Genomic DNA, 57,671 nt, shown 5'->3' with positions numbered 1-57,671 from the left:
GGTCAGCAGGAAACACTCAATTGGAGTGAAGCGAATTGCGAAATCACAGCCGATGCCAAGAGATTCGAAGCATTGCGGATTAAGATCGTGAAGCTGGTCCAGAGCAGACCCGAGTACCAGGCGCTTCCTGAAGCGGTTGGGGGATATGATTAATCGGCTACACACATAAAAGCGGAACCCTTAGCAGCGGGGTTCCGCTTTTTTCGGCTGACAAAGTATTGCGGCTACCGCTATGGAAGCTTAATGTGAAGCTGATGGTTGTCTTTGGGAACCCGTCTAGCCATTCCAAGCACATAGCTTTTGAGTCCGCTTGAGGTTGCGTTCTGCCACAGCCGGAAGCCGTCTAACGCGATCAACCCCGGAAGGTCAGTCTTGGCTGTGCCGGCAAAATAAATTTCGTTGAGCCGTCCCACCAGATCCGCCATGACCTGAAGCTCAGCGTCTGAATACTTGTCATAAGCCTCATCCTCCGACAGCCGGGCATAACTTCGGGTTGAGGAACGCTTTCTGAAGTTCTGCTCGCTATAGGTGCCAAAGTTCAGCAGATTACTGTCCTTGCTGCCGGAAGAAGCTGCCCACAGCTCCATATTCAGCTTGGAGGTGCTGTAGTCAAGTGTGTGATCCGCAGAAGAGTACTTCAGCATTCCGTATTGATGAGGATACACGGATAAGGCGCTGTCCGCGATATCATAAATGCTGGTGCCATCCCCGCTATTTTCGCTGATGTCCTGAATATGGATATGGCCGCTGAGTGCAGTGGCAATTCCGTTCCGCTTCAAGGCGTCGACCACCTGTGCATTGTCATTAACTGTGAAGCCCTCTTGAATGAAGTCACTATGATCCAGCAGACTGTGATGCATGACCGCTATGATATGCGCTCCACTGCTTGAGGCCAGCTTTCCGCATTCATCGATCCACTGCAATGTGGAAGGAGGGACTCTTCCATCCAGCTGGGGGTGACCAAGTGCTGAATTGTTAGCGTATTGACTGGTGTCCAGCATGAGAAGCCAGAGATCCTCAGAGGGGGCTGCCAGATAACTCAGGGTATCTTTATCGTTAAGCAAGGCTTCGTCATACCCGAAGGCGTGGTAGAGGCTGCGGAATTCTTTTGGAGTGATATTGTCCGCCATATATTGCCGCTCGTCCTTGAATTCGCGCGCCCAGGGATTCAGAATATCGTGATTACCGGGAATAACATATACCCTTGTTCCGGTATTCTGTTCAATGATTTTTAGTCGCTTGGCCAGATCCTTATGGCTGCGCTTTTCCCCATTGTTGGTGAGATCCCCGCTGATGATGAGCGCATCCGGCGTTCGGATTTCGATATCATGGCCCAGTGCGCTAATGATTTCTTCACTGTACCCCAGTTGCTTACCGTCTCCGGCGGCGAGAAATTGATTGAAGGCCGGGCCGAAGTCAGTCAGGCTTTTGGACAGGTAGTGTGTGTCTGTCGTGGTCATGATCGTCAGATTATGACCGGATTGAATCCGGTACTGCTGCGGCGTAGTCTCTTGCCCGCTGCATGAAGCCACGGTGAGCAGGACCGGGATAAGCACGAGCCTGCGGAATGAAATATGCATGATAGCCTCTTTCTCCATAACCTGCAAAGAGGTGCTTCCCCGGGCAAATATGCCTTTAGAGAAACACCTTGTGCGGAAACCTATACATTATTTTTTAACTTCTGTTACACCCGTTACTTTTCCCTGGTCCGATGCACTGTAGGTGGCCTGGTACTTTTCATCGGAGAAATAGACATTGCCCTTGATGGTTGCATTCACAACATTGAAACCTTTCGCCTCCACATATACGTCACCTACAAAGGTGCCGCCCTGAATTCGGGCATTTTCACTTTTGATGGTGATTTTGGGTGCGGTCAGGGTAAAAGAGTTGGTGATGTTGTGATCTGCATCCTGCGTGTACAGCGCGATCTTGCGTGCCGGTTCATTCTTGTGGATGAATTGGCCGTCGACGACGAGATCCTCCGTGAAGGTCAGATCCTTAAGGGTAGCAGCAATCCAGGTACCGTCCTTGCTGATCGCTTTTTTGAAATCCTCTCCGTTGTCAACCACGGAAGCCGAGGTTACAGCGTCAGGTGCAGCAGTGGCATTGCTGGCGGTTCCGTTGCCCGCTGGCGTGTTGGTGCCTGCCGTATTATTGTTCGCAGAGTTTCCGCATCCGACAAGCAATGTCAGAACGAATACTGCTGCTAAGGCTGCTAGCTTCTTCATGTGAATATCCTCCTTGGGGTATGGGACTATGCGACATGCTTTAAATTTAAAATAGAATGATTAGTGCGGAATTAATGTGAGATTACTCATAGGTTAGGGTATAATATTTACCGAACGTTCTATAAATGGTAAAATAGACGCAGAAAGGGGCTTGATTATGGCAAGAAGCAAAGAGTTTGATGTAGACAACGTGCTGGGCAAGGCGATGAACGTCTTTTGGCAGCAGGGCTATGAAAAAACTTCTATGCAGGATCTGGTTACCGGTATGGGTATTCATAAGCGGAGCATGTATGATACTTTTGGAGACAAGCACACCTTATATATAAAGGCTATGGAACGATTTGCAGAGATGACCGCCAGCAAGATGGAGGGTCGTGTGGAAGGTACGGACTCCGCCAAGGAAGCCATCCGGCTATTGTTTGATACAATCATCTACAAGCAGGAGTCAGAGCCAACAGGCTGTCTGCTGGTGAATACGGCGGTTGAACTGGCTAATCATGATCCGGCGGCAACCTCCAAGGTAAATGAAGCTTTTCTGCAAACGGAGCAGCTCTTTGAACGATTGGTCGTACAAGGGCAGGCGAGCGGTGAAATCTCCAGCCGTCACCAGGCGGCTAATCTGGCTGTATTCCTGCATAATGCCCTGGTGGGTCTTCGGGTCATGGTCAAAACCACACCGGATAAGGACAAGCTGCAGACTATAGCCGATACCACACTTGGGATGCTGGATTAATGACCATGGGGATATTATGAACCCCCGGCTGGTATATTATCCAATAATATTGCCGAAAGTCCAACATTTGCTGGAGTCATTGCCAATTCCAAAATAAAATTATCACATGTTAGGGTAATAAAGTTACGGCAGAAAGGGGCTAGGTTCAATGGCCAAGCAGAAATATTATGTAGTATGGGAAGGCAAGAACCCTGGAGTATACGGGACATGGGCGGAATGCCAGGCGCAGACGGATCATTTTACAGGGGCAAAGTATAAATCCTACGAATCCAGAGCGGAGGCAGACGCCGCCTACAAGGCAGGGTGGAAGGGGAACTGGGGAACCGGAGCCGCAGCCTCGGGTGCAGGGAAGAGCAAATCTGCAAGCACGTATAAGCGCAGTACAACGGCTGCTGAGTCTTCGGCGGAGATTGATTACGACAGCATTTCCGTAGACGTGGGGACCCGCGGCAACCCTGGACCTGTAGAATATAAGGGGGTCGATACGCAGACCGGGGATCTCATTTTTTCATGCGGACCGATCAAGAAAGGCACCAATAATCTAGGGGAGTTCCTGGCGATTGTCCACGCGCTGGCTCTGCTGAATAAAGAAGGAAGCAGCCGCACGATTTACAGTGATTCCGTGAATGCCATGAAATGGGTTAAGCAAAAGAAGGTTGCCACCACGCTGCCGCGTGATGCTTCAACCGAGGAAATCTGGACACTGATTGACCGCGCGGAACATTGGCTGCAGACGAATACATACAAGAACAAAGTACTCAAGTGGCAGACCAAAGAGTGGGGAGAGATCAAGGCTGATTACGGGCGGAAATAAACTGCCGGGAGCCAGCTATATTTTGGGTAATATCAGGTAAAGAATGAATAACACGCATGGGAGCGGGAGGAAACATAAATGTTCGGTAACGATTGGGATGAAATCCTGCAGGAAGAGACTTTGAAGTCTTATTTTCAGGAGCTGCGTTATGGGCTGGCGCGGGAATACAAAGAGTACACGGTATATCCGCCCAAGGACGAATTATTCTCAGCGCTTAAGCTGACGCCTTACAGCAAGACAAGAGTAGTCATTCTGGGGCAAGACCCCTATCATGGAGCGGGACAGGCACATGGACTCAGCTTCTCGGTCAAACCCGGGGTGCGGATCCCACCTTCCCTGCGCAATATCTACACAGAGCTGCACTCAGACATGGATGTGCCAGTTCCGAACCACGGCTCGCTGCTGCACTGGGCGGAGGAAGGGGTTCTGATGCTGAATGCTGTGCTGACGGTCCGGGAAGGACAACCTAATTCCCATAAAGGACTCGGCTGGGAGACTTTCACCGATGCGGTGATGGAGAAGCTGAACGAACGGCAGGAACCCATGGTCTTTATCCTCTGGGGCAGTTATGCCCAGCAAAAAGGAGCCTATATCGACCCCAGCCGCCACCTTGTGATGAAGTCCCCGCATCCGAGCCCATTCTCAGCGCACCGGGGTTTTCTGGGCAGCCGTCCCTTTTCCCAGGCGAACAAGTATCTGGAATCAAAAGGCTTACAGGGAATCAATTGGTCCATACCGAATATATAGATAACTTGGATTTGGATACAGCTAAGGGGGTGGAGCCATGAAGCATTGGGTAGGCAGACCAGTTATTATGTATTGTGGCGAAGAACCCTACACGGTCATGAAAGGTGTTTTGCGTAAATGGGACCCGGCAGCTTCCGTAGCTGTCATTGGTCATCAGGAAATTGCCGTGCCTTTTCACGACATAGTGTACATCAAAGCTCTGGCCCCCAAAGAGAGATCCTTGGCCCCAACGCTGCATGTTGTCGGATATGTTATGAGAGAACGCCAGCAGTTCGACAATGCAATCTATTTCAAATCAGCGGTCACCGTCTGGAAAGGCGATCAGCTGATTGCTTACAATACAACAATTGTTTCCCATACCAAGGGCTCCGTCACGCTCAAGGATGGACAGAATCTGCCTAAAGTTGGCCATGTTTTTGTAGTGCGTTCTCTCCGGGGCTGAACGGTTCGGACTAAAAAGGCGTAGGCTCCGTAACGAGAGCCTGCGCCTTTTGGTTGTTGCTGTAACCGAAGCTGACGCTCAGGGTCACAGCTGCTCTTCTTTGGTAACGACAACATCTTCGACCCGTTCGGCAATGATAATCTCGTAGATCCGCAGGAAAATGATTTTGAGGATCATATAGACCGGGAGTGCGATCAGCACACCGATGATGCCATAGAATTCGCCCCCTACCAGCACGAGAATTACGGTTGTCAACGGATGCACGTCCAGGGATTTGCCGTAAATAATCGGAGACAGCACATTATCCTGGATCTGCTGGGCAACTACAATGATCACCAGTGACCAGAGGGCCATCGTCGGAGATTCAATGAAGCCAACGATGACGACGGGTATTGCGGCCAGCAGTGAACCGACATACGGAATGAAGTTAAGTGGGATGGAAATGATGGCGAGCAGCAGGGAGTAAGGCAGGCCAATGATCAGGAACCCTACATAGAGCATGGCTCCCAGGACCACGTTCAGCAGCACTCGTGTAACGATGAACCCGCTCAGTGCGCTGTCAATATCGACCAGCATGTCCTGCCCTTCCTTACGGAACTTCCTGGGTACCAGACTAATCAGGATCGGTGAGAGCTTGTGCCCGTCCTTTAGCATGTAATAGAGAATAATGGGCAGGGTAGCGATCACCACAACGATGCTGGACACGACACTGATCAGATTGGTCATCGAATTGCTAACCCAGGTGATGGCATCATTCAAGTATCCCGAGAGCTTTGCTGACAGATCAGCATCGCTTTTAAAGAAGCGGGAGAAGGTGGGGTCGTTCTGCAGCTTGGTGAACTGGTCCTGAAGTCCCTGCACCAGATAAGGTGTATTGTCGATGAAATTCTGGATCTGCTCACGAAGTGTCGGCCAGACCAGCACCCAGAAGAGCACAAACAGACCTAGGAATACGACATAGATGAGGAGAATAGACAGCATACGGTTCAGCTTTTTACTCTCCAGAAGATTGACTAGCGGCCTTAGCAGATAATACATGAAGCCGGACAGCATCATCGGTACAAGCAGCAGATTGAAGATCGCTACCAGCGGTGAGATGAGAAAAGCGACTTTGGAGCCCAGATACAGAATCGTCAAGAATGCGATAATGGCCAGGCATGTTCTGAAATATTTGCTTTGCAGCACTGCAGCACCCCCTAATTCTATTGATTATAGCATTTATGTATCAATTCTATCTTTATAACCGAATTAAGAGGGATTGATTCAGTACGTTCAGATGCAAATCAGCACCTCTGGTTTAGGTACCGGAAGCAGCGGTTAATATCGCATTAAAACAGGAGGAGGGATGACAGTGACGAAACTGGTTCTGGGGATATTTGAACATCGGAGTGATGCCATCCTTGCGATAGAGGACGTGTGTGCGCACGGAATCAAGCCGAAACAGGTCTCGGCTGTAACGAAACAGAAGAATACGCTGGAGATCATAAGCCATGATACGGGGATTGGCCGGACAGAAGCCGGCGAAGGTAACGGAGGCTTGTTCGGAACCGCCAAAGGACTCGGTATAGGGCTGGATATGCTGCCTGATACTGCTGTAGCGGCCGGGCCGGCAGCCCACAAACTGGCGGGGGCGGATCTGGACAGGGACGGTCTTGACGTCAGTCTGATTGGCATCGGAATTCCCATGGAAGATGCAAAGCTCTATGCAAGACATGCCGACAAGGAACATGTTATTGTCATCGTAGCTCTGAAGGAAGAGCAGAGCCAGCAGGAGGTGAGCTCCTTGTTTGAGCTGCATCATGCCATTCCGCTAGACGCTCCGTAAGGCCCTCAAAGTATAGATAATCAACGCGGTGAACGGTTTTTCCGTTTCGCCGCTTTTTTTTTCCTGGATTGCACGAACAGAATCGGATCTACGCTGACATTACCACCAGTTTCTTTGGATACCTGTTTGGCTTTTACAAGAGATAAAAAGGCGAAAATTTCCCCTAGTGCCGTCAGGCCCGCCGCAATAATGGCATAGTCTTCCGCATCCAGCTCTTCACCTTCGACGGGGGTTGTATTATTGCCCTTAGCCGTATTGCCCTTAGCCGTATTGCCGCCATTCCCGTTATTCCCGTTATTCCCGTTATTGCCGTTTCCCAAGTAGTTATTATGAGCCATCGCCTGTTCACCTGCTTTTTCCCATATGTAATATAAAATATGTCAAAGTGTGCCGGGGTGAAATAGGCAATTGAGAGGATATTTCGAAGGCCTATTTCTCATGCGGATTACGTGCTCCAATTGTGCTTGATTGAGCAACGCGAAATGTTCAAATGGTATGCTCGATCCCCTCTGTCAAACGGGTATATCTTTGCTGTCTGAAGAGGAAAATAAACCAAAGAAAAATTGCTTTACTACGAATGAAAACGCTGTTATAATCACAAGTGAGCAGAAACAATCACAAATAATCATCAGCGATCATGATTTATGCTCATTTCGACCGTAGTTCTCTAAAGTCCACGAAATGTAAGGCTTCATATTTTGCCGCTGTTCACAAGGAGTGAGCGCTATGTTTGAAGAGGAACGGAAAAGGAGCATTGTCCACTTTGTGGAGAAGCATACCCGGGCGTCAGTCCAGGAGCTCAGCCAGGAACTGGGAGTGTCAGAGTCCACGGTACGCCGTGATTTGAAGGAACTTGAAGAATCGCGGCTGCTGAAACGTACGCATGGCGGAGCAGTTTCACTGCAGAGTGTCAATTTTGAAGCGGCGATTCCCGATAAGGCGGACCGGTATCTGGATGAGAAGCAGCGAATCGCACACAAGGCTGTAGAAATGATTCAAGATGGTGACGCCATCCTGTTGGACGGCGGAACAACAACACTGCAAATCGCCAAGGCGCTGAGGGCATTCTCGAACCTTAAGGTAATCACCAATTCCATGATTGCCCTGAATGAGCTGAAGGATTGCCGTAATATCGAAGTTTCGATTACAGGAGGACTGCTCCGGCAGGATACCTTGGCTTTTGTAGGGCCAATGACGGAGCGTTCGCTGGAAATGGTGCGTGTGGATAAAGCATTTCTGGGTACCAACGGATTGGATTTACGCGAAGGCATCACCACTCCGAACATGCTTGAAGCTGCGACTAAGCGCAAAATGATTTCCGTGGCCAAACAGGTTATTCTGCTGGCCGACCATAGCAAAATCGGGCAGGTTTCCTTCTGTAAGGTGGCTGACCTGCGGGAGATGGATCACTGCATTCTGGATAGAGAGACACCTGAAGGCTTCATTCGCGGGCTGAAAGGCTTGGACCTCGACTACACCTTGGTGTGAGGACAAGAAAACCATAATAAAGAGGGATAACCATGATCTATACTGTGACGCTTAATCCTTCCATTGACTATATCGTGGAAGTTGAAGATTTGAAGCTTGGCAGTTTAAACCGGATGACACGCGACCTCAAGCTCCCTGGTGGCAAAGGCATTAACGTATCCCGTGTACTGAACACGCTGGAGGTTCCCAATACGGCCACCGGTTTTCTAGGGGGATTTACCGGGAGATACATCGAGCAGTGGCTGGGTGAAGAGAACATCTCCAGTGACTTCGTAACGGTAAATGATGACACCCGGATTAACATCAAGCTAAAGGCCGGGGAAGAGACGGAGATTAACGGAACCGGACCGGTGATCCGGGATACAGAAGCGGAAGCTCTGGTGCTTAAGCTGGAGGCACTACAGGCAGGCGATATCCTCGTTTTGTCAGGCAGTGTACCACCTTCGCTGGGAGCAGCCTTCTATAGCAGACTGATTGACATATGCAAGCGTAAAGAGGCCGAATTTGTCATCGATACCACAGGCCAGGCACTGAAAGATGCACTTGCGCTGGAACCGCTTCTTGTGAAGCCCAACCATCATGAACTGGCAGAACTGTTCGGGGTCAGAATTAACACAAGAGACGAAATTATCACTTACGGCCGCAGACTGATGGAATTGGGAGCACGTTACGTTCTGGTTTCCATGGCTGGTGAGGGAGCACTCTTCATCTCAGATCAAGGCGTATATTATGCCAATGCGCCGAAGGGCAAGGTGAAGAACTCCGTAGGAGCAGGAGATTCGATGATCGCCGGATTTGTGGGTACGTTATCTATGACTGGTGATGTACTGGAGGCTTTCCGGACAGGCGTGGCTTCTGGCAGTGCGACAGCATTCTCAGATGACCTTGCAGAGATAGCACTAATCGGGCAGCTGCGGACACAGATTGAAATTGAACAGATTTAACCAAGCAGTACACATGTGATTAAGGGAGTGGATTGTAATGAAAATTACAGATCTGATGATAAAAGAAACAATGATCATGAACCTTCAGGCGGTGTCTAAGGAAGCGGCGATTGATGAATTGATCGCCAGCCTGGCGGCCAGCGGACGGATTAATGATCCCGTATTGTTCAAGGAAAAGATTCTGGCGCGCGAAGCGCAGTCCAGCACGGGAATTGGCGGGGGAATCGCCATGCCGCATGCCAAGACCAAAGCGGTCAATGAAGCTACAGTAGTGTTTGCCAAAAGCGCTGCGGGAGTAGATTATGCCTCTTTGGATGATGAGCCTGCGAAGCTGTTTTTCATGATAGCTGCTCCAGAGGGAGCTGGAAATATGCACCTTCGCACACTGGCTGCATTGTCCAGGTTGCTCATTGAAAGCGAATTCATTGAAGCATTGATGAATGCCCGGACACCTGATGAAGTGACTGCGCTATTTGATGCCAAACAAGCTGAAGCAGAAGCTGAAGCAAAGGCGAATGAAGCAGCCAGCACTGTTGGAACCAAACCGAAGGCGCCCGAACGTGTAATTGTGGGCAACCCGGATTCGCAAAGCTTTGTCGTTGCTGTAACTGCTTGTCCAACAGGGATTGCCCATACCTATATGGCGGAAGACGCACTGAAGAAAAAAGCCAAGGAAATGGGCGTAAATATCCGCGTGGAGACAAATGGGTCGGAAGGGGCTCAGAATGTACTGACTGCGGACGAAATCGCCCGGGCCAGCGGTGTCATTATTGCCGCCGACAAAAAAGTTGAGATGGCACGTTTCGCCGGCAAGCCGGTGCTGCAAAGACCGGTAAGTGACGGTATTCGTAAGCCTGAAGAGCTGATCACCAAAGCCATTAAGGGAGAGGCTCCAATCTACCGGAGTGAGGGACGAGACGGAGATGAGGCTCCGGCAGAGAAATCCGGCAGCGTTGGAAGCAGAATTTACAAGGATCTGATGAACGGCATCTCGCATATGCTGCCGTTCGTGGTCGGCGGCGGGATTCTGCTGGCTATCTCGTTCCTGTTCGAGCAGGTGGCGAGTGTTGATAATCCGATCGTCAAGCTGCTGCAGACGATTGGCGGCGGTGATGGTGCCTTCCATTTCCTGATTCCAATCCTGGCCGGCTTCATCGCGCTCAGCATCGGTGACCGTCCTGCCTTGATGCCGGGTATGGTCGGCGGGTATATGGCCCTTAATTCCAATGCCGGTTTCCTTGGTGGTCTGGCCGCCGGTTTCCTGGCAGGTTATGTGGTCATTATGCTCCGCAAAGCGTTTGCGGGCCTGCCCAAGACACTTGATGGATTGAAGCCGATTCTGCTCTACCCGGTGTTCAGCCTGCTGATTACCGGCGGGATTATGTTCTACCTGTTCGATCCGGTATTCAGCTGGCTAAATGAAGGCCTGATCAGCGGACTTAACAATCTGGGAACAGGCAATGCAGTTCTGCTCGGTCTGGTTCTCGGGGGCATGATGGCGATTGATATGGGTGGACCGTTCAACAAAGCGGCTTACACGTTTGCCATTGGCGTATTTACCTCCAGCGGCAACACGAACGGATTAATGATGGCGGCCGTTATGGCTGGAGGGATGGTACCTCCACTGGCTATTGCCCTTGCCACAACCTTCTTCAAACATAAATTTACCGAAACAGAACGTAAATCCGGTCTCACGAACTATGTGCTGGGTCTGTCATTCATTACGGAAGGCGCTATTCCCTTTGCTGCAGCCGATCCGATGCGTGTACTCACCTCCTGTATCGCAGGTTCAGCTGTTGCCGGTGGTCTGACCCAGTTATGGAAAATCAACGTCCCTGCACCGCATGGCGGTATCTTCGTAGCCGCACTGTCCAGCAATGCCTTGCTGTTCATCCTGGCCGTCCTGATCGGTTCTGTGATCTCCGGATTAACGCTTGGCCTGTGGAAAAAGCCGCTGAGAAACGGCTGAGCATAGCATAATCCAATGAGGTTGTCCCGAAGTCATTCGTTGACGGGGCAACCTCTTTGTTATAGTAAGGAGAAGAAAGTCCCGCTGCTCAGGCACACTGGCTCATAGAAGAATTTGCTAATTGGCCCAGTACCTTTTACTTTTACCTGAAGCCCCTGGACGGATTTGACCTACCCTCCTGCAAGATGTTAGGGTAATTTGAAGAGCCAAAATTTGCCGGGAGGGATTATTCATGTCGGAAGTAAAGCTTGTGATTGGATATGATGAATTTGAAGATGGCCAACGGATAGCGGATGCGATTGAACGCTTAAGTATGAGTCCTGAAGCAGCTTCGCTGAGCAGCCTTATTATTGGAGACTGGGGCCAAGCCTATGAGAACAGCTCGGAGGAGGTTGTCGGGGAGCTCGTGAAGTACAGTGCAAGCTTCCCGGCGCTGCGTAAGCTGTTCATCGGCGAGATGGGTTATGAGGAATGTGAGATCTCGTGGATTACCCAAAGTGATCTTTCTCCGCTCTTGCCGGCTTTCCCGGAGCTTCAATCGCTCACGATTCAGGGCGGGAACGAATTGAGCCTGAAGAACCTGCAGCATGACAAGCTGGAAGAACTGATTATTATTACCGGCGGCCTGGGGAAAGGCGTTCTGGCTGAGATCGCGGCTTCTAAGCTGCCGAATCTGCGCAAGCTAGAGCTGTATCTTGGAGTGGATAATTATGGCTTTGACGGGAGTCTTGCGGATCTGACTCCGCTTATTGAGCCAGGCAAGTTCCCCAAGCTTACTTACCTCGGCCTGAAAAACAGCGAAATTCAGGATGAAATCGCCAAAGCAGTTGCTGATGCCCCTATCCTGGACCAGCTTGATACCCTTGACCTTTCGCTTGGCACTCTTAGTGATGAAGGAGCGGAAGCTCTTCTGGCCAGCCAGCGGATAAAGGGCTTGAAGGCGCTGAACCTCAGCCATCACTACATGTCAGAAGAGATGATGGCACGCTGGCAGAAGAGCGGTCTGCCTGTTGATGTTAGCGACCGGCAGACCAGCGATGATGACGAAGACTGGCGGTATCCTTCCATTACCGAGTGATGAAGGAGACGCGGCCGCTGGTCGTCATCGGCATTCCCGGTGACAGACGGACTGGCGGAATTCAGCAGGCAAGAAGCCGTCTCGGACTGCCTCCGGCGATCATCTTGCCATATACCGGACTGCTTGCAGGTCAAACGCTGGCCGGACTGCTCGAAGTGGAGGGAATCCTGGATATGCAGAACAGGTTAACCTCCGGCATGCTCGCTCCGCTGCTCCGGCTGGATTCGCCAGGGGGCAGCTTTGAGGTGGAACGGGCCCTGATTGCGCTGGGAGCGCCCGATGCCGGGGATTACAATGATGCTCTGCATCCCTTCGGGCAGGAGCAGGATCCGTTCCCGCTGAGCTTCAGAACGGCCGGCAAACTTCGGGAAATGCCTGGTGTTCTGCACCATCCTTCCCAGTGGTTTCGCGGGTATTGCCGCCTGCTGGCCAGGCTGCGGGAGGAGGCGTCTCTCGTTTTGCCGGAGTCCCGGTGGTTGAATGATCCGCACGACATTGCGGCGATGACCGACAAACGGTGCACCCAGCAGCTTCTGGCGTCTGCTGGTGTCAGGATTCCCCGGCCGCTTGGTGAAGAGGGGACACGGGTAGATTACGCCTCTATCCGTGAACAGATGCACCGGCAGCGGATGCACCGGGTTTTTATTAAGCTGGCCTGCGGGTCCGCTGCCTCCGGTGTTATCGCCTACCAGCTGAACCCGTCTACAGGCGCGGAGATTGCTGTGACCACTGTGGGGGTAGAACATTATATTACCCGTCCCCCTATCTATTATAATTCCGGCAAGCTGCGGCGTTATACCGACAGCCGCATGATTGCCGGATTGATCAACTGGCTCTGCCGCCACGGCGTATATGCCGAGCAGTGGATTCCAAAATCAGGTGCAGGCGGAGCTTCGCTCGACATCCGTCAGCTGGTGGTGCTGGGCGGGGCCTGCCACTCCATTGCCCGGGTAAGCTCAACACCTATCACGAATCTTCATCTGCGCAGCCGGCGGATGACTCCGGCAGAGGCCGGTCTTTCCGGGGAGGTTCAGGAGGAAGTGCGGGATACAGCGGTACGGGCGCTGGCGGCTTTTCCTCGATCTGCTGTCGCAGGAATAGACGTCCTGGTATCCGCCGGTTCAGGGAAGACCTATGCTGCCGATGTGAATCCTTTTGGTGACTTGCTCTATGACGTAGAATATCAGGGCTTCGGCACCTATGAGTGGGAGCTGAAGCAGTTAATAAAGGAAGGACACTTATGATAGACATGAATGCCATTGTCGGCACCCACGATCTGCTGATGATCACTCTCGATACCCTTCGCTATGATGCGGCGGTTCTGGAAGAAGCGAACTGCCCCAATCTGTGCGGCAGCGGTTCCTGGGAGAAAAGACATACGCCGGGGAGCTTCACCTATGCGGCTCATCATGCTTTTTTTGGCGGATTTCTGCCTACCCCGGCTACTACGGATAAGTCTCAGCATGTAAGGCTGTTCCATTCGCGGAATACCGGAATGAAGACCCATCCGGACACCTGGCTGTTTGATACGCCGGATGTGGTGTCTGGGCTTGCCGCTGAAGGCTACCGGACTCTTTGTATCGGGGGAGTCATTTTTTTTAGCAAAAAAGTGCCACTTGCCCGTGTCCTGCCCGGCTATTTCCAGCACAGCTACTGGCGGATGACGTTCGGCGTTACGAATCCCCGCTCCACAGAGCACCAGGTGAACCATGCTCTTAAGCTGCTGAAGGATACTCCGCTGGATCAAAGGCTGTTTATGTTTCTCAATGTTTCGGCGATCCACGGTCCGAGTCATTTCTTTGTGCCAGGTGCCCGCAAGGATTCCGTCGACACCCAGCGCGCTGCACTACGATATGTAGACGGAGAGCTAGGCCGGTTGTTCGATGCATTTCGTGAACGCGGCAACCCGGTGTTCTGCCTGGCTTTTTCAGATCATGGCGAGGCTTTCGGCGAAGAGGGCTACCATGGGCACCGGCTGGCGCATGAGACCGTATGGAATGTTCCGTACCGGGAGTTTTTTCTCTAGCCAATAACCGAATGTACCTGAAAGGATGGAGAAAGTATGACGTCGACACAGCATCCCCTGCACCTCCGCCATGACGGAAGACCCCCATTCCCTTCGGAGGAGGTCACGCAGTGGAAAGAACGCATTACCACTTATCCTTACCGCAATTATCTCTATTCTTATCCGCACAAAACGGCTTACCGCGACCTGGAGCCGCCGGTTCCGCTGGAGCCGCTCTGGCGGGAGGAGCCTGCGGAGACTTTTTTTCTGTACATGCATATTCCGTTCTGCGGCGCACGCTGCGGCTTCTGCAACCTGTTCACGCTGCCTGACAAGCGGGCGGAGGTGCACACGGTGTACGTGGATGCATTGGAACGGCAGGCACGGCAGTGGGCAGCATTCACCGGCGGCAAGCCGTTCGCCAGATTCGCCATCGGGGGCGGGACTCCCAGCCTGCTTGAGCCTGTTCAGCTGCGCCGGCTGTTCCGTATTGCTGAGGATATCATGGGTCTGGACTTTAGCACGGCTTCCCTCTCGGTAGAAACCTCTCCCGAGACGCTCTCAGAGGAGAAACTGGATATTCTGAAGGAACATAAGGTAGACCGGGTCAGTATGGGCATCCAGAGTTTTGTTGCCGCCGAGTCAGCCGCCATATTCCGTCCGCAGAATCCGGATACGGTATACCGTGCACTGGAGCTGCTGAAGCAGTATGATTTTCCGATCCTGAATCTGGATCTGATCTATGGGCTTCCAGGCCAAACGATGGAATCCTGGCTGTTCTCCCTGCAGCAGGCGATGCAGCATGAGCCGGAGGAAATTTTCATTTATCCGCTGTATACGCGTGATCATACGATTGTGAAGCCGGAGGATATGCGGCGCCAGACGGACATCCGCCTTGAGTGCTATAAGGCGGCTCAAAGAGTCCTGGCAGAGTATGGCTACACGCAATACTCCATGCGGCGCTTTGCCAAGGATACAGCCAGATCAGGCAAAACCATCCTGGACTACAGCTGTCAGGAGGAAGGAATGGTCGGACTGGGCTGCGGAGCCAGATCCTATACCCGGAATGTACACTATGCTTCCCGTTACGGAGTCAGCCGTAAGGCTACAGAGAGCATCATCGCGGATTATGTCGCGGCTGAGCGCTATGATACCGCAGATTACGGCATTGTGCTGAGTCTTGAAGAGCAGAAGCGGCGGTACATTCTGAAGGCAGTGCTGCACAGTGAGGGACTGAAGCTTGCCGATTATAGCGGACGCTTTACGTCTTCCTTGTGGAGCGATCATCCTGAGCTGAACCTTCTGCTGCAGAGCGGCCTTGCCCTGAATGAAGAGGGCGTATTCCGCTTGACCCCGGAAGGACTGGGCTACTCGGATTCTATCGGCGACTGGTTTATTTCGGGCAACATCCGGGAGCAGATGGAAAGGTTTGTTTTGCCATGAAGGCTGTTCTTTACTATCGTGGCTCTCTCACCTCCTGCAACTATGATTGCCCGTACTGTCCGTTCGGCAAGACCAGAGACAGTAGAGCGCGCCTCGCCAAGGACCGTGAGGAGCTGGAGACCTTTGTCCATTGGGCAACCGCACAGGGAGCTGAAGGCCACCGGCTGTCCATCTTCTTCAATCCTTATGGAGAGGCCCTGATCCACCGCTGGTATAAAGAGGCTATGGTCACACTCTCCAATCTGGAGCACGTTGACAAGGTGGCTATTCAGACCAATCTGTCGGCCGGGCTGGATTTTACTGCCGGGCTGAACCTGCATAAGTCAGCCTTCTGGGCGACGTATCATCCGGGACAGGTGGAGGAGCAGCGGTTTCTGGCCCAATGTATGGCTGTATATGAGCAGGGTATACCTTTTAGTGTGGGGAGCGTCGGGTTGCATAGTGCCTTTGAGGCGATAGCTTCACTGCGAGAAGCCCTGCCGGAGGATGTCTATTTGTGGGTAAATGCTTATAAGGATAAACCTGACTACTATACACGGGAGGATATCGCATTTCTTACCGGCATTGATCCGCATTTCGTGCTTAATACGAGAGACTACGAAAGCTTGGGCAAAGCCTGTAATGCAGGAAGCAGTGTGTTCTATGTACAAGGTTCCGGCCAGGTCAAACGGTGTTATAAGGACAGAGGGGTGATTGGCAGCCTCTACAGGGATGGTCTTGAAGGTCTGTCGGCGGAACGAAGCTGTAGGATGAAAGCTTGTGACTGCTATATCGGCTATATCCATATGCCCGAGCTGCAGCTGCAGCAGATATACGGTTCCGGACTGCTGGAACGAATTCCTTATAGAGTGCCGGAGGGAAGAGCATGAGTGTGCAACCAGGAACAACCCTATGGCTAACAGGGCTGTCCGGGGCAGGCAAATCAACGATTGCCAGGCTGGTCACGGATAGGCTGCGGGCAGAGGGACACGCTGTGGAATGGCTGGACGGAGATGAGCTGCGGCGCAGCATCGGTCGCGGGCTGGGATTCAGCCGGGAAGACCGCTTCGAGAATATCCGCCGGGCAGCCTATATCTCAGGATTGCTGAACCGGCACGGTGTGATGACGGTCATCTCGCTGATCAGCCCTTATGCGGAGATGCGGAGCTATGCCCGTGATATGCTTCCGGATTTTGTGGAAATCTATGTGGCATGTCCCCTGGAGATCTGCGAAGCGCGGGATGTCAAGGGTTTATATGCCAAAGCCCGCCGTGGCGAGATTCCCTCCTTCACCGGGATCACCGATCCTTACGAGGTCCCTGTCAGTCCTGAAGTGAAGCTCTGCACGGCGGAGCATACACCGGAGGAATGTGCAATCGAGCTGCTGACATGGCTGAAGAAGCGGCAGTAAAGCGCAGTCTGTCCCGTGTGATTTAGGGTGAGCGATGGCTGATTCCCTAGTCCTTTTGACAAAACCGTGCCCTACCTGTGATTTCGGACAGGGTTTCTTTTCAATTTGTAGAATAGAGTCATACATACTGAGAATATAAAGGAGAGAGCGGGATGATTTTGCACAAAGGAGAGGTCTTGTTCCGCCAAGGGGATGCCTGCCAGAATCTGTTTCAGGTGAAGAGCGGACTCTTCAAGGTAACCCGGCTGCATGAGAACGGGAACATCGTACTGTTCAATCTCTTGTACCCCGGGGAAACCGTCCCCCATCATTCACTTATTTCACCGAAGGAGGCGCATGGAACAGCTGTTGCCATGATGAAAAGCGAAGTGGAGCTGATTCCGGCAGCAGAATGGTACCGCGAGCTGCGTGAGGACCCGGATAAAGTCATGGAAATCGCCCTGCTGCTTCAAGAGAAGGTGCGTTTCATGCAGACCCGCCTGGATCACCTTACGGTGGGCACTCCGGGAGAACGGCTTGCGCTGCTGTCACGCTGGCTTCTCGAGTATTCACATGGCGCAGAGCTGACGGATTTATTGACACAGGAAGAGATCGGCCAACTGATCGGAGTGAGGCGTGAGACGGTCAACCGCCTGCTGCGGAGTCCGGGCTGACAGAGATTTTACAAAATGCTGTATGCTTTTTAATGGAAATGTGTTTAGAGAAGCACCCAAGCGTGGTATAATCTATTCAGAACACATCAAATTAGAGAAAGGATCAGGATACCATGTGTCCCCGAAGGACGATTCCCCAAAGGACGATTTGGAAACGTTATGATCTGTCTTATACTTAGCTTCCCTGTAGAAAGTGCGCGTACCGTTGTTATTTGACGAAACCGCCTCTGCGAGGGAAGGGAGTATTGTATGCGAAGGAGCAACACATCCTCCGGTCAGACCCGTCGTAGAGGCTTGGAATACGTCTAAGCCGCCATCTACAATAAGGGGAGACCTGTATGAGGAAACAAGACAGTGGCATGCGATTGCCGCTTCGACTAACTATTATTTTGTCCGGAACATTTCTGCTTGCATTTACTTATTATCACATCAATTATCAGAATCATTTGACCGAGGGTGGTTTCGTAGGTTTGTCGCTGCTCGGCAAATATGTACTAGGTATTTCGCCATCTTTGTCTATTCTAGTCTTAGACATACCAGTACTTCTAATCGCAATGATCTTCAAGGGAAAAGCGTTCGTGTGCAATACCTTCATCTCTGTAGGAGCCTTCACCATATTCTACAGCCTGATGGAACGTTATTCCGGATGGGTGATCAACTTGCAGGATAACTTGCCGCTTGCGGCGCTGTTGTCCGGTGTACTGACAGGTCTAGGAGCAGGAATGGTCCTCCGCGGCGGCGGGGCGAGTGGCGGGGATGATATTTTGTCACTGCTGATCAGTGAATGGAAGGGAATTAAGGTAGGAACCGTATTTATCCTGATGGATGTTATCGTTCTGGCATTATCACTTTTCTATATGCCTCTCAAGGAAACGCTGTACACCGTAATGGCAGTAGTCGTTGCAGGCTACGTTATTACGTTTACAACCTCACTTGGCAGACCTAAGCTGAGCAAAGCACCCAAAATTCAACCTGCACTAAGCAAACCGCATGATGGTACAGTAATGTGAAGAGTTCTAAATTACCCCCTGTTATGGGGATAAGCGAAAGGTCAGCCAGATTGACACCCGGGCTGGCCTTCTTTGTTGTATAGAGACAGTGAAACCAGTAAAGCACGTGCAGCGTATATATCACAGCTGTACTAACATAGGATTACATAATAAACGTAACTACTGGAGGAATAACAATGAGTGCTCATGAGATTGACTACGTGATTATGGGTGGGGAAATACAGTGTGTCGAAGTCCAGCTTGATCCAGGCGAAAGTGTGGTTGCGGAGGCCGGGAGCTTCATGATGATGGACCCGGAGATCTCGATGGAGACGATTTTCGGTGACGGTACCGGATCACGCGGAGGCGGGCTGATGGGCAAACTGATGGGCGCAGGCAAACGTCTGCTGACCGGTGAGAGCCTGTTCATGACAGTTTTCACACACAGTGGGGCCTACGGCCGCAAAGGGGTTACCTTTGCCGCGCCTTACCCTGGCAAAATCATCCCTCTGGATCTTCAGCAGCATGGGGGAAAGATCATCTGCCAGAAGGATTCCTTCCTATGTGCAGCCAAAGGCGTATCGATCGGCATTGAATTCCAACGCAAGCTGGGTGCAGGCTTCTTCGGCGGTGAGGGCTTCATTATGCAAAAGCTCGAAGGAGATGGTCTTTCTTTCGTTCACTCCGGGGGCTATGTCATGGAGCGGACGCTGCAGCCAGGTGAGACGATTAAGCTGGATACCGGCTGTCTCGTGGCCATGACCTCCTCTGTAGATTATAATATCGAGATGGTCAAAGGCGTGAAGACTGCGCTCTTCGGCGGCGAGGGCCTGTTCTTTGCCACCCTGCGCGGACCGGGCAAGGTGTGGGTACAATCGCTGCCGTTCAGCCGGATGGCGGACCGTATACTCTCTGCTGCCGGTCCTACAGGACGCAAGGAAGAAGGCAGCATTCTCGGCGGCCTGGGCAATCTGCTGGACGGCAGATAGACGGTACAGACAACTGGCAGTTGTCTGTACTCCTTAACAATGAAACAGCCGTCTGCCGGAGTACTCTGGCAGGCGGCTGTTTTTGCGCGGGTTCAGGGGCGCAACATTTGCCAAGCGGGATTCCATCATGGGATGCTCAGGAACTTCACCTCATATTTGACTACTATGCAGGGACTGTATATATTATGGGGCAAACCCCTTAGCGGGCTTATACAGCAGACCGGAGGCCTGATATGTTCAAAATTTTCATTATCGAAGATGACCGTGGACTGGTGACGCTGCTCCAGGATTATTTACATAAGTTTGGCTATGAGACGCAGGCTGTGCGTGATTTTGAAGCAGTCCGTACAGAGTTCGAGCAGTATGCTCCTCATCTGGTGCTGCTGGATGTGAATCTGCCGAAGTTCGACGGTTACTACTGGTGCCGCCAAATCCGGGGAATCTCCACCTGCCCGATCCTGTTTATCTCCGCCCGCGAAGGCAAAATGGATCAGGTGATGGCGCTCGAAAACGGAGCCGATGATTATATCACCAAGCCGTTCGATTATGAGATTGCCCTCGCCAAAATTAAAAGCCATCTCCGCCGGGCTTATGGCTCCTATGCCGGAGGCGGAAGTGACCGCAGCTTGACCGTGTCGGGGCTGATGCTCGATGTGGAGCGTCTGGTCCTGTCGCGGGGCAGTGCCAAGATTGATCTCAGCCACACCGAAGCCAAAATTCTCGATGAGCTGATGCAAAAGGCGGGCACCCTCGTATCCCGCGACCGGCTCCTGGAGAAAATCTGGGATGACCAGGCTTTTGTCGATGACAATACCTTGAATGTGTACGTGACCCGGGTGCGTAAAAAACTGTCGGCGCTGGATATAGCGGACGGCCTCCAGACGGTGCGCGGTCAAGGCTACAGGCTGTGCGAGAACTGGGAGGAGGCGTAACATGAAGCTGTTTTTGCGGGAACAGATGCCACTTATTATTATTTATCTGGCCCAGCTTTCGATGATCACTCTGGTCTACCGGCTGGACGGGGGCAGCGGAGTGAATGTAAGCCTGTATGCGGGCTTGCTTAGCACCTGTCTGCTGCTGGCATACCTCGCCTACCGCTATTTCTCCAACCGCTCCTTCTACGAACGTCTGCTGAATCTGCCGTCATCGCTGGATGACTCCGGCGGGCCTGCTCAGAATACTCCGCTGGCAGAGAGCCTGCGCGGCCTGCTGGCTCACCAGTTCCGCCTGTATCAGAATGACCTGCATAGCTACCGCCACAAGCTGGAGGAGCATATTCACTTCATTAACCAGTGGGTGCATGGTATGAAGACCCCGCTGTCGGTCATCCACCTCATTATTCAAGACAAAGACGGCCCGCCTTTTACGTCGATTGGCGATGAGCTGGACCGGCTCAAAAAAGGGCTGGATACCGTACTCTATACCGCCCGTCTGGACACGTTCGAGCATGATTTCTATGTGGAGCGGCTGGAGCTTTCGGCTATTGTGCGGGGCGTAACCTCTGAACAGAAACGGCTGTTTATCCGCAAACGTGTTTTTCCGGCCATTTCAGTCGATCATGACCTATTCATTACCTCGGACGAGAAATGGCTGTCCTTTGTACTGACCCAGCTGATCACCAATGCACTGCGGTATACGGTGGAGGAGGGACGGTTTGTGTATTTTCACGGGTATGCAGGGGAACAAGGCAGACCCGTGCTTGAGGTGCGGGATGAGGGTGTAGGTATTCCATCAGGAGATATGCCGCGTGTATTCGATGCCTATTTTACCGGTGTCAACGGGCGCAGCTTTCAGGAATCTACCGGGATGGGCCTATATTTGGTGAAGCAGATTTGCAGCAAGCTGGGGCATCAGGTGGAAATATCCTCCGAGGTGGGAAAGGGGACGACGGTCCGGATTATATTCTGAGTGAACGAATCAAGTAAGGCAATGAACTGCAACCATAAAAAACCTGCTGTCTCCAATATGAGACAGCAGGTTTTTATGAAAATATATGAATTTTGGGGTAAGCCCGGCTTGGGCGTTATTGCTGCGGGAGGTCCAGCATTTGCTCCAGCAGCAGCTTGATCTCCGCGCGGGGGAACACTTCATGAAGCACTTCATTCACCGTCACTTGCGCGCGGTCCACCTTTTCCTGGCCGATAGGGGTCAGAGAGGTATAAATGCTTCTGCGGTCGTCGTCACAGACCGTCCGTTGCAGTACGCCGCAGCCTCTGGCTTCGAAGCGGCTGACCAGTCTGGAGACGGCACTCTGGCTGAGTCCAACCATAGATTCCAGCTGCTGCAGGCGCAGCTTCTTCTCCGGTGCTTCGGACAGGAAGTACATCAGATAGAATTCATTCAGAGACCATCCGAAGTTTTCCTGCAATTTGGCTTCAAGTTCACCTGCAACCTTCATTTGTATATGAGTTAAGCTTAACCAGCCTGTGATTACGCCACCCTCAAGGGAATTTTTCATCCACACCATTCCTCTCCCGGATGTATGCCATATGATGATATTTTTGTACATTATAACATTCCATGCCCCGGTTTGTATAAGGAACGGCGAGGGATAGCACCCTGGTTTCTGGGAAGAGGTTATCTCCGGGAACGGGGGAAGCCCAGCTCGTATTGCTTCGGCAGACCGGCATCTTTACCGAGCTGAACACCGGCTTCCAGGGTCCAGTACGGATTTCTCAGCATGCCCCGTCCCACGGCGATAAGATCTGCCTCATCATTGCCGATGACTGCGTTAGCCAGGACAGCCTCATCCAGGCGCCCTACTGCAATGACAGGAACATTCAGCTCCTGCTTGAATGCACGGGCAAGCGGAACCTGATAGGCAGCATGGGTTCCCGGCTGGCCTTCAGCAGCAATGGCACCTTCACCACCCGCACTGATATGAAAAATATCCGCCCCTGCTTCCTTATAGACTTTGCCAATCTTGATGCTCTCACGTATGCTATAGCCGCCATCAACATATTCCTGCGCGGATATCCGCATAATCAAAGGCATGCCCTCAGGCATTTCCTTTTTAGCTGCCTGAATAACCTCTTTGCCGAACAGTGTCAGGTCCTGTCCGTATTTATCAGACCGCTTGTTGGTCAGCGGGGAATGGAACTGGTGGATCAGGTAGCCGTGTGCGCCGTGAAGCTCGATCACATCGAAGCCCGCCTGAATGGCCCGCTTAACACTTGCCTGGAATTTCTGAACCATCGTTTGTACTTCTTCGGTGGTCAGCTCACGCGGAGTCTTGAATTCGGCATTAAAAGGAATCGCAGAGGGAGCCACCGGCCGAGGAGCATCCTCTGCTTTGCGTCCGGCGTGGGCAATCTGGATGCCTACCTTGGCGCCGTAAGCGTGGCAAGCCTCAACAATTCTCGCCAGTGCGGGGATTTGCTCATCTGACCAGAGCCCCAGATCATAATCGGTTATCCGGCCATCCGGATCGACATCGGTCATTTCAATGATAATAAGTCCGGCACCGCCGACCGCCCGGCTTACATAATGATTGTAGTGCCAGTCTGTGGCGATACCATCCTTGTCCGTAACGGAATATTGGCACATCGGCGGCATCACCACACGGTTCTTCAGCTTCAAATCCTGCAGCTCATAGGGGGTAAATAAGTCCTTCATTTCAATCTCTCCTCACAAATTAATAAATGCATGCTCATGCATATAAATATACTCCCTTTGCAAATAAATGTCAATCGTCTTTCGTGGCTTACAATACTGTAAGGTAGTTGTAAGTTTCAGAAATAGCAGCTGCTGTTTACACTTTATATAATGAAGGCAAACCAGGGGAACGAAGGAGCGTAAGCATTTGCCCATTTTAGATGTCCATAATCTATCCAAAATATACGAGGGCAAAGTGTCGATTCACGCCCTGAATCATATCCGGTTTGCTGTGGAGAAAGGCGAGTTCGTGGGAATCATGGGACCATCGGGCAGCGGCAAAACTACATTGCTAAATGTGATTGCCACCATCGACGAACCCACCTCAGGAGAAGTGAGGATCAATGGCCGGGACCCTAAAAGCCTGGGGCGCAAGGACAAAGCACTGTTCCGCCGCAAAGAGCTGGGGTTTGTCTTTCAGCACTTCAATCTCCTTGACACGCTGACTGTGGAAGAGAATATTGTGCTGCCCTTAACGCTTGCTGGAGTCTCCGTGAAAGAGATGGAATACAGACTCATAGAGGTGTCGGATAGACTGGGCATCAGCACACTTTTGCACAAACGGACTTATGAGATCTCCGGCGGACAGATACAGCGGGTGGCCATCGCCCGGGCCATGATCCACCGGCCAGCGCTGATTCTGGCAGATGAACCGACGGGCAGCCTGGATTCTAAAGCCGCAAACGAGGTTATGAATCTGCTGGTGGAGGTGAATGAGGCGGAGGGAGCCACGGTGCTGATGGTCACACATGATGCGGTAGCAGCGAGCTTTTGCCACCGGGTCATCTTTATCAAAGACGGGCGCTTCCACAGCGAAATGTACCGGGGCACCAGCCGGGCCGCCTTCTTCCAGAACATCATCGACATGCTGTCGCTGCTGGGAGGAGCGGGCCATGACCTTCCGGCAGTTCGCTTATAGGAATGTAACACGGAATAAGCGGAAATATGCCGCGTATTTTGTCAGCAGCGCGTTCTCGGTCATGGTCTTCTTTCTGTGTGCACTGTTCATTTATCATCCGGCGATTTCGCAGGATATGATCCTGGGGACAGCTGCAAATACGATGATGGTGGCCGAAGGAATCATTTATGTCTTTTGTTCCCTGTTCGTACTCGTGTCAGTAGGTTCATTCTTGCAATCACGTAATCTGGAGTTCGGAATTCTGTTGATGCACGGGATGACCAAACAGCAGCTGAACCTGATGGTATTTCTGGAAAATATGATGATTGGCGGATCTGCTATCCTCACCGGCACACTGCTGGGGCTGCTGCTTGGCAAGCTCTTCCTGATGATCGGGTCCGGGTTTCTGGGCATTCCCCCACTTACATTTCACCTGCCCTGGCAGGCGCCGGTGCTTACCATCTGCAGCTTTGTTCTGCTGTTCATGCTGATCTCGCTGTCTACTTTTGTTTTTATAGGGAATGAAGCACCGCGCGGCCTGTTCCAGGGCGGGCACAGAGGGAATGCGGAGCCAAAGGTATCCAAGGAGCTGGCGCTGATCTCAGGTCTGTTGCTCCTCGCCGGGTATGGTCTGGCGGCTGCCACGACGGCCGCAACTGTAGAGATCATGATGGTTCCAGTGGTGCTGATTACTGTATGCGGCACGTATCTTTTCTACACACAACTCAGTCTGTATATTGTGGGGATGCTGCGGAAGCTGCGCCGCTTCTATTGGAAGCATACGCATATTCTCACGTTCTCGGGATTATCGTACCGGTGGAAGGACAATGGGCGGATGTTTTTTATGGTCACTATTGTATCGGCAGTTTCTTTCACCTCGGTGGGGGTATTCGCATCGATCCACACGTTGTCACGGGAGCTGAAGCTGGATTATCCGGCGGCTGTCGGCTATGTAGCCAAGGGCGGGGAGCATGCTTCCTCGGAAGAGAAGGACCTGTGGGGGATTACTGCAGAGCTGGAGCAGCTGGGTCTGACTTACGAAACCCTGCGGATTCCACTCAAAGTCGCAGCGGTCGTTTCGCAGACAGGTCCCGACCATATACTTCAGCTGCCTCTGATGTCCTACAGGAATTACAAGCTTGCTCTGGAACATGCGGGCTTCAGCTCGAATGAACCGCCGCTGGAAGGCAATGAAAGCCTGGTGATGATCGGTTCCCAGCGCGACCGCAGTCTGACCGCAGAGCGCTTCAAAGCAACATATACACTTCAGCAAGGAATCCAGATTGAAGAGACCGGCTATACGCAGCATGTGCCGGTTGCCGAATATCTGCTGCCGGAGCTGGACGGCAGGGGAGGCGGCGATTTCAGCGGGCTGGTGATCAGCGACAGTCTGTACAACCTGGTTATCCCTGTGCAGCAGGATTGGTATACCGGCTTCTATGTGGATGATTTTACCCGGACGGTGGGGGTGGCTTCAGAACTCGCTGCCAAAGGGAAGGTTCCCTATGAAGAAAAGTCTGCTTATGCCGTTGTGATCAGCGGAACCTTATTTGAGATTCAGCGCACGCTGTACAGCACCATGCTGTTCGCTTCGCTGCTTGTCGGGACCGTCTTCTTCATTGCTGCCGGCAGCTTCCTCTACTTCCGTCTCTATATGGATCTGGATCATGACCGCCTGCAGTATTCCACCCTGTCCAAAATGGGCCTGACTGACCAGGAACTGGACCGCATTGCGACACTGCAGCTGGCACTCATGTTCTTCATCCCGGTGCTGCTGGCGGTTCTGCACAGTCTGTTTGCTTTTATTGCGCTGCAGCGGCTGTTCTATCTGTCCATTGCTGCCGAGACCGGGGCTGTCCTGACCAGTTATCTGGCTGCCCAGACGCTGTACTTCTTCTTCATCCGCAGCCGCTATTTGCGCAACCTCAAGAAAAATCTCATCTAGACGGAGGGAACCGAATGAAAACCTGGATTACAGATATTATGGAGCAGTTCGGATATGCCGGTATTTTTCTGATGCTGGCGCTGGAAAATGTCTTTCCCCCCATTCCTTCAGAGGTCATCCTGCCCTTTGGCGGGTTTATGACTACAACCTCCGGACTCACAATACCGGGTGTGCTTATTGCCTCTACGGCGGGTTCTTTGCTGGGTGCAGCCATTCTGTATTGGATCGGCCGGATGCTGGATGTCAGCCGAATGGAGCGGATTGTGGACCGCTACGGCAAATGGATACGGATTAAGAAAAGTGATATCCGCAAAGCGGATGCCTGGTTTGATAAATACGGCTACTGGACGGTGCTGTTCTGCCGGATGGTGCCGCTGGTGCGCAGTCTGATCTCGATTCCGGCAGGAATGTCGGGAATGAAGTTCGGACTTTTTATGCTGTTTACGACGATCGGTACACTGGGCTGGAATACATTGCTGATCCTGCTGGGTGCTGCGCTAGGAGAGTCCTGGGAGGACATTGGAGGGTATATAGAGGCTTATTCCAGCGTGGTCTACGCCCTGATTGCCGGAGGAATTCTCGTGCTGGGACTGTTGTATTTGCGTAAACGCCGTACCGCCGGCAAAGCCCGCGGGTAACAACACCAACAAATTCTATGCTTTGGAAGCGAGTTTTGAACGAAGCAATTTCATAGATGTGATGCTCACAAAACTAAGTTTATGCTTTCGTAGCGAGTTTTGAACGAAGTGATTTCATAGATGCGATGCTCACAAAACTTTTAGGAGGAGATTACATGGAGCTTTTGACTATAATTAAAGCAATCATCTTGGGTATTGTTGAAGGTTTGACTGAATTTGCTCCGGTGTCCTCCACAGGCCATATGATTATTGTCGATGATATGTGGCTGAAATCGCAGGAATTTCTCGGAAAATACACAGCGAATACATTCAAGGTAGTGATTCAGCTGGGCTCGATCCTGGCCGTGGTGGTGATTTTCCGCAACCGGTTCATCGATCTCCTGGGTCTGAAGCGGTTCAGCCGCAAAGAGCTGACAGCGGTGCCGGAAGGACAGCCAGCAGTGGAAACGGCGGGACGGTTGAAGCTGGCACAGGTGCTTGTGGGTCTTATCCCTGCCGGAGTGCTCGGCTTTCTGTTCGAGGATTATATTGATGAGCATTTGTTTTCGACCTCAACGGTGCTGATTGGTCTGGTCGTAGGCGCAATACTAATGATCTGTGCAGACCTGTTTGCCCCCAAAAAGATCAAAACGGAGAGTGTCGATCAAATTACATATAGGCAGGCGCTATCGGTCGGTCTGGTCCAGTGTTTCTCGCTGTGGCCGGGCTTCTCCCGTTCCGGTTCCACGATCTCCGGTGGCGTTCTGCTCGGTATGAGCCATCGTGCCGCGGCCGACTTCACCTTCATCATGGCGGTGCCGATTATGGCTGGAGCCAGCCTGATTTCACTGCTGAAGAACTGGCAGTATTTCACTCTCGATGCGCTGCCGTTCTTTATTGCCGGGTTTATCAGCGCCTTTCTGTTCGCGCTGCTGTCCATGCGTTTCTTCCTGAAGCTGATCAACCGCATTAAGCTTCTGCCGTTTGCGATCTATCGGATTGTTCTTGCTGTAGTGGTATATCTGGTATGGTTCTAGAATAGAAAAAATAATGCAGGCGGTGCCTTCCTTGGAGGGTATCGCCTTTTTGTCATGAGCACTGATCAAGATTCAGATGCCAAATCGGGCAAAAAGCTGCTTTGCTATAGCGAATGTGTATAGCTGAAATCGCCGGAATCTGTTGCGGATGGCAAAAAAGGTACAGTATGATGGCATCAGATTTAAGGATGAAGTTTTGAAAAGCGAATATAGGAGACAGGTGCCGGATGAAGCGAATGTAGCTTTTGTCCAGCTTAATAGGGAAGTTCGGCTCGAAACCGACGCGGTCCCGCCACTGTAACGGAAGAGTTCCAGCTTAATGTGTCACTGGCAGACAGGTAGATCCAGCCGGGAAGACTTGCTGAAGAATGATGACTCCGCTAGCCAGGAGACCTGCCTGACTCAGAAGCACTGCAGTACCTACGGTAGATAGGGAGGTGTTCAGACGTTATTCCATTTAGAAGATCAATGGGCGTCTTTCCCTGTGGCTTATTTTTCGGGAGAGGCGTCTTTTTATAAGGACATACAACAAATAGCGAACAGATGAGGAGCAGATTTCAATGACAACAAAATTGATCACCAGCAATCTGGGGTACCCGAGAATCGGCAAAAACCGTGAATGGAAAAAAACACTGGAGGCTTACTGGTCCGGTAAAATTGGCGAGCAGGAGTTCCGTGCTGAAATGGCGGACATTCAGCTTAAGCACCTGCAGTCGCAGCAACAGGCCGGTATTGACCTGATCCCGGTGAATGATTTCACCTTCTACGATCATGTGCTGGACACAGCCGTCATGTTCGGCATTGTGCCGCCACGTTATGATTATGACGGCGGGGCTGTCCCGCTTGATCTATATTTCGCCATGGCCCGCGGCAATGCGGCCGCCCCGGCCTGCGAGATGACCAAATGGTTCAATACGAATTACCATTATATCGTGCCGGAGATCGGCAGCCTTACACCCCGGCTGACTGAGAATAAACCGCTGGCCGCCTACCGCTTCGCCAAAGCGCAGGCGGGCATTGAAGGCAAGCCAGTTATTGTGGGACTATATACCTTCCTCAAGCTGTCCAAGGGATTTCCGGCTGCGGACATCAGCGAGGTTGCCGCCCGCTTCCTGCCGGCTTATATTCAGCTGCTGCAGGAGCTTCAGCAGGAAGGTGTAACCTGGGTGCAGATCGACGAACCAGCCATCGTTATAGGATTGAACGCGGAAGACATTGCCTTGCTGAAGACCATTTATAGCGGGATTTCCGCTGCAGTCCCCGGCTTGAATCTGATTCTACAGACTTATTTTGAAGCGGCTGAACCCTTGGAAGCATTGCTTGAATTGCCGGTACAGGCCATTGGCCTTGACTTCGTCCATGATGGCGGTGCGAATCTGGAGGCGATCGGACGACTTGGCTGGCCGGAAGATAAATGGCTGGGTGCAGGCATAATCGATGGACGCAGCATCTGGCGTGCCGACCCTGATACCAAGCTTGCACTGATTGAGAAGCTGGCTCTTCATGTGCCGCTGGACCGGCTGATTCTTCAGCCATCCTCCAGCCTGCTCCATGTACCGGTTACGGTGCAGAGCGAAGGGAAGCTGAAGCCTGCTGTGAAGCAGGCGCTGGCCTTCGCTGACGAAAAGCTGACAGAGCTTCGGCTGCTCGCCGCAGCCGCAGGCGGTGACAACGGAACGGCCGAGGCGGAGCTTGCGGGGAGCCGGGAAGCGCTGGCTGTCTTCCGCGCACTTCCTGAACGCGGCCGCCGGGATGTGGCGGAGCAGGTCCGCCGTCTGGACGAACTTCCGGACAGCCGGAGCCTGCCGTTCGCAGAGCGTGTGAAGCTGCAGCAGGATAAATGGCGTTTGCCCCTGCTGCCGACTACAACTATCGGCAGCTTCCCGCAGACGGCTGAGGTCCGCCAGGCGCGTCTCAAATGGCGCAAAGGGGTGTGGAATGAGGAGCGCTATGATATGTTCGTCCGCCGTCAAATCGCCGAGGCGATTACACTTCAGGAGGAGCTTGGTCTGGATGTGCTGGTACATGGTGAATTTGAGCGGACGGATATGGTCGAGTTCTTCGGCGAGAAGCTGGGGGGCTATCTGTTCACCCAGAATGGCTGGGTGCAATCCTATGGCTCGCGCTGCGTGAAGCCTCCGGTGATTTACGCGGATGTCGCTTTTATCCAGCCAATGACCGTCAAAGAAAGCGTCTATGCCCAGTCCTTGACAAAGCTGCCGGTAAAAGGCATGCTGACCGGACCGGTAACCATCCTGAACTGGTCCTTCGTACGCGATGATCTCAGCCGCGAAGAGGTAGCGAAGCAAATTGCCCTTGCTCTCCGTCACGAGGTTCAAGCGCTGGAGGATGCCGGAATCGAGATGATTCAGGTGGATGAGCCGGCCATCCGCGAAGGGCTGCCGCTGAAGGCGGAAGACCATGAGAATTATTTGAATTGGGCTGTACGGTCCTTCCGGGTGGCCACAACCCATGTGAAGGATACCACGCAGGTTCATACGCATATGTGCTACAGCGAATTTAACGACATGATCGGGGCGATCTCGGCTATGGATGCGGATGTGATCTCCATTGAGACTTCCCGCAGCCATGGGGAGCTGATTTCGGCTTTTGAAGATCATGATTATGATAAAGGCATTGGACTGGGTGTCTATGATATCCATAGTCCCCGTGTTCCGGAAGTAGAGGAGATGACGCAGAATATTGAGCGCGCACTGCGTGTACTGGATGCCGGACAATTCTGGATTAATCCAGACTGCGGGCTGAAGACACGCGGCTGGGAAGAGACGGTGGCGGCACTTCGCAACATGGTCCTGGCCGCAGGTAATGTGCGGAAGAAAAACGCTTGATAATCATTCTCAATCTTGCTAGAATGAGAAAAAGAATAGAAGGAACCTGGACCAGGCTTCCTTCTTATCCTTGAATGGTACGTCTTTTTGCAGGAGGGTTTCACCTCCCCTTGCTGGAATCGACGCCATCTATACAGCAACTGATCTGAACGGCAAGGTGGAGCTTGTCCGAGCAGAACCTAACCCGTATTCCTTGTGAATATAGGGTTTTTGGTGTTTTTTCTTTTCGCGAATCTTATATCCCCAAATAACGAAAGCACCTTTAGATGGGCAAATCAGCCACTGGATTGGAAAATCTACCGAATTCCTGCAACCTTCCAGCTTTTGGAACGTCAAAGACTTTAACGCGAAAGATGCCTACAGACAAAAAGCTCTTCGCTGGCAGCAATCTGTACAAAAGAAGCGGAAATTCCACTACACTTTTGGAGGAATGGGCATGCAAAAAAGGGGTCTGCATTATCTGTATTATGTATTGGGACTAATAGTGTTTGCTATCGTTTTGGCAGGGTGCGGGGCTGGAAGCAATAATGATTCTGCAAGCCGGTCGGAGATGAAGGCAGACAATTCCAGCACGGCAGAAGGCTTCGACGGCGCAGCAGACCAGAACACTTCAGCGAATGCTGCGCCGAAGGATCAAGCAGTGTCGGCTGCAGCTGAAGCTCCTGCGGCTGAGGGAGACAAGGCTGGCGGAGGAAGCTCAGCGGTAAGCAACACGGATGCAGCGCGTGCAGCTGAAGGAACGGCCGGTTTTACGGGAAATGACGTTGTGGCAGGATTGAACAAAAAGCTGATCTATCACGCCAGCCTAACGATGGAAGTGACGGACTATGCTAAGGCGCAGACAGAAGTACGCAATATGGTGACGCTCGCAGAAGGTTATATTGTTGAATTTTCGGAGAATACCTCCGAATATGAGCATGGCGGAGCCTTTATTCTGAAGGTGCCTGCTTCGGGATTTTCTTCCTTTCTGGACCATTTGGAAAAGATCAAAAACGTGAAGCTTCAGCATAAAATCCAGGGTCAGGACGTTTCAGAGGAATATGTGGATCTGGGGTCGCGCCTCAAGGCCAAGCAGTTAATGGAGGGCCAATATATCGAGTTTATGAAAAAGGCAACCAAATCCGCCGACCTCGTGGCGTTCGCCAACCAGCTTGGTGCCATTCAGGAGGAAATAGAGACGATCAAGGGCAGAATGCGATATATTGACCAGAATGTATCTTTTTCTACGGTTGAGCTTCGACTGTACCAGACTGAAGAGAGCGTGGATATTGCCAAGACCAAAGAACAAGGGCCGTTAATGGACCGGGCTTCGGATGCGCTTCAGAGCAGTCTGCATGCACTGTCCGTGATGTTTCAATGGCTCTTTATATTCCTGGCTGCTGCGCTTCCGGTATTGATTGTAGCTGCTGTTGTTGTGGTGATTGTGCTCTGGGTCCGCAAAAGAAACAAGTCACGGGATCATGGGACGGTAATGCGTATCCGTCAGGTGAGCCGGGAGCAGAACCAGCCGCTGCAGGAACAGACCACCGGGAATCCGGCGCCTGTTCCTGATGCTGATGAGCGGGACGAAAAAAAACCGGAATAATATGATTTTACTGATGAAAAAAGCCTCCAACACCGCTGCTTGCGGGTTGGAGGCTTTGTGACGCGGATGTGCGACTGAGCGGAATAACCGCTGTTAGTTAAGCATGCTGGAACAGTACGCGGTATTCGCTGTAGCCTTCCTTTTCCAAATCCTCTTTCGGAACAAAGCGGAGTGCTGCCGAGTTAATGCAGTAGCGCAGGCCGTTTGGACCGGGACCATCGTTAAATACATGTCCAAGATGAGAATCGGCCGCTTTGCTGCGGACCTCAGTGCGGACCATCAGATGGCTGAGATCCGTCTTCTCCTTGACCGAATAGTCGCGGATCGGACGGGTGAAGCTGGGCCAGCCGCAGCCGGAGTCGAATTTATCGCTGGAGCTGAACAGCGGCTCACCGGATACGATATCGACATAGATGCCATCCCCGTGATGATCCCAGAACTCATTGCGGAAAGGGGATTCGGTTGCATTGTTCTGAGTAACTTCATATTGCAGCGGCGTCAGACGTTCCTTGAGGCTCTGCTTCTCCTCCTTGTGCTTCCAGTGGTCCTCGATAAAAGCATCCCGCCCGGAGCCTTTGCGGTAACGTTTATAGTGACCGGGATTCTTGTGGTGATACCCCTGATGGTACTCTTCTGCACGGTAAAAGGGTTTGGCCGGAAGGATCGGCGTCACGATAGGGGCGGAGAAACGTCCGCTGGCCTGCAAGTCCGCCTTGGAGGCTTCAGCCTGCTCCCGCTGCTCTTCGGAGTGGGTGAAAATGGCAGTCCCGTATGAAGTGCCGCGGTCATAGAACTGCCCTCCGGCATCGGTAGGGTCAATCTGCTGCCAGAACAGCTCCAGAAGCTTGGTGTATGGGAAAATATCAGGTTGAAAGGTGATCTGCACCGCTTCCACATGTCCTGTGGTTTCCGAGCAAACCTCTTCATAAGTCGGGTTAACGGTATGTCCGCCCGTATACCCGGATATAATCTCAACGATTCCTGGAAGTTCTTCAAATGGTGATACCATACACCAGAAACAGCCCCCGGCAAACGTGGCCTTTTCTGTTTTGCTGCTTATATTGTCAGATTGAACATCACTCATGAATATCCCTCCATTCATAGATTGCAATTAAATAGATCACAATGTAATTATAAAACAAAAAAGCGCCGCCTGCCAGTTAGCGGCGTTTTGTGCAAAAATAAGAATTCATGCTTACTTGCATCAATCTTTCTTGGAGCTGAAGGATCGTGGACGTAGCGATAATATGGCCAGAGCCAGTACTGCCACATATACCAGGATAGCCATCCACGCGCTTCGCGGATGCTGGAACAGCTGGCCGCCGAGAAAGGCATATAACGCAATCGCAGGAATTTTGCCCAGTCCGGATGCCGCAAGATAACTCCAAAAGGGCAACCCGGCGGCGCCTGCATAGATATTCACTCCCATCTGCGGAACGACCGGTGCAAGCCGGGCTAGCACTACCGCTGCAAATGGCCTCCGCTGCACGGCAGATGTGAATTTATCCAGCGCGGGTACTGATGCCAAATAAGTACGGGCTTTTTCCTGGAACATGTGTTGAACAATACCATAGATCATCGCCCCGGCAAGGGTAGACGCACTCCAGCAAATCACCGCAGCCGCCAGACTTCCATAGGCATACCCGTAAATCCCGATTATCAGTTTATAAGGCACCGGCGGGAACATCGCCAGCAAAGTAGCGGCACCAAAGCCCAAAAACAGATTATGATCCTGCCGCAGCCAGGCCAGGATATCATACCTGTAGATAAACGTGAGGAATATTCCCGAAACATACAGTAATATAGTCAGCCATTTTCTCATTCTACTATGCCCTTTCTTTCGTTCATTCATTTCATCATACTGAAAAAAAAGAATTTAATGAAGCAAAGATCATTTGTTGCTGCGACTTGTCACGGTATAATACGTCTAAAAGGAAATGGAAATACTCACAGCCAAGGGAGATACGCTTATGAAAAGTACAGAACGTAAAAGGGTGGCTCTGGTTGGCCTCGGCGACATCGCCCGGAAAGTCTATCTCCCACTGCTGTCCAGGCATGATCAGGCGGAGGTGGTGGGAGTGCTCAGCCATTCGCCGGCAACCGTACAGGACGCGGTTCATTCCTACCGGTTCCCGAGAGGCACTACGGATCTGAATGAGCTCCTGTCGTGGAAGCCTGATGCAGTATTTGTGCATAGCCCAACCCCCACGCATTATGATATTGTTATGAAATGCTTAAATCACGGAGTTTCGGTATATGTGGACAAGCCGCTGTCCTATGATCTGGAAGAATCCCGGCGGATGGCCGGATTCGCTGAAGAGAAGGGACTGCTGCTGGGCGTAGGGTTCAACCGCCGCTATGCGCCGATGTATACGGCTGCCAAAGCCTGGCTGGAGAAAGCAGGCGGCATCAGCGCCTGTCACGCGTTCAAGCACCGGACCAAGCTGCAATCCGGCAGCAGCCGTGAAACGGTCCATGATGATCTGATCCATATGCTGGATCTGCTGCTATGGTTGTGCGGAGGAGATGCTGAGCTGCTGCACAACAGCCTGAAATCCGACGATGCGGGACGGCTGCTGCAATCTTCCGGCAATCTGGGCTGGAAGAATGGTGCGACCGGTATGTTCAGCATGGTGCGGGACGCCGGGGCAGATCTGGAGAAGCTGGAGCTGCACGGTAACGGCAGATCTGTGGAAGTTGTGGACATGGAACGGGCAACCTTGTATGAGAAGGGCACACTGCCGCGCACGCAGAATTTCGGAAGCTGGGATACGGTGTTGGAGCGCAGAGGATTCAGCGGTGTGGTGAACCATTTTTTAAGCAGCCTGGACATACCGGGGCAATGCGGAATAGCTGCTTCAGCGGTCCTGCCCAGCCATGTGCTGGCAGCGAAGCTTGCTGATTAACATTGGAGCGGAAAGGAGGGAGACCACATGGAGGATTACCGCAAATCAACGGAAGAGCAGATTATCGAGAGCTATAAGCGGGATGAAGAGATGATGATCCTGGTATTTGCCCAATGGTGTGTGAACAACAAGCTGGACCCGCACGCGTTGTATCTTCAGGCTTATCCGCAGCAAGAGGGAAATGCGGCGTTAAGCCATGCGCTTTCGCTGACTGTACCCCTTGACGAATCGGGGTTCATCTCCGACGATACGGTGCTGGGAGTCCTGTCCTTATATAGCAATGATGACCTTGCATATGTAGTGACGGAGGCTATAGCCAATAGGGAATCCCGGCAAGACACAGGCGATTGAACTTTTTTTTGCCAAACGATGTTCATTGTGCTATAAATGTGTTAAAATTATATATACTAACTTAATGTAAGTTAAAAGTGAGAGGTGAGAATAATGGAAGAACATCAGCTGACGATGTGCCCTCGATTCGAAACGGCCTTCTCCTTCTTAGGTAAACGTTGGAATGGACTTATTATTCAGACATTGATGAGCGGACCCAAGCGTTTCAAGGATATTTCCGGTCTGATCCCAACAATGAGCGATAAGATGTTATCCGAACGAATGAAGGACCTGGAGTGTGAAGGGATTCTGGTACGCCATGTGTACCCGGAAACCCCCGTACGCATCGAGTATGAATTGACAACTAAAGGCCGTGCGCTGGAGCCGGTCATGCAGCAGATTCAGTCCTGGGCAGAGAGCTGGGTCGAGTAGAACCGCTTGGCTCCCTGTTGATAGCCCCTTTTTCCGGATGGAAAGAGGGGCTTTTTCCTTTTAAATTACAAATAAATTGCACGGAAGGCGGCAGAATATAATATAATAGAAAAAAAAGTTGCTGCCCACCCTTTATTATGCGGTATTTTTAATTGTGATATAGATAATTATGGCAACGTTAACAAAAAGAAACTTATCCTTTCGAAGTGAGTTTTGTACGAAGTGAATTCAGGGTTGTAACGCTAACAAAACTAAGCGTAGGCTTTCGAAGTAAGTTTTGTACGAAGTAAATTCAGGAAGCTATGCTAACAAAACTTTTAGGAGGCGAGGAAGATGACAACCACCTTGTTTTCCCGGGAAATAACCTATGGAAAAAAAGATGTCGCCGAACTGGAGAGTGCTTCGATCAGAGTGCAGCTTATTTACGACAAAGTGTTGTTCATGCTTCACAGCCATCTCCCCGGGTCGTTGTGGAACGCATGGATTGGGGTGCCTTATGACATCATCTCCTCTTTGTACAAAGGGGATAACGATAGCGGCAGTGTTTTTCAAAAGTGGATTCAAAGCCCGTCTGGCTGGAAATGTATCGGCTGCGAACGTCATTGCCTTGAGCCTTCGGCTGGTCCGGTAATTCCATCGTCCGACAAGAAGCGCAGGTTCACCTTCCATAACGGCATCCGGCAGAGTATGGTGCTGCAGGCAGTGATCTGGTCGATGTATGAAAATACATTGCTCTTCCAGCCCTATTTGGGCGAAGAATCTTTTCTGGATGAAGCTGATCTGGATACAATCTCCACATACTTTGTACCTACCTATCTGAGCAAGCACCGTCTGATCGAGAACGGCAAGCGCTGCAAGGAATATCAGGAGTCGAACATCCGGGTGTATCAGGAATGGATCGCCGCTCCCGATCTGGTACTGCAGTGGAACGGAGGCCTGACCGAAGGCCGCTGGATGACCGGAGTTTACGTGGACCATTCGCGTTTTGCCGGGCTGGGACCTTACCTGAAGGATGCACAGGGCAAGCGTACGTATATGCGGGCTACGGTAGAATAGATATTGTATACGATAGTTAAATAGGATCATAAAATGTAATGGAAAACACCTCACTTTCGGGGTGTTTTTTTATGAATAGAACTTTACAAGTGTATGTGAAACGGATGGCATATCGGAAATATCACTGCCCAATTTAGATATCGCTTTTATTCGTTCTATCACGGGTTAAAAATCCTGCGAATAGCATAGCAGAAGGCAATGCTTTTGATGCATAGGATCTAAAAAAAAGAAAATAGAATGTGAAAAAAAGGTCTGGGTTCTGCTCGAAATTTGCAGAAGTCAGATCTTTTTTTGCAGATGAGATGTGAAGAATTTGATTGAAAGAGGAAATGTAAATAAGTCTAATTTCCCTAAATTTTGCTAAGGGTATTTCTGGATAGCGATCAATGAACTAGGACTATATGCACTGTTAATTTTACCGCACTAAAGATGATGCTTACTAATAAGGGATCAATGAACTATATTAGCAATAAATGTTATGGTAAATATAAACTATTGAGGCGATGTGCCGATAATTCATAATGTATATCCCAATATGATGTAGCTTCAATATTATTATTAAAAATTTAAATCAGTAGTCATGGTAATCCAAAATTCCTATTCAGTGGTGATGAAAAAGATGAGCTCTCAAGAAATGCTAACTAATCAGGTACAAAGAACCCCCCGAATTAAACCGAATTACCCGGAAGGCGAGCTTGCTTTAGAGGATCCTGCCAAACCTTCGGGGAAACCGACATTCTCATGGTTAACGATCATTGTTCCGCCATTAGGGATGTTAGTCATTGCGATATTTATGTCAACATTGACCAGGTCTTTTACTATGCTGATATCAACCATGAGTATGACTATACTGACGGTTATGGTTTCGATTATGAATTATAAATCCAGTGTAAAAAAACATCATGAACAAAACAAAAAACTGGAAAAGAAATATCTCAACTACTTATTTCAGGTTCGTAATGATCTACAAAATGCTGCCAGTACGCAGCGAGAAGCATATACATACATACATCCAAGTATTGAGTCTTGTCTGGGCATCGTACGTGGCCGAAGTAAACAGCTCTGGGAAAGAACTGCAATTGAAGATGATTTTCTAAATACCCGGGTTGGAGTTGGAGTACAGCCGATCGCCCTTGTTCCGACATATTCTACAAAGGCAAAGGCAATTGATGATGAGAATCCCCTGGAAGAAATTGCAAGTAAAATATGCGAAGAAATGTACTTTATAAGAGATATACCAGTCTACATACCGCTAAGGAATATTAATACACTTGGGATATACGGCAAACGGCAGGAGGTCCGCAATTTTCTAAATGCCGCTATTGTCCATCTGACAACACACCAAGGTTACGATGATGTAAGAGTCGTATGCGTGATGCAACCTGAGGATCTGGAACACTGGGAATGGCTGAAATGGCTGCCTCACACTTGGGATAAAGCCCGGAGTCAGAGAAGCTTGGCCACGACCTCCTATGAAGCCTCTAATCTTGCTGATGAACTACTTCCGGAACTTAGAAAAAGAGAAGAAGGAAGCAATAGCAGTTACGGCCTGCAAACCTTGCTGACACCACACTATATCTTTCTGGTGTTTGCTCCTGAACTGTGGGATAGCACAGAAATGATGAAGTATTTATTGTCGGGTAATTCGCCGCTTGGAGTGACCAGTATTTTTATTTCAGAGAAGATCGATGTTGCGCTTCCTCTGAATTGTCAGGCTATTCTGGAAATCAAGGACAACAAGGGAATGGTCCGTAAAGATACCAATCAAGTGTTAAGTCACTTGGCGGATTATTTTACTGCTGATTCTCTAGATAAGGTGTACTCGGAATATTATGCCCGCTCCTTGTCTCCGCTCAGAATCAAGGAGGGGCAGAATAACAGCTATATCCCGCCAATGGTTACCTTTCTGGAGAGCTTTGAGGTTGAACAGATCGAGGAGCTAAATGTAATGCAGCGCTGGGGTAAAAATCAGGCGAACCGCACATTGTCCATTCCCCTTGGGCTCGGGTCAGGCGGGAAATCACTTTTATTCGATATGCATGAAAAAAGCTATGGACCTCACGGTCTTGTTGCTGGTACAACGGGTTCGGGGAAAAGTGAACTGCTCCAATCCCTGCTTCTGGGTCTGGCAGTGGATTATCATCCTCATGAGGTTGCCTTTGTGCTAATTGACTATAAAGGGGGCGGGATGGCCAATGCCTTTCTGGGACTTCCTCACCTGGTAGGAACAATCACCAATCTAGGCGGTAATCAGATCAATCGGGCGCTCGCTTCTATCAAAAGCGAACTTTTAAGGAGACAGCGTTTGTTCAGTGAAGCCGGAGTGACGAGTATTGATAATTACATCGTTCTTTATCGCAACAAGGAAGTAAACCTTCCCTTGCCACATTTGATCATAGTGGTAGATGAGTTCGCAGAACTGAAATCGGATCAGCCGGAATTTATGAAAGAGCTGGTCAGTGCGGCACGGGTAGGTAGAAGCTTGGGTATTCACTTAATATTGGCAACTCAGAAGCCTTCCGGTGTCGTCGATGACCAGATATGGAGTAACTCCAGATTTAAGCTGTGCCTGAAGGTACAGACACCTTCGGATAGTCAAGAAATGCTGAAACGGCCGGAGGCGGCAGAGATCAAGGAAAAAGGTCGGGGGTATTTACAGGTCGGCAATAATGAAGTGTTCACCTTATTCCAGTCCTCATGGAGCGGAGCGCCTTATCATGCTGGAGAGGCTGATCGGGACGGGAGTCCCAAGATGGATATCGTCACATTAGGGGGGGAGAGGAGAGCTCTAATTCCGAAAGAGAAAAGCAGTGAGAGTACATCGCAATTAAGTGAACTGCAGGCCGTAGTTAATCACATTGCAGCCCTCTCTGCGGAACACTCCATCGGAGAGGCTTTTCAGTTGTGGCTTCCACCGCTTCCAGAGACGTTGGCATTGGCTGAGGTGCTGGATCAGGACCGAATCTGGAACGGGGAGAGTTGGCAGGAACCCAATGATCACCTGACTGCTACCGTTGGACGGGTAGACAATCCTTCGGATCAGGAGCAATACAATTTGGACATCAATTTTAACCAGAACGGACATCTGCTGATATATGGAGCACCGGCCAGCGGGAAGACGACACTGTTAAAAACAATCATCATGTCGCTTGCTATGAAATATGATCCTGAGTATGTGCATTTTTACATACTGGATTTCGGCACACGTACCTTGGGTGTATTCCACGAGCTTCCGCATTTAGGAGATGTTATTTATCCAGAGGATGAACAAAAGCTTGGGAAACTGATCAGCTGGCTGCTCTCGCAATTGGATGAACGCAAACGCAAGTTTTCTCAGCTCGGAATCAGTAATCTGGTTTCATACTGTGCAGCCTCAGGGGAAAAGGTCCCTTACATAGTCATTCTGCTCGATAATTACACCGGATTCGCAGAAGCTTACGATGATTATGTACTGGATCTCGCAAAGCTCGTGCGCGAAGGCGGTAACTACGGAATTTACTTTGTGTTTGCAGCCAATGCTGTCAGTTCCTATCCTTACCGGATCAGCCAGAATATCAAGCAGTCGCTTGTGTACCAAATGTCTGACAGACTGGATTACTCCAGTATTCTGGGTAGAACAGAAGGGATGGAGCCAACCAATACCGTGGGCCGCGGGCTGCTTAAAGATAACCGGATACTGGAATTCCATACTGCACTTCCTGTGGGAGGCAACTCGGATGATCAAATTGCTGTTGGCATCCGCCGGATTAGCTCGGAGATGAAGGCAGTGGCAGGAGACACTAATCCTGCCGGAATTGCGGTGATCCCGGACAAGCTTTCTCTTTCAGAACTTCTGGAGCGTGCTAACAAGAACCGGCAGGAAGGAAGCGGGGATGCTCTGGTACCGATTGGATTAGATTGGACAACCACGCTTCCGGCAGAAATAAATGTGAAGCAAATTAGCAACTTTGTGGTGTCTTATACAAACCAGCTGCAAGTGGATTTGACGTTCACATCCATACTACAAGCTCTTTCTCAGTCGGCGGGTTCAATCACCAAGGAGTTTCATTTGTTTGATAGCGGTGGTGTTAAATTGTCAGGTCTGAAGGCTAGTCCAACCTTAACCCGCTATATGAGTACAGCAGAAGAGTTTCTCCAACTTACGCAATCGTTAATAGAACAGCTGCAACTCAGGAAAAATGATGCCCGAGAAGCATTGGCTGCTGCTTCCGTCCCTGGAGAATTTGATGAAACCAGCTATATTTTATCCAAGTATCCGCTTCTTGTAATCGCAATGCCTCATTTTAAATCTGCTTTCGATCTGATGGAGAATGATTCGCTGGATCACTTGGAGCGGATAGCTAGATTTGGCGGCGGGCTTGGTGTTCTGCTGCTTATTGGCAGCAATGTGGTTGAACTTAGCCAAATGCAGCTTACTATTGAGCTTGCTGGAGAGCTGATCAATAGTGGAAATGCGCTGCTCACGGGTGGAACACCAGGTGATCATATGTCATATTCTCTTTTGCTGGAGGGCATGGATTACCATGAGCTTAACCAGTCTATGGCTGTAACTGAAGCATTGCTGCTTATTGAGGGGTCCCAAATGCGCATCAAAATGATAACAGATCTATAGTTGGCAGGTGAACGAAGTGATGAAACCAGTGCGTGAGGTGTTTGAATTACAAGCTTTAGAGATCATATATTTGACTGCTCTAACGGGAGGAAACAGCTTTCCGGGACTGGCAATGAATCTGGAAGGTGAATCCGAGATCAAGCAGCGTTCCCTTATGGATGCACAGATGAGGGCTCTTGAAGCAAAGGGATATCTGGAGATAGATTTTATGGGGATTGCTAAAGTAAATGAAGTGCTTCATAGATTTATAGTGGCAGCCTCCAACTGCAAATCTTATCTCTGTCAACTTGTACAGAGAAATCAAGAGATATCTAAGATCTGTTATTTTATTCAGGATGAAAGCCGTTTCGAACTTAAGCATCAGTCAGGAAGCAACACGTACAAGCTGCAGGAAATATATGCACGGCATGAACTGATGTTTCAAGTCATTGATAGCATACCGCTCATTCAGAACTTGGCAGAGGATGAACAATCACAAACAGTGATGAACGGAGAGGTGGATCTTGAATCGTGGACGGGGCAACTTCTTCAAGCAGGGGCGGTGGTAACCTCCCTTGCAGAAATCCAATGCATTTCTGAGAAAGCGCAGGTTATTCGTGAACTGAATCTCTTGATTTATGAAGACCAAATGTGGCTGCTGCGGCGTGGATCAGATGAGCAAATCAGTCGAACCAGTGCGACCCTGTCAACAGCAGTAGAAGAATTATGTCTATGGCTGCAAGAAGCGTAGCCATCTAGGGGGATCAGAGCATGTCAACGGCGTTAACGACTTTTTTATTTAAAGGCAAGGAAAAGAAAGTTATGGATTTGGATATCTCCCTATCTATTTCAGCGGGGCAATGTCTCGAGCTTCTGAAACAAGCACGTTGGCTTCCAGACAATTGGGAATTCAAATGCGAAATCAGTCGTACCGGAGAGGAATGGACGGAGCTTGACCTGCATGCTGTACTGGCTAATGTAATTCAGGGAGACGGGGCTATTATTCGAATTTTACCGTATTGAGTGAGGGGATCGTAAAGGGGGATATCAATGAAAAACGTACATTTAGTCTGCTCACCTGAACTCATTATGCTTTTATCACGGTCACTTGAGCATGAGGGTTATGTAATTTCCGGGAAACATTCTACACTACATAGTTTTATAAGTGGCTTCAGCAGCAAGGAGGTAGATCCTTCATCCATCGTTATTATGGAGGGCGGAGCGGGCCTGGGTACACCGGTTAAGGCTGCTGATATTATCAGCTTCATGACGCTGATCCGCAAATATCTCAAACATACGCGTTTGATTGTTCAATTAGATCCTGCGCTGCAGACAGATATTGAATTTATACGGGCTATGGTGAATATGAACATTCACGATCTTCAGTTCACCACGGAATTCCGGGGCGATAATCTTCTGAACTGGATCAAGGAGAAGAAAACTACAAGAGATTATTATCATATCCTTGGTAAGAAGAAAGGCCTTTTTTCATTTAAAGGTTCATCAACAGCACCGGCTCCAGTTCCGGAAGTAGAAGAGCCGCTGCCTGCTCCCGCAAGACCGGTAGATTCGCTTACCCGACCACAGCCGGCGGCCGCGGCTGGGTCCGGTACGGGTGCCGCCAGTGGGAGGCCATCCAATACTCCACGCCCTCCCGCAGGGTCCGCACCACCCAGACCGAAGCCCCCGGCCAGAACAGAGTCTCCGGCTCCATCCGAAGTGGGAACACTGGAACTCCTGGAACAATCCATTCCCGTGGAGGAACAGTCAACGCCTGTTACAGGTCCGAGAATTCTGGGCAGCAATGTGCCGCTTGTCATTGGGGTTTGCGGTGTCGGAGGGGAAGAGGATGTAGGCGCGGCGGCTTTTCTGGTAGCGGCAGGTCTTGCAGAGCTAGGCTGGAAGCCGCTGGTTTGCGGAGATGACAGGCCGGAAATCGGTTCACTTGAACAGATCGTATTTGAAGGGGAGAAAGAAGATTCCGTTTCTACTATGTTCGAATATGAAGGGGTTACCTTCTATCGCAGGGGATATACGTGGGATATTTCCGAGCTACTGGCCAGCGAGTTCACACATATCATTCTTTGGCTGGATATCCACCGTGAACGGAAGGGAACTAGCGGGCTGGAGCTGTGGTGGAACTCACAAATTCCAATTATGGTTGGCAACGGAGCCATGTGGAAATATGAACTGTTGAAAGAGAAGCTGAACACACTGAACCCATTTGAACGCAAACGGTGCAGGCTGCTGCTGGAGAACGGGCATCAGGAAGTGCTGCAAGCACTGAAGAAGGATTTTCCAGAGATACAAGCCACTCTGATGCCTGCACATCAAGATCCCCTGTATCCAGATAAGGCGGCAGTCGAATGGGTGATGAAGCTGCTGACCGTTCAGAAAAAGCTCTTTCGCAAACAAACACTGCTCTGGGGAATCGCAGGGGCGGTCTTGTTTGTGACTTTGCTATTAATTGGCATCGGATTCTCTTTCGTTCCGGAGAGCCGGTAATTCACAATCAGGAGGCTCGATATGGATTCAGGTATAGTTAGAGGTATTGCTTTTAATTGCCATCAATTGCAGCCCCGTGCTCAGGAGTGCACTGATAAAATGACCGGGGCAATCGCTGGAGTATCTGATTATTGGGTAGATTTGGGCGGAGAAGAGTTTAAGCAGCATTGTATGGATTGGATTGGAAAAATGAACAAATTCAAAGCTGCCATAGCACTTATTGAATCAGAAATGCTGAAATATGCAGATAAATTGCAGGGAGAAGAACAGGCAGCAGCAACAGCAGCAGCAGCGGCGGCCTCGAAAATGAAAGGCAAAACCAAATAGGAATGGAAATGAGGTTGTGAAGTGGCAGTACGCAAGCGGAAAAAAATTTTAAGATACACAATTATTTCAGGTTGTCTTGTTGCCGTCATTACATCCGGGGTATGGTTTGCAACCTATCGCCACTATAATGCGAAGCTGATTGACGAGCGGGCGGCTTACGAAGAACAGTTGAAGGATAAAGATGAAGTATTGCAGCGCTATATGGATCAATCCCAGACTGCCTATGTTTTGATATCCCCCAAGCTTGCCGGTGAGGCAATTACTGCAGAGGATGTAATGGAAGAAAAGCTTCCAAAGTTCTCCTCGCCGGATAATCTGATCAATGAGTCCAAGGCGATTGTGGGCAAATACCTGAAAATTGATGCCATGCCAGGTACGGCGGTAACGACTGAAATGGTGCGTGATGAAGCAAGACTGGATGCTTCAGAACGAAAGGAAGAGACCGAATATATCAAGCTTCCGCTTCGGTTAACGAAAAGGGATGTTGTCGATATCCGGATTGTATTTCCTAATGGTGAAGATTACATAGTGGTTGGAAAGAAAACGCTGGAGGATGTAGATCTGGCGAATCAATATACATTCTTTAATGACAATGAAGAAGAGGCACAACTGCTGCAGGCAGCCTTGGTGGATGCTTATATTAACAATGCTGAGCTGTATATGAAGCAGTACGTAGAACCGGAGCTTCAGCCTGAACCTGTAGTGAATTATGTGCCTAACCTGGACGTGCTCGGAGTGATCAAGAATGACCCATTCATTATTGATCAAGCCAAATGGAGTCTTGCCGAGAAGCTTCGTAAGGAGCTTGAGAAACGGCTTAAAGCCATTGAGGATGAAAATAAAATCCGTGTCGGAGCACAGGCTCCGAGCGGTAGTGGTGTGATTCAGAGAAAAGCTGAACAGGGAGCGGCGGCGGCAGCTGGTGCTGCGGAAGCAGATAACAGTCAATCCGTGAACGGAATTATAGATCAGAGCAATCAAGCGCCCGTTGATTCAAGTGCGGATCAGAGTTCAACAGGCTTGACGAATAAAAAAGCAGCAACCGATGACAGTCTGCTGGAAGGAAAGTGACCGATTTGAACATTGTTGTCGCAGGGGATTGCGAGAAGCACGATTTCATACTTGTAGCAGCTATTTTGTTAAAAAGTTATTTTAACAATGATGTCATGATTATATCGGACAATAGCAGGCACTATCAGTATTTTGAAGGGGAAGTGTCAGGCATAAGGATAGCTGATTCATCAGCAGCCGATAAACCGGATATTGTTCTGTATGACTGGCATTATGGATATCCAGAGGATCTTGAGGAGGAGGTGGTTGTCTTTGCAACCACCTATGAACGTCAGGCTATGGAGAACGTAGATAAGCTGCTTGATAAGAAACAGATGCCTGCTTTATTGCTCGTCATCGAAGAAGAATGCGGACTTGGATTGAAGTATGTGGATAAATATTATCCGGTGATTCATTCGAAAATCAGTTATATCAGCAGTCCGGAGAGAAGAATTGACTGGATCCAAGATGGAAGAGTGGATCTTAAAGTGGATAAGGATTTTGCCGAAGCCGTAAATGACTTTTTGATTGAAATCTGCAATGTTCCAAAGAAAGACATCAAGAAGCTGTGGCAGTATGCAAGGAAACGGGGGTAACTAATTGTGCTTGTAGCTTTCTGGGGACCTGCCCAAGGGCAGGGAAGAACAACTTCGAATATGGCAGCTGTTGCGGCAACCTTAGCGCTGGATCATCATATCAGGGTGTTAATGACACATACGCATTTGGAGCGAGGGGTACTGGAGCATGTATTCTCACAGACAAGAACAACGCTTCAGTCTGCACGGACCTCGGGAGGGATGGATGCGATTGAGAGATTGGTGCAGTGCGGAATGCTCACGCCCGAGGGTATAAGAGATCATGCGGAGTCCATTCTAAAAGATCGTTTGGAGCTTTTGGGTGGATCTACGAGTGCCGAGAAACATGAGACAGAGCTTTTGCTTCCGCACATTTTTAAAGATTATCGAAGATTTTATGATTTACTGTTTGTGGACATCTCCTCTGAAGACAACCCGGATGTGGTGTCTCTGGTTATGGAGCAGGCAGATTTGATTGTGGTTAACCTGAATCAGAATCAGGTAAGTCTGAATTCATACTTTTTGAAAAACAACAAGGATCCTGTGCCGAAAACCAAGCCAGTCCTGTATTGTCTGGGTGCATATGAGCGTACCTCCAGATTTAATCGGGAGAGAATCATTAAGCAGTACGATTTGAAGAAAAAGGAAGTAGGCTTCATCCCGCATCATATCGGTTATATGGATGCCCAGAACGAGCGGCGCATGGTTCAGTTCTTGTTGAAGGCAAGAGAGGCAAAATCCCGTTTTCTGGAGTTCAGTGAGGACGGATATTTCACTGGTGCGGTACGCCAGATGGGGCAGCTCATTCTGAGGACGCTGGAGATCTCCCCTGTATCGGAATTGGACGTTGCAAATGATTAATCTGATTCTGATCTTTGTTATCCTGATTGCTATTGGAGTGTTCTTGTACTTATGGCTGGGCAGACGTAACAACTCGGCTCCGCCGTCCGTTCAACTAAAATATGATATAGACGAAATCGTGCTGTTTCTGAGACGGGCTTTTGAGGAGATTATTGCCTCGTCTCTCTATGAAGGAAGCCCTAGTGAAGAAGAATACAACCGCCGGAAGGCGCGGCGGAGAGAATTGCAGAAGGCGCTTAGAAGCTGTATGCACGGCGATTTGTCCGCCAAGAAATACGTGAAGCTGTACATGAAGGATCTGCTGGTTCAGACCTATGGCCTAGAGGAAGGTAATGTAGACAAGATTATCAGCTTCGGTCATACGAACCGGCTGACTTCACAGGATTGCTTCGATATCCTGCTTCATGTCTTCAAGAAAGAGCATGGGCAGGATGCATTTAATGTAATGGTAAGCAAGTATAGTCTGGACACACTGCAAAGACTTCCCGACGGGTCTAAGGGCTACAAGATTACCGAAGAACAAATTCGCAGTATCTATAGTTCCGAGCAGCCGAGATTGTCCATTCAGGACAAAATTGAAATTATCGTTCAGCGAGCCTATCAAATTTACAAGGGCCTCGGAGTTATCGATGAGCTTCGGGACCAGAATATCGACGGTATCAATGGCGGAACAAGCGGTATGCCTCCAGATGTTGTGCAGACAACTGACTTTCTGGAATATACCAAGCAGCAGCACTTCATTCCACAGTCCTATGATGCAGTATGGACATTTTACCGGGGAAAGTCACTTCATCTGGAATTCTTAAGCTTTGGCTCAGAGAAGGAGCTCAAGCGGGTCTGCCAAAATATTTACGGGTTCGGTAATCCTGGACAATTGAATGAGTCCAAGGGATATATCATTAATGATATGGCTGATGGCAGCCGGGTCGTGGTTGTACGGCCCAAAATGGCCGAAAGCTGGGCTTTTTTTGTCCGCAAATTTAACGATTCGCTTGTGGAACTGGACCAGCAAATCAAAGACCAGGGTGCACCGCTTGCTATTAATATGCTTGTCTTTCTCATTCTGGGCCATCAGGTCACAGCCATCACTGGCAGACAGGGATCAGGGAAAACAACGCTGCTCAAGGCGCTGATCAAATATATTGATGCGAAGAACATTCGGATTCAAGAAACGTCCTTCGAGATCTGGGCGAGAAAAATGTATCCGGGCAAAAATATTTTATCCTTCAGAGAAACACCCTCTGTTAGTGGACAGGACGGGCTCGATGTGCAGAAGAAAACGGATGGTGCAGTGAACATCGTCGGTGAGGCAGCCACGCACAGTGTAGTTAGTTATGTAATACAGGCAGCCCAGGTGGCTTCTGAATATACATTATTTACGCATCACGGCAAAACACTGGCTAACCTGGTCAGCGCATTACGCAACAGTCTTATCGCATCTGGAGCCTTCAGTAACGAGAAGATTGCCGAGGTTCAGGTCGTAGAAGCACTTGGCTTCAATGTCCATCTGGTTTTGCGTGCAGGTAAAAGATACATCGAACGGATTACAGAGATTATTCCGGCTGATCCCCAGTATGAATATCCTCAGAAATACAAGGAACCGGAGAATATGGCGGATAAGCTGGATGCTTTTATGGATACCATGACTGAATATTTCGGCCGGATGACAGATCGCCGCGCTTATGACTATAAGGATGTAATTGTGTGGGAGGCGGGAGAATACGTTGCCAAACATCCAATCAGCAGCCGTAAAATCGATGAAATGCGCAAAAATATGGATGAGGAGGATGCACAGGAGTTCACTGCATTTCTTGAAAAGTATTGGGGGCAATCTGCATGAGTCTGCAAACCGTTTTGTTGATTGTTCTTGGCTCATCGGGCGTGCTGCTGGCCATTCTGCTTGTCCTGCTCAGCATTGTGCAGCGTAAACTAAAAGGCACGCAATATCAAGAGCAAAGACGCCTAAAGGCGCTACTGCCTGCACGTACTAAGGGGAAAAGATGGTTGGAGCAGGCACATAAAGCTTATCCGGTGCTAGATGAACTTCCGGTTGTAAAGAAACTCCTTCACCGGATGCGCTCCCGTCTGACCATAATCCATGCCGGCAACGAAATCATGATCAGGAGCCGCGCGGCTGCGCTGACAATGATGATTGTCGCTTGTATTCTAATCATCTCGTTACTTTCTTTCCTCTGGACTTCTTCCTGGGTAAGCCGTGCGACAATTATGCTGGTTTCTGTTTACTTAGGAGGTATTCTTAGCGATCTCTTCATTGGCCGTTTAGTGAAGCAGATGCTGTATGACCAATCTTCTATGATTTTGGATATCCGTCATGAATATCATCAGACGCATATGGTACAAGTCAGCCTGGAGAACTCTGCGGAACGTTCGAAACCCATGGTAGCCGTGCATGCCCGGCAGATTGCCGGAATTCTGGCAGCGGTGGACCCGGAAGATGAGCTGCAGAGATATTATGAGATTGCACCTAACCGGTATATGAAGCAATTGGCCGGAGTGAGCTACAAAATAGGTGAATACGGCGATGCGGACATACATAAAGGGGAACGTTCCATTTATCTATCCATGCTCGGCAATATTAGAGAAGAGATTCACATGGATATCAATCGACGTGAACGTATCGACCGTTTGTTATACGGCATTGTTTTTGTGGCTATTTCACCGGTATTCATGCTGGATCCGATCCGCAATTGGGCGGAGGGCATGTTTCCGATTGTATCCAATTACTACAATTCCGCATGGGGGTTGTATTCGCTAATCTTGCTATACATCACGTTCATAGTATCGTTTATTGCCCTGCGGATTCTCAAGGGTGTGGATGAAGATACGCAAGCGATCAAAGATGAGGGCAAGTGGTTAAACCGGCTTTTGAAGAAAAAATGGATCTTCAAGCTGGTAGACAGGATCACTCCTGAAGAACATGAGCCTATCCATTTCAAGGTAGCCGGTAAATTGAAGGATGCCAACTCCGGGCTGTCACAGCATGCCTTTTATTTGCAGAAAACAATGGCGGCAATCGTTATCTTTTTGCTGATCGTGGCGATTCAATTCTCCATCCATGCCAATATCAAGCATAACATCCTGCATCCCAATAAGCAGATTACGACGGGGGGCAATCAGACGGAATCCCAGAAGATGCTGAGCGAGGAACGGTATGCCTTTGAGCAGTCTCTCATTGGAGAATTGGTAGCGAAGGATATTACTCCGGATCAGATGCTGTCCTACATTCAGGAGAAAGCGGAGAATAAGCCGTTTCTTCAAACCAGCCTGGACCAGAATGCTTATGCAGCGCAACTGGTGAACAGAGTGGAAGATTATCATCAGGAATATTTCAAATGGTATGAGCTTCTACTGGCATTTGGACTGGCAATGGGCGGGTTCTATCTCCCGGATGCTTATCTAATTATTCGTACCCAACTGCGGAAATGGGAGATGCAGAACGAGGTGGATGGCTTCAATACGCTGTCTATGATGCTGTCCCAATTTCCCAATATAAGCGTGTATGAAATGATAGAGTGGCTGCATCGGTACAGTTACATTTTCGAGCGGCAACTGCTGCGCTGCATGCTGGATTATGAAGCGGGAGGCTGGAGCGCTATTGAGAAATTGAAGGAAGATGCACGCTTCGTACCGCTCGAACGGCTGGCAGACCGCTTGCAGGTTGCAGCCGATCTGATCCCGGTGAAGAAGGCGTTTGATGATATGGATGCCGAGAGGGCATTCGCAATGGATCAGCGCAAGGAACACTACGAGAAGGTAATCAGCAGAAAAAGCACACTGGGTAAAATATTCGGTTTCTTGCCGATGCAGGCAACGTTCACCTTATATTTACTGCTTCCCTTCGTCTATATGGCCTTCCAGCAGCTCGGCGACCTGACTGTTGTAACTGGCAAAATGTGAAGGAGACACAGGCATGGAGAATATAGCAAGCTTTCTTAAGACAACTATATCTATTTTAATTACGCTTGCCATCATTTCAGCAGGACTGTTCCTGTGGGGCAAAACACAGCCTGTAGTCGAGCTGGCGAATAGCCAGGCGGCGGCTCAGGCCAGGGAACTGTCGGAGCAGCAATATTCCGCCTTCGACAATCAGATTGTCAGCGGCTCACAGATTCTAACCGCGTATCGGCGGTATGAATCGCAGGATGGGTTTTGTCTTTATGTTCAAAGACCATATGTCAACGGACAAGATGAATCGTATAGAAAATTCAGCATGAACCCGAGCGGGAAAGGCAGTGTACGGGCATTTGATTATTCCAGCGGAAAGTTCAAAGACGGCACTGACACTGATTCCAATGTTCAAAACGATGAGGATATCTCGGATGCATCCGGCTCGTATTACATCAGCCCGCAAGCCAGATATAGGGCGAAGCTGATAAAAGACAAAAATGAGCGGATTGCGGCTATTTACTTTGTGGCGGAGTAAGAGCCGCCAAGATCAGTAGAATTGAGAAAGCTTCAAATAGAGTGAGGAGAAAATATCATGGAGAATATTTCGACCGGCCTTAAATGGGTCATCGGCATTATCGTTACCATCCTGATTATAGCCGCTGGTGTGAGCATTTACCTGGTTATCAACAACTACTTTATCCGTGCACAGGAACAAACCCTGGCCCAGACCCAAATGATTAATCAAGCGGAATTCAACAGCTACGATAACAAGGATGTATCCGGGCAGGATGTTATTAATGCGGCGATGCGGTATAAGGGTCGTCCGCAGTTTGCGATTAAGATTAAGACCGGGGAAAATGCGACTGGGTTCTATGCGGAGAATACCTATGGGAAAAACTATACTCAACCTACAGATACAACTAAGTCGATAGTTGATTTAAGTAATACTGAATATGGTAATGGCGTGAGCGTATCTGAGATGTTAGACCAGACAAAGACGCCTTCCTCTAGTAGTCCTAATTATCTTGTGAATACTCTCTCAATCTTTAAAGCCGTTGTTTATAAGGACAGTAATCAGGAAGTCCGCTTAATTGTTTTTACGCAGAAATAAGTACTATATAGGAAAAGGTGGTATATATGGAGAATATTTCAACTGGGTTGAAATGGGTTATTGGCATTATCGTCACGATTCTAATTATTGCCGCAGGTGTGAGTATTTATCTAATCATCAATAATTATTTCATTCGCGCCCAGGAGCAGACGCTGGCTCAGACCCAGATGATCAATCAGGCGGAATTTAACACTTATGATAATAAAGATGTTTCCGGCCAGGATGTGATTAATGCGGCCATGAGATATAAGGGCAGACCGCAATTTTCAATTCTTATTAAGACAGGCGTAAATACTGATGGCTTTTATGCTCAGAATACGTATAACACTTACTATAAGCCTGCGAAAGCGGCAGTTGGTGAAACTGCTGCTGAAGAGCTTGATGTTAGTAAACCAAACACTGGTGCTGAAAAGCACAGTGTGTCAGAAATGCTAGACCAGAGTTCTAGTAGTGCGAATGATAAAAATTGCAATATTAATACACTCTCTATTTTTAGAGCCACCTTACATAAGGACAAAAACGGTGAGGTTCGGATCATAGAATTTAATCAGAACCCGAAGGACTAATGAAAACCGCCACCCAATTCCTACTAACCCTGTTCGCCTGGATATTATTCACTATCGGTGGTTTTACATTTCTACACTTGGAAGGGGAGAACATCGTCAAGGCCCGGCAACCGGAGCAGCCAACGGTTGCAAACGCGCTTTACAAAGGGACAGGCGATCTAAAAAAAGTCAGCGGTGAGCAAGTCATCGGTATGATCCCTGCGGCACTGGAGGGGGACTATATTTTACATATTGACGGCATTGTGATTAATGAGGAAACAGACCTTACAGCAGTGGATTTGCGCGGAGTTCCTGGTGCTGCTTATCAGTTAAGAGTCACGCGAACCAATGAGATGATTACGGAAATCTCTGCCACCCGCTGAGAATGGAGGAGCCGCATGGCAGATGCGCTGAAAGGTGTAATTATCGTTATTCTGCTTGCATTCGTGTTTGGAGTCTATCCGGCTTTTCGCCAATCCGAGGTTGTAGAGAGGAATACTAAGCTCGCAGCCAGTGCGGCTGTGGTGGAATTCGTGGATACAGTTCGTGCTAAGGGGTACGTGGATGTAGGCGACTATGAGCTTTTTCTCCATTCGCTTGATGCCTCATATGGTGTATTCGATGTCCAAATGGAGTATTACAAAAAGAATTTGCAGCCTTTGTATACGAACCCTGACGATTATTCCACATTCCAGAACAGCTTCAGTGTCCGGTACGATGGCTACTTTAATAAAGATATTTTGAAAGTCTTATATCCGGATTCAGGTACTTCACTGGCAGCAGATGATCCTGGCAGAAGATTCACCATGCATGTGGGCGATCTGTTTAATGTCCGGCTGGAATCCGAAGGGACGACGCTTGCCTCTCGAATGCGATCTCTGCTTTTTCATAGTGAACTAATTCCGGTCAATTTGAAGTACGGGGGGATGGTACGAAGTGAAGCCCCTTAGTGTGGTGCTTGTTTTTCTGATTCTGGTTATTCCGCTTGTTCTTATGGGTGATACCAGAGAAGATCTTCGGGTCTTCAATCAAGACCTGTACAAACGGTATTCGGATGATTTTCAGTCCGCAGTGGATGATGCGGGTGATTATCTGTCGCGACTGGAAATGCAGCCGACAACAACAGCGGTGCACTACGGGCGGGAACGTCAACTGCAGCTAGATCAGGATGTGCTGAGTGTGTTCTACAGTAATCTGGCTATGAAATTTGGACTGGAGAACAATCAGACCGAAATGAACAATTTGAAATTACATATGCCGGCACTGGTTATGTTTGGTTATAGCGGCTATAGGCTGGTTACTTTGGACGACACGGCTACAGTTAGCGGCAAGGGAGAGCTTAAGCCTGTCAGTTGGCCTGAGCGTCCTTATTACTATAAGCTTCGGAACGGCAATCTGCTGTATTTCACTTTGGATGACACCGCACGGGTATATGATACAGGATCAAATGAATTCTATGAGGGAGAGTATTCAGCGCTGGCGGCGGAGACCAATCTCTCACCGTTAACCTCAATTGAACTCTTCCGTGAGGTACGGCAAAGTACGATAACTTCACTGGTAGAAAATGATTTGGCAACCGCAATTAACAGGCACCTGGAGCTGGTGAAACGGATGGGTTTGTCGATTCAGTTCACACTACCCCGAGGGCTGCAGGAGCAGTCCATACAGGATGTGGGGATTATGGCTTTTATTCAAGGTTATCCGCTTCCTGGCGGAGAGCTGCTGGATGCCTATTCCCTTGGCAGCGGTGCAGTGATGCGGCGCAAGGTTCTAATAGGTACCCGGAATTCATCAGGAAGGCATATCGCCTACGGAGAAAGCTGTGTACCGGCCGGGGCGGCTGTAATTGAGACTCTGTTCGACCCCGAGGAGGCCGCACGGAAAGGGTATTTTATTGAAGATTGTTCGGTTCGTTAGTAACTTAATCTGTAATTGAGTTGTACCATCCAAGACTTATATATATTAACAATGAGAGGAAGTGTTTTATGAATACTCTTTTGAAACTAAGTAAAAAAGCAGTCCCTTTCATCTTGGTGCTCACTGTTTGTATGGTCTCATCATCCAATCCTAAAGTCAAAGCAGCCCCCGTTACGTTCAGTGACATTCCCGCTAATCATTGGGCGAAGTCAGGAATTGATACGGCGGTAAACAAAGGCTATGTAGTGGGATATCCCGGGGGGCTATTTATGCCTAACGCAAATGTAACCCGCGCAGAATTTATCAAAATGATTGTGACAGCGACCGGACAACCCGTGGAGGAGACTACAGGGAAATGGTATGAAAGTTATGTGGAAGCTGCGGAACAAGCGGCCTTGTACACCAAAAGTGATTTTGCAAATTCGGATACTGAATGGAATAAAAAGATTACCCGACAAGAGATGGCGCGTATCGCTGCCCGAGCGACTGGATTAAAGACAACGGAAGACGATAAGTGGATGTATCTGGCTACGAAAACAGGCTTAATCTCTGGACTGGGTGCGGGCAAGCTTGGAGAAAAGGAATATACAACAAGAGCACAATCTGTAGCCACCGTAGAGCGTGTATTGACTGTAAAAAACGGAGGCAAGCTTCCGACAGATAAGTACGCAATTGGCAGCGCAGAATTGGCCTGGCATAAGACGAATATTTTTACGGTAATGCCCGAATATTTTGGATACTATGGTCAAATGTGGACGCAATATGATACCTACGAAGATCAATGGAGAGAAGATAAGTTAACATTGACCTCTAAAGACAACAAATATGTGGCGACCCTGCATGAACTTATTGCGATTGATTTGGAAGATCCGAACGACCCAAATTTAAAACAAGTAGCTCCTTTGAATACACTTAGATGGGGCTACGGAGAATATGGGAATCCTGGTCATCCCGTATCGAACTATAAAAAAGCATATCTTCTCTATTGGAAATCAACAGTTAAAAATGATGCGCCGGATCGTTATTTCGGTGGTCGATATGCAAAGATAGAAATTTTAGGAGTAGGAAAACCGAATCCTAAGCAAATAGATGGTGTATTAACTATGTCAGCACCTGTTTATCACCAGGAATCATTTGACGCTCCTTATTCTATTATTCCTAAAGTTGCAAAAGATCAGTTGGGAAGATCTGTAGAAGTAATGATATCGACACCGAACTCCGGATATTTCTTTTCATATAACGATATTTTAGATGTGTATCCTCATAGTGAACATTAGAGAAGAGGATGTTAAATGGTTCAAAGTAAACAGTGCATTGGAAGATTCAGGAGCGATATCTTACCCTTATACAGGACTAAAAACAAAACTATTAGGTCTGGATGCGGGAACAGGAAACACGACACACGACTCTCGAAAACCAATATAGTTTGAGAAATGATCTATCTACATTTGTTTCGGTTGAGGAGGAAGCGCATGGCATCCACAAAGCTAATATTTAACGTAGATGAAGTCCAGCGCCTGCGAACAAAGATCGGACAGGTGAGTCAGGACACAAATCAGCTATACCTGCAGTTGAAAGGCCAGGCCAACAACTGGAGCGGTATTCCGTTGGGACAAAACCTGGTGCAGGCTCAGGTGCTCATCAATGAACTGACGGTGGAAGCAGAAAAACTGGAGGATCTCATTCGGAGCGCTGTCCAAGGTGTCCAAAACGTTCAGGAAGAGAACAAGCGGCAAGCCAGCCAGCTCACCCAACCGTTCAGCCTCTTTGCAGGCATGTTGGGAAGTTTTGGGGGAAACGGAAGCCAAGGGAGGTATTCGATTCCAACCTTTGCTCAGAAAGCAGCGACGAAATTGATCTCCTCCATTGCTGCCCTAATAGGCCGGGATGAACTGGATAGCGATCCGATGGTAAGGAATCTTCGGGACATCCTTCAAAAGTCCGGTCTTGGGACCGTAGAAGGTATCGCAGCGCAAAGTAAGCTAAACGATATCAACGAAGCACGGAATCTGATCGCGAAGGCGCAGACAGCCTACGGGGTATACGAAACTTTTGGAAATCAAACACAAATGGATGCGATGCACAAGCTGGCGGAAGACGCATGCAAGAAGCTGGAGTCCCTGGGCGTAGATAAGGCTCAATATGAGGCAGGGAAAGAATTAAGCGTGTATTTCAAGCAATCGGCGTTGAAGGCATGTGACTACGATCCGTCGAGTACGACCAGCAGTGTGCCTCTGTTGGAAACGGAAGAATATGCACTTCTGCTGCAGATGTCGAGGATGGAAGGGACGAAGGGAGATTGGGCGAAACAGCAATTGGCACTGATGAAGCCGCAGGCCACGATAGGACCGTCTGAGCCGAGTAAGCAGGTGTCGGATGAAGAGATTTTAAACCGGGACAACCCTGAGGTGGTCAAACGGCTGAAAGAGACGTATTGGTTCACCCTATCGACAGAGGAGCAGGACCGGATCTATGCAGAGACCAAAGCGTATTACGAAAAGCAGGAGAAGGAAGCGGCAGATAAAAACCGTCTGCTGCGAAGTGGTGTCGGAAACCAGACGCTTGCCAATATTCTGGAAGGCGGAAGCAATATCCTGGTGAATGCAATCGATACGGCATCGTATGGAATGGCAGGGACAATTACGGATTGGACTATGGGACCCAAACCAGTAGGGTATGTTGACCCGACGGATAATCCGTATGGAAAGAATGCAGGACAATTGGCGGGGAACCTCATCAGCATAGGCCTACCGTTGAAGTATTTGAACAGTGTAAAAACCTCAGGTGCAGTGGGGAACTTCTCCCCTACCTTAATGAAGTCGGTGGTAGCGGGAGCCATCAGCGGGACCGTGGGCGAAGCGTTTGACGCGTTCAATGATTTCAGGGATGATGGAAAGCAAAGTCTGGGTGAGCGAATAGCGGCTGTGGGAATCAATACCGTTATTGCTGGTGCGGGAGATCTAATGATTACAGCAGGAAGCAAAGTGGCTGCTAGTACGATGAGATTTGTGCGAGGGAAGCTGCCGGATATCAAGGTGGAAAAGATTGATGTGGCAGGTAAAGCCAGTGATGAGGCGGGAATTAAAGCGAAGGAGATCAAGGAAACTCGTATTGAGGATATGGGTAAAGGTGTTCCCAAATTTGATCCTTTAAGTAACCCTAAAATAGCAACAGAAATTGAAGCTAATCCAGCTTCAATTTACGGATATTCTCCCAAAAAAGGCTCTCCCTTAG

General features: G+C 49.7%; 56 protein-coding genes and 1 riboswitch (2 of these 57 running past the window's edge). Of the genes, 48 read left to right on the top strand and 8 right to left on the bottom strand.

Annotated features, from left to right (window positions below):
- Window positions 1-153, top strand: partial view of a hypothetical protein gene (locus tag A3848_RS13190; protein ID WP_074085396.1) — the final stretch only. 399 nt of this gene lie to the left of the window's left edge; 153 of the gene's 552 nt are visible here — the last part of the coding sequence; the start codon falls outside the window, past its left edge; the stop codon is at window positions 151-153.
- 77 nt (window positions 154-230) lie between these two features.
- Here A3848_RS13190 and A3848_RS13185 read toward each other — a convergent pair whose 3' ends face one another.
- Entirely contained in the window at window positions 231-1,598 is a 1,368-nt protein-coding gene (locus A3848_RS13185; protein ID WP_178381997.1) for a metallophosphoesterase, read from the bottom strand.
- Window positions 1,599-1,667: 69 nt separating this feature from the next.
- A complete protein-coding gene (locus tag A3848_RS13180; RefSeq protein ID WP_083606942.1) occupies window positions 1,668-2,228 on the bottom strand; it encodes a hypothetical protein in 561 nt (186 codons plus the stop codon).
- A gap of 157 nt (window positions 2,229-2,385) precedes the next feature.
- Between A3848_RS13180 and A3848_RS13175 the strand changes: the two genes are divergently transcribed.
- The 4 genes from A3848_RS13175 to A3848_RS13160 all read left to right on the top strand — a co-directional run bounded on the left by A3848_RS13175 (window position 2,386) and on the right by A3848_RS13160 (window position 4,964).
- Window positions 2,386-2,961 (top strand): TetR/AcrR family transcriptional regulator, encoded by a 576-nt coding sequence (locus A3848_RS13175; protein WP_074085394.1) that lies wholly within the window; start codon window positions 2,386-2,388, stop codon window positions 2,959-2,961.
- Window positions 2,962-3,109: 148 nt separating this feature from the next.
- On the top strand, window positions 3,110-3,775 hold the full coding sequence (gene rnhA, locus A3848_RS13170) for a ribonuclease H (RefSeq protein WP_074085393.1): 666 nt from the start codon (window positions 3,110-3,112) through the stop codon (window positions 3,773-3,775).
- Between the two features lie 78 nt (window positions 3,776-3,853).
- Window positions 3,854-4,522 carry a uracil-DNA glycosylase gene (gene ung, locus A3848_RS13165; protein WP_074085392.1) on the top strand — a complete coding sequence of 223 codons (669 nt, stop codon included), beginning with the start codon at window positions 3,854-3,856 and terminating at the stop codon, window positions 4,520-4,522.
- 37 nt (window positions 4,523-4,559) lie between these two features.
- Window positions 4,560-4,964 carry a hypothetical protein gene (locus tag A3848_RS13160; protein ID WP_074085391.1) on the top strand — a complete coding sequence of 135 codons (405 nt, stop codon included), beginning with the start codon at window positions 4,560-4,562 and terminating at the stop codon, window positions 4,962-4,964.
- A gap of 84 nt (window positions 4,965-5,048) precedes the next feature.
- Here A3848_RS13160 and A3848_RS13155 read toward each other — a convergent pair whose 3' ends face one another.
- Window positions 5,049-6,149, bottom strand: a complete 1,101-nt coding sequence (locus A3848_RS13155; RefSeq protein ID WP_074085390.1) for an AI-2E family transporter — start codon at window positions 6,147-6,149, stop codon at window positions 5,049-5,051.
- Between the two features lie 166 nt (window positions 6,150-6,315).
- Between A3848_RS13155 and A3848_RS13150 the strand changes: the two genes are divergently transcribed.
- A complete protein-coding gene (locus A3848_RS13150) occupies window positions 6,316-6,789 on the top strand; it encodes a general stress protein (RefSeq protein WP_143192398.1) in 474 nt (157 codons plus the stop codon).
- Between the two features lie 20 nt (window positions 6,790-6,809).
- On the opposite strand, the gene A3848_RS32940 is transcribed toward A3848_RS13150, so the two are convergent.
- A complete protein-coding gene (locus tag A3848_RS32940) occupies window positions 6,810-7,127 on the bottom strand; it encodes a hypothetical protein (protein WP_074085388.1) in 318 nt (105 codons plus the stop codon).
- A gap of 388 nt (window positions 7,128-7,515) precedes the next feature.
- Between A3848_RS32940 and A3848_RS13140 the strand changes: the two genes are divergently transcribed.
- From A3848_RS13140 to A3848_RS13075, 14 genes are all read left to right on the top strand, one after another.
- Complete coding sequence (locus A3848_RS13140) at window positions 7,516-8,277, top strand: DeoR/GlpR family DNA-binding transcription regulator (RefSeq protein ID WP_074085387.1); 762 nt, start codon at window positions 7,516-7,518, stop codon at window positions 8,275-8,277.
- 32 nt (window positions 8,278-8,309) lie between these two features.
- Window positions 8,310-9,221, top strand: coding sequence for a 1-phosphofructokinase (gene pfkB / locus A3848_RS13135; protein ID WP_074085386.1), 912 nt, complete (start codon window positions 8,310-8,312; stop codon window positions 9,219-9,221).
- 37 nt (window positions 9,222-9,258) lie between these two features.
- A complete protein-coding gene (locus tag A3848_RS13130) occupies window positions 9,259-11,190 on the top strand; it encodes a PTS fructose transporter subunit IIABC (RefSeq protein ID WP_074085385.1) in 1,932 nt (643 codons plus the stop codon).
- Window positions 11,191-11,422: 232 nt separating this feature from the next.
- Complete coding sequence (locus A3848_RS13125) at window positions 11,423-12,268, top strand: STM4015 family protein (protein ID WP_074085384.1); 846 nt, start codon at window positions 11,423-11,425, stop codon at window positions 12,266-12,268.
- Window positions 12,268-13,512 carry an STM4014 family protein gene (locus A3848_RS13120; protein WP_074085383.1) on the top strand — a complete coding sequence of 415 codons (1,245 nt, stop codon included), beginning with the start codon at window positions 12,268-12,270 and terminating at the stop codon, window positions 13,510-13,512. Before A3848_RS13125 ends, A3848_RS13120 begins: the two co-directional genes overlap by 1 nt.
- Window positions 13,509-14,294 (top strand): STM4013/SEN3800 family hydrolase, encoded by a 786-nt coding sequence (locus tag A3848_RS13115; RefSeq protein ID WP_074085382.1) that lies wholly within the window; start codon window positions 13,509-13,511, stop codon window positions 14,292-14,294. The genes A3848_RS13120 and A3848_RS13115 overlap by 4 nt, the downstream gene beginning before the upstream one ends.
- Window positions 14,295-14,330: 36 nt before the next feature.
- Window positions 14,331-15,716, top strand: a complete 1,386-nt coding sequence (locus A3848_RS13110) for an STM4012 family radical SAM protein (protein WP_074085381.1) — start codon at window positions 14,331-14,333, stop codon at window positions 15,714-15,716.
- Window positions 15,713-16,585 (top strand): STM4011 family radical SAM protein, encoded by an 873-nt coding sequence (locus A3848_RS13105; RefSeq protein ID WP_074085380.1) that lies wholly within the window; start codon window positions 15,713-15,715, stop codon window positions 16,583-16,585. The genes A3848_RS13110 and A3848_RS13105 overlap by 4 nt, the downstream gene beginning before the upstream one ends.
- The gene (cysC, locus tag A3848_RS13100; RefSeq protein ID WP_074085379.1) at window positions 16,582-17,106 is read left to right on the top strand and encodes an adenylyl-sulfate kinase; all 525 of its coding nucleotides are present in this window, start codon (window positions 16,582-16,584) and stop codon (window positions 17,104-17,106) included. Before A3848_RS13105 ends, cysC begins: the two co-directional genes overlap by 4 nt.
- A 152-nt stretch (window positions 17,107-17,258) precedes the next feature.
- Window positions 17,259-17,759 (top strand): Crp/Fnr family transcriptional regulator, encoded by a 501-nt coding sequence (locus A3848_RS13095; protein ID WP_074085378.1) that lies wholly within the window; start codon window positions 17,259-17,261, stop codon window positions 17,757-17,759.
- A 338-nt stretch (window positions 17,760-18,097) separates the two neighbouring features.
- Window positions 18,098-18,769 carry a YitT family protein gene (locus tag A3848_RS13090; protein WP_074085377.1) on the top strand — a complete coding sequence of 224 codons (672 nt, stop codon included), beginning with the start codon at window positions 18,098-18,100 and terminating at the stop codon, window positions 18,767-18,769.
- A 176-nt stretch (window positions 18,770-18,945) separates the two neighbouring features.
- On the top strand, window positions 18,946-19,737 hold the full coding sequence (locus A3848_RS13085; RefSeq protein ID WP_074085376.1) for a TIGR00266 family protein: 792 nt from the start codon (window positions 18,946-18,948) through the stop codon (window positions 19,735-19,737).
- A 233-nt stretch (window positions 19,738-19,970) separates the two neighbouring features.
- On the top strand, window positions 19,971-20,669 hold the full coding sequence (locus tag A3848_RS13080) for a response regulator transcription factor (RefSeq protein WP_074085375.1): 699 nt from the start codon (window positions 19,971-19,973) through the stop codon (window positions 20,667-20,669).
- A 1-nt stretch (window position 20,670) separates the two neighbouring features.
- Window positions 20,671-21,645 (top strand): sensor histidine kinase, encoded by a 975-nt coding sequence (locus A3848_RS13075; RefSeq protein ID WP_074085374.1) that lies wholly within the window; start codon window positions 20,671-20,673, stop codon window positions 21,643-21,645.
- A gap of 115 nt (window positions 21,646-21,760) precedes the next feature.
- Here the strand turns inward: A3848_RS13075 and A3848_RS13070 are convergent, their stop codons facing one another.
- Window positions 21,761-22,195, bottom strand: a complete 435-nt coding sequence (locus tag A3848_RS13070) for a MarR family winged helix-turn-helix transcriptional regulator (RefSeq protein WP_074085373.1) — start codon at window positions 22,193-22,195, stop codon at window positions 21,761-21,763.
- A 119-nt stretch (window positions 22,196-22,314) separates the two neighbouring features.
- A complete protein-coding gene (locus A3848_RS13065) occupies window positions 22,315-23,352 on the bottom strand; it encodes an NADH:flavin oxidoreductase/NADH oxidase (RefSeq protein ID WP_074085372.1) in 1,038 nt (345 codons plus the stop codon).
- 187 nt (window positions 23,353-23,539) lie between these two features.
- On the opposite strand from A3848_RS13065, the gene A3848_RS13060 reads away from it, so the two are divergent.
- From A3848_RS13060 to A3848_RS13035, 6 genes are all read left to right on the top strand, one after another.
- Window positions 23,540-24,310 carry an ABC transporter ATP-binding protein gene (locus A3848_RS13060; protein WP_074085371.1) on the top strand — a complete coding sequence of 257 codons (771 nt, stop codon included), beginning with the start codon at window positions 23,540-23,542 and terminating at the stop codon, window positions 24,308-24,310.
- Window positions 24,285-26,234 (top strand): FtsX-like permease family protein, encoded by a 1,950-nt coding sequence (locus A3848_RS13055; RefSeq protein WP_074085370.1) that lies wholly within the window; start codon window positions 24,285-24,287, stop codon window positions 26,232-26,234. The genes A3848_RS13060 and A3848_RS13055 overlap by 26 nt, the downstream gene beginning before the upstream one ends.
- Before the next feature lie 14 nt (window positions 26,235-26,248).
- A complete protein-coding gene (locus A3848_RS13050; RefSeq protein ID WP_074085369.1) occupies window positions 26,249-26,872 on the top strand; it encodes a DedA family protein in 624 nt (207 codons plus the stop codon).
- 155 nt (window positions 26,873-27,027) lie between these two features.
- Window positions 27,028-27,888 (top strand): undecaprenyl-diphosphate phosphatase, encoded by an 861-nt coding sequence (locus A3848_RS13045; protein ID WP_074085368.1) that lies wholly within the window; start codon window positions 27,028-27,030, stop codon window positions 27,886-27,888.
- Window positions 27,889-28,089: 201 nt separating this feature from the next.
- A riboswitch (cobalamin riboswitch) is annotated at window positions 28,090-28,303 on the top strand.
- 145 nt (window positions 28,304-28,448) lie between these two features.
- Window positions 28,449-30,737: a 5-methyltetrahydropteroyltriglutamate--homocysteine S-methyltransferase gene (metE, locus tag A3848_RS13040; RefSeq protein ID WP_074085367.1), complete on the top strand. Its 2,289-nt coding sequence runs from the start codon at window positions 28,449-28,451 to the stop codon at window positions 30,735-30,737.
- Window positions 30,738-31,173: 436 nt separating this feature from the next.
- The gene (locus A3848_RS13035; protein ID WP_074085366.1) at window positions 31,174-32,322 is read left to right on the top strand and encodes a DUF4349 domain-containing protein; all 1,149 of its coding nucleotides are present in this window, start codon (window positions 31,174-31,176) and stop codon (window positions 32,320-32,322) included.
- A 97-nt stretch (window positions 32,323-32,419) separates the two neighbouring features.
- Here A3848_RS13035 and msrB read toward each other — a convergent pair whose 3' ends face one another.
- The gene (gene msrB, locus A3848_RS13030) at window positions 32,420-33,406 is read right to left on the bottom strand and encodes a peptide-methionine (R)-S-oxide reductase MsrB (protein ID WP_074085365.1); all 987 of its coding nucleotides are present in this window, start codon (window positions 33,404-33,406) and stop codon (window positions 32,420-32,422) included.
- A 120-nt stretch (window positions 33,407-33,526) separates the two neighbouring features.
- Window positions 33,527-34,144 (bottom strand): TVP38/TMEM64 family protein, encoded by a 618-nt coding sequence (locus A3848_RS13025; RefSeq protein WP_074085364.1) that lies wholly within the window; start codon window positions 34,142-34,144, stop codon window positions 33,527-33,529.
- A gap of 148 nt (window positions 34,145-34,292) precedes the next feature.
- Between A3848_RS13025 and A3848_RS13020 the strand changes: the two genes are divergently transcribed.
- From A3848_RS13020 to A3848_RS32935, 22 genes are all read left to right on the top strand, one after another.
- A complete protein-coding gene (locus tag A3848_RS13020) occupies window positions 34,293-35,228 on the top strand; it encodes a Gfo/Idh/MocA family protein (protein WP_074085363.1) in 936 nt (311 codons plus the stop codon).
- A gap of 27 nt (window positions 35,229-35,255) precedes the next feature.
- Window positions 35,256-35,579 carry a hypothetical protein gene (locus A3848_RS13015; protein WP_074085362.1) on the top strand — a complete coding sequence of 108 codons (324 nt, stop codon included), beginning with the start codon at window positions 35,256-35,258 and terminating at the stop codon, window positions 35,577-35,579.
- Between the two features lie 93 nt (window positions 35,580-35,672).
- Window positions 35,673-35,990: a winged helix-turn-helix transcriptional regulator gene (locus tag A3848_RS13010; protein WP_039295412.1), complete on the top strand. Its 318-nt coding sequence runs from the start codon at window positions 35,673-35,675 to the stop codon at window positions 35,988-35,990.
- 333 nt (window positions 35,991-36,323) lie between these two features.
- On the top strand, window positions 36,324-37,046 hold the full coding sequence (locus A3848_RS13005; protein ID WP_074085361.1) for a hypothetical protein: 723 nt from the start codon (window positions 36,324-36,326) through the stop codon (window positions 37,044-37,046).
- A 580-nt stretch (window positions 37,047-37,626) separates the two neighbouring features.
- Window positions 37,627-41,658 carry a type VII secretion protein EssC gene (essC, locus tag A3848_RS13000; RefSeq protein WP_083612129.1) on the top strand — a complete coding sequence of 1,344 codons (4,032 nt, stop codon included), beginning with the start codon at window positions 37,627-37,629 and terminating at the stop codon, window positions 41,656-41,658.
- A gap of 19 nt (window positions 41,659-41,677) precedes the next feature.
- Window positions 41,678-42,388, top strand: a complete 711-nt coding sequence (locus A3848_RS12995) for a hypothetical protein (RefSeq protein ID WP_074085359.1) — start codon at window positions 41,678-41,680, stop codon at window positions 42,386-42,388.
- A gap of 20 nt (window positions 42,389-42,408) precedes the next feature.
- Window positions 42,409-42,660, top strand: coding sequence for a hypothetical protein (locus tag A3848_RS12990; RefSeq protein WP_074085358.1), 252 nt, complete (start codon window positions 42,409-42,411; stop codon window positions 42,658-42,660).
- A 27-nt stretch (window positions 42,661-42,687) separates the two neighbouring features.
- A complete protein-coding gene (locus A3848_RS12985; RefSeq protein ID WP_074085357.1) occupies window positions 42,688-44,142 on the top strand; it encodes a hypothetical protein in 1,455 nt (484 codons plus the stop codon).
- A 21-nt stretch (window positions 44,143-44,163) separates the two neighbouring features.
- Entirely contained in the window at window positions 44,164-44,469 is a 306-nt protein-coding gene (locus A3848_RS12980; protein WP_074085356.1) for a hypothetical protein, read from the top strand.
- A 21-nt stretch (window positions 44,470-44,490) separates the two neighbouring features.
- Window positions 44,491-45,540 carry an SAF domain-containing protein gene (locus A3848_RS12975; RefSeq protein WP_074085355.1) on the top strand — a complete coding sequence of 350 codons (1,050 nt, stop codon included), beginning with the start codon at window positions 44,491-44,493 and terminating at the stop codon, window positions 45,538-45,540.
- Complete coding sequence (locus tag A3848_RS12970; protein WP_178381995.1) at window positions 45,537-46,115, top strand: hypothetical protein; 579 nt, start codon at window positions 45,537-45,539, stop codon at window positions 46,113-46,115. The genes A3848_RS12975 and A3848_RS12970 overlap by 4 nt, the downstream gene beginning before the upstream one ends.
- 6 nt (window positions 46,116-46,121) lie before the next feature.
- A complete protein-coding gene (locus tag A3848_RS12965) occupies window positions 46,122-46,955 on the top strand; it encodes a CpaE/TadZ family protein (RefSeq protein ID WP_074085353.1) in 834 nt (277 codons plus the stop codon).
- Window positions 46,948-48,795, top strand: coding sequence for an ATPase, T2SS/T4P/T4SS family (locus tag A3848_RS12960; RefSeq protein ID WP_074085352.1), 1,848 nt, complete (start codon window positions 46,948-46,950; stop codon window positions 48,793-48,795). The genes A3848_RS12965 and A3848_RS12960 overlap by 8 nt, the downstream gene beginning before the upstream one ends.
- Window positions 48,792-50,873: a hypothetical protein gene (locus tag A3848_RS12955; RefSeq protein ID WP_074085351.1), complete on the top strand. Its 2,082-nt coding sequence runs from the start codon at window positions 48,792-48,794 to the stop codon at window positions 50,871-50,873. Before A3848_RS12960 ends, A3848_RS12955 begins: the two co-directional genes overlap by 4 nt.
- Before the next feature lie 13 nt (window positions 50,874-50,886).
- Window positions 50,887-51,399 carry a hypothetical protein gene (locus tag A3848_RS12950; RefSeq protein WP_074085350.1) on the top strand — a complete coding sequence of 171 codons (513 nt, stop codon included), beginning with the start codon at window positions 50,887-50,889 and terminating at the stop codon, window positions 51,397-51,399.
- Window positions 51,400-51,456: 57 nt separating this feature from the next.
- A complete protein-coding gene (locus tag A3848_RS12945; protein ID WP_074085349.1) occupies window positions 51,457-51,975 on the top strand; it encodes a hypothetical protein in 519 nt (172 codons plus the stop codon).
- 26 nt (window positions 51,976-52,001) lie between these two features.
- On the top strand, window positions 52,002-52,541 hold the full coding sequence (locus A3848_RS12940; protein WP_074085348.1) for a hypothetical protein: 540 nt from the start codon (window positions 52,002-52,004) through the stop codon (window positions 52,539-52,541).
- Entirely contained in the window at window positions 52,541-52,903 is a 363-nt protein-coding gene (locus A3848_RS12935) for a PDZ domain-containing protein (RefSeq protein WP_074085347.1), read from the top strand. Before A3848_RS12940 ends, A3848_RS12935 begins: the two co-directional genes overlap by 1 nt.
- Before the next feature lie 15 nt (window positions 52,904-52,918).
- Window positions 52,919-53,470, top strand: a complete 552-nt coding sequence (locus tag A3848_RS12930; RefSeq protein ID WP_074085346.1) for a hypothetical protein — start codon at window positions 52,919-52,921, stop codon at window positions 53,468-53,470.
- A complete protein-coding gene (locus A3848_RS12925; protein ID WP_074085345.1) occupies window positions 53,457-54,437 on the top strand; it encodes a hypothetical protein in 981 nt (326 codons plus the stop codon). Before A3848_RS12930 ends, A3848_RS12925 begins: the two co-directional genes overlap by 14 nt.
- Before the next feature lie 68 nt (window positions 54,438-54,505).
- Complete coding sequence (locus A3848_RS12920) at window positions 54,506-55,714, top strand: S-layer homology domain-containing protein (RefSeq protein WP_074085344.1); 1,209 nt, start codon at window positions 54,506-54,508, stop codon at window positions 55,712-55,714.
- A 195-nt stretch (window positions 55,715-55,909) separates the two neighbouring features.
- Window positions 55,910-57,671, top strand: the 5' portion of a protein-coding gene (locus A3848_RS32935; protein WP_256702348.1) for a hypothetical protein. It continues 386 nt past the right edge of the window; only the first 1,762 of its 2,148 coding nucleotides appear in the window; its start codon is at window positions 55,910-55,912; its stop codon lies off the right edge, out of view.

The organism is Paenibacillus sp. P32E (assembly GCF_001909085.1).
Lineage (GTDB): Bacteria > Bacillota > Bacilli > Paenibacillales > Paenibacillaceae > Paenibacillus_AQ > Paenibacillus_AQ helianthi.
Note: the sequence above shows the minus strand (reverse complement) of the source record. Positions and strands in the feature narration are given on the sequence as shown.

Bases quoted from the DNA above. Each gene is read 5' to 3' on its own strand.
- A3848_RS13185 (WP_178381997.1), bottom strand. From the start codon at position 1,598: ATGGAGAAAGAGGCTATCATGCATATTTCATTCCGCAGGCTCGTGCTT.
- A3848_RS13180 (WP_083606942.1), bottom strand. From the start codon at position 2,228: ATGAAGAAGCTAGCAGCCTTAGCAGCAGTATTCGTTCTGACATTGCTT.
- A3848_RS13175 (WP_074085394.1), top strand. From the start codon at position 2,386: ATGGCAAGAAGCAAAGAGTTTGATGTAGACAACGTGCTGGGCAAGGCG.
- rnhA (WP_074085393.1), top strand. From the start codon at position 3,110: ATGGCCAAGCAGAAATATTATGTAGTATGGGAAGGCAAGAACCCTGGA.
- ung (WP_074085392.1), top strand. From the start codon at position 3,854: ATGTTCGGTAACGATTGGGATGAAATCCTGCAGGAAGAGACTTTGAAG.
- A3848_RS13160 (WP_074085391.1), top strand. From the start codon at position 4,560: ATGAAGCATTGGGTAGGCAGACCAGTTATTATGTATTGTGGCGAAGAA.
- A3848_RS32940 (WP_074085388.1), bottom strand. From the start codon at position 7,127: ATGGCTCATAATAACTACTTGGGAAACGGCAATAACGGGAATAACGGG.
- A3848_RS13140 (WP_074085387.1), top strand. From the start codon at position 7,516: ATGTTTGAAGAGGAACGGAAAAGGAGCATTGTCCACTTTGTGGAGAAG.
- pfkB (WP_074085386.1), top strand. From the start codon at position 8,310: ATGATCTATACTGTGACGCTTAATCCTTCCATTGACTATATCGTGGAA.
- A3848_RS13130 (WP_074085385.1), top strand. From the start codon at position 9,259: ATGAAAATTACAGATCTGATGATAAAAGAAACAATGATCATGAACCTT.
- A3848_RS13125 (WP_074085384.1), top strand. From the start codon at position 11,423: ATGTCGGAAGTAAAGCTTGTGATTGGATATGATGAATTTGAAGATGGC.
- A3848_RS13120 (WP_074085383.1), top strand. From the start codon at position 12,268: ATGAAGGAGACGCGGCCGCTGGTCGTCATCGGCATTCCCGGTGACAGA.
- A3848_RS13115 (WP_074085382.1), top strand. From the start codon at position 13,509: ATGATAGACATGAATGCCATTGTCGGCACCCACGATCTGCTGATGATC.
- A3848_RS13110 (WP_074085381.1), top strand. From the start codon at position 14,331: ATGACGTCGACACAGCATCCCCTGCACCTCCGCCATGACGGAAGACCC.
- A3848_RS13105 (WP_074085380.1), top strand. From the start codon at position 15,713: ATGAAGGCTGTTCTTTACTATCGTGGCTCTCTCACCTCCTGCAACTAT.
- cysC (WP_074085379.1), top strand. From the start codon at position 16,582: ATGAGTGTGCAACCAGGAACAACCCTATGGCTAACAGGGCTGTCCGGG.
- A3848_RS13095 (WP_074085378.1), top strand. From the start codon at position 17,259: ATGATTTTGCACAAAGGAGAGGTCTTGTTCCGCCAAGGGGATGCCTGC.
- A3848_RS13090 (WP_074085377.1), top strand. From the start codon at position 18,098: ATGAGGAAACAAGACAGTGGCATGCGATTGCCGCTTCGACTAACTATT.
- A3848_RS13085 (WP_074085376.1), top strand. From the start codon at position 18,946: ATGAGTGCTCATGAGATTGACTACGTGATTATGGGTGGGGAAATACAG.
- A3848_RS13080 (WP_074085375.1), top strand. From the start codon at position 19,971: ATGTTCAAAATTTTCATTATCGAAGATGACCGTGGACTGGTGACGCTG.
- A3848_RS13075 (WP_074085374.1), top strand. From the start codon at position 20,671: ATGAAGCTGTTTTTGCGGGAACAGATGCCACTTATTATTATTTATCTG.
- A3848_RS13070 (WP_074085373.1), bottom strand. From the start codon at position 22,195: ATGAAAAATTCCCTTGAGGGTGGCGTAATCACAGGCTGGTTAAGCTTA.
- A3848_RS13065 (WP_074085372.1), bottom strand. From the start codon at position 23,352: ATGAAGGACTTATTTACCCCCTATGAGCTGCAGGATTTGAAGCTGAAG.
- A3848_RS13055 (WP_074085370.1), top strand. From the start codon at position 24,285: ATGACCTTCCGGCAGTTCGCTTATAGGAATGTAACACGGAATAAGCGG.
- A3848_RS13050 (WP_074085369.1), top strand. From the start codon at position 26,249: ATGAAAACCTGGATTACAGATATTATGGAGCAGTTCGGATATGCCGGT.
- A3848_RS13045 (WP_074085368.1), top strand. From the start codon at position 27,028: ATGGAGCTTTTGACTATAATTAAAGCAATCATCTTGGGTATTGTTGAA.
- metE (WP_074085367.1), top strand. From the start codon at position 28,449: ATGACAACAAAATTGATCACCAGCAATCTGGGGTACCCGAGAATCGGC.
- A3848_RS13035 (WP_074085366.1), top strand. From the start codon at position 31,174: ATGCAAAAAAGGGGTCTGCATTATCTGTATTATGTATTGGGACTAATA.
- msrB (WP_074085365.1), bottom strand. From the start codon at position 33,406: ATGAGTGATGTTCAATCTGACAATATAAGCAGCAAAACAGAAAAGGCC.
- A3848_RS13025 (WP_074085364.1), bottom strand. From the start codon at position 34,144: ATGAGAAAATGGCTGACTATATTACTGTATGTTTCGGGAATATTCCTC.
- A3848_RS13020 (WP_074085363.1), top strand. From the start codon at position 34,293: ATGAAAAGTACAGAACGTAAAAGGGTGGCTCTGGTTGGCCTCGGCGAC.
- A3848_RS13015 (WP_074085362.1), top strand. From the start codon at position 35,256: ATGGAGGATTACCGCAAATCAACGGAAGAGCAGATTATCGAGAGCTAT.
- A3848_RS13010 (WP_039295412.1), top strand. From the start codon at position 35,673: ATGGAAGAACATCAGCTGACGATGTGCCCTCGATTCGAAACGGCCTTC.
- A3848_RS13005 (WP_074085361.1), top strand. From the start codon at position 36,324: ATGACAACCACCTTGTTTTCCCGGGAAATAACCTATGGAAAAAAAGAT.
- essC (WP_083612129.1), top strand. From the start codon at position 37,627: ATGGTAATCCAAAATTCCTATTCAGTGGTGATGAAAAAGATGAGCTCT.
- A3848_RS12995 (WP_074085359.1), top strand. From the start codon at position 41,678: ATGAAACCAGTGCGTGAGGTGTTTGAATTACAAGCTTTAGAGATCATA.
- A3848_RS12990 (WP_074085358.1), top strand. From the start codon at position 42,409: ATGTCAACGGCGTTAACGACTTTTTTATTTAAAGGCAAGGAAAAGAAA.
- A3848_RS12985 (WP_074085357.1), top strand. From the start codon at position 42,688: ATGAAAAACGTACATTTAGTCTGCTCACCTGAACTCATTATGCTTTTA.
- A3848_RS12980 (WP_074085356.1), top strand. From the start codon at position 44,164: ATGGATTCAGGTATAGTTAGAGGTATTGCTTTTAATTGCCATCAATTG.
- A3848_RS12960 (WP_074085352.1), top strand. From the start codon at position 46,948: ATGATTAATCTGATTCTGATCTTTGTTATCCTGATTGCTATTGGAGTG.
- A3848_RS12955 (WP_074085351.1), top strand. From the start codon at position 48,792: ATGAGTCTGCAAACCGTTTTGTTGATTGTTCTTGGCTCATCGGGCGTG.
- A3848_RS12950 (WP_074085350.1), top strand. From the start codon at position 50,887: ATGGAGAATATAGCAAGCTTTCTTAAGACAACTATATCTATTTTAATT.
- A3848_RS12945 (WP_074085349.1), top strand. From the start codon at position 51,457: ATGGAGAATATTTCGACCGGCCTTAAATGGGTCATCGGCATTATCGTT.
- A3848_RS12940 (WP_074085348.1), top strand. From the start codon at position 52,002: ATGGAGAATATTTCAACTGGGTTGAAATGGGTTATTGGCATTATCGTC.
- A3848_RS12935 (WP_074085347.1), top strand. From the start codon at position 52,541: ATGAAAACCGCCACCCAATTCCTACTAACCCTGTTCGCCTGGATATTA.
- A3848_RS12930 (WP_074085346.1), top strand. From the start codon at position 52,919: ATGGCAGATGCGCTGAAAGGTGTAATTATCGTTATTCTGCTTGCATTC.
- A3848_RS12920 (WP_074085344.1), top strand. From the start codon at position 54,506: ATGAATACTCTTTTGAAACTAAGTAAAAAAGCAGTCCCTTTCATCTTG.